Raw genomic sequence first — 43000 nt, 5'->3', positions numbered from 1 at the left:
ATAAAAAAAATCAAAAATTCATTAAACCCATAAATCTTGTAGGTCAGATGAGCCGAGGCACGAGGCGCTTATCTGTAAAAAATAGTGACATTCCCAACCAACACCACCAAACGGCACATTACGCTCCGCTCATGATGCCCTACAAAAAAAACAACCAAACACCTGTAGGTCGGCCTTTAGGCCGTCAGAAACCGAATCACACCAGACCAAAACCAATCACCCGTAGGTCAGATGAGCCGAGGCACGAGGCGTAATCTGACGCAAAGCGGTTACGTCCTACGATAAAAAACCAGCCCTACCCGCTCAATGTGTTCAATCAACGAACTATTTTCCAAATGATCAAACATCGACAAATCTATTTTGTAGGGCAACAAGAGATCATCCAAGGCATTCTCAACCTCTGTGAAAATTGACCAATCCAAATCCCCCACCAACGTTAAATCGATGTCTGAACTAGGGCGAAAATTACCTTTCGCTCTAGATCCATACAAAATCACTGTCTTAATCTGAGGATATAACTGAAAAACACCCTGAATACTCTCACATTCGGCGCGACTCAAGCCCCCCACTTCAAACATCGCCATTTTCCATTGAGTAACGAGTGTCATCTGCTAGCGACTGAAATTTACACCGAAACGCCATAAACAAACCCGCATAAACCAACCGCAACTGCCCAAGTATTTGATTCGCCGTTTCTTCATTATAAGTGTGAACGGTACGGTTTCGGTCCTGCAACATCGACAGCCAAGACCCGCCATCCACAATAAGATCGCGCTTAAACGCCTCACGAATAGCGTCTCGTGACCCTGAAATAGACTCAATCCCCTGCCAAACCAAGTAATCTCTTAACACATTCCAAGCCAACTCATACGTAAACTCAAACGCCTAAATAGTACCCAGCCTTTCAAGATTACTCAGTGGTCGTTCAGCCATTAAACGCAGAGCATCAGCCAATTGATCATGGGCCTGTGTAAAATGCTCAAAACGCTGAAGCCAACGAATATCAACACTCATAACCCCTTATTTTAATATAAAACCGTAATCCGGCGAATCAAAACCATCCCGACAACCAACCCGTAGGTCTGATGAGACGAGGCACGAGGCGCTTATCTGAAAACGAAAGCGGCATTACACCTAAACTTACTCACTGATACTTAACCGCAAAGCGAACCACATGATCAAGACATTGCAGCAACTGGCTAGCCATACCAAACGCTTTATTCAATAGCGCCGATTGTATTTCAGGATCATCTGGGTACTCATGGGCAAATTGGTTACGCATTTCCCGCAACCTCAGCCATTGTTCAACAGAATCTAAAGCGCCTATCTTTTCAAGCCGATTCAATTTATCAATAAATGTAGTAAGCTCACCTTCTTCATGTGTCAGCTCAATCACAGCAGGTAACAACTTTGCCCCCATCACATCCTGTAATTTTGAAAACCGGACAATAAACTGATCGAATACGGCAAGTTCAATTTCCGTGAGTTCAGACAAACTCTCCGCAGTATAGGGTTGTTTATCTGCTAAGTGCTGCATAGACCATCGCAAACGCTCTGCATGGGTCTTACAAATATCAACGATCCCCTGAAATACATCCTTATTCATAAGCGAATACCACTCTCTTTTGCGATTTTGTAAATAGGCAAAACCGTTCCAGCCCTTCGATTAATCACCAAGTCAATTTTCTGATCACCAAGCAGCAAATGAAGCTCAACCAAGGCATTCAATTTAGCCTCAATAATCTCGTCAGCCGAATGTAAGTCAGGCTCTATATACAGATCAATATCCCCACCACGCGCATTATCGTCAGCTCTTGAGCCAAAAAGCCGTAACTCCGAGCCTTTGCCAAAATGCTTCAATAACACCTGTTTAATGATATCTTGTTGCTGCTTAGTTAGACGCACGCTCGCCCTCCAAATAAAAAAACATCACTATTATAGTAAAAAACACCACCACGTAGGCCGGATGAGACGAGGAACGAGGCGTTATCCGGCAATCAAGGATGAGCCAACGCACGCCCCACACGCCCTACAAAACACAATAAAAACCATGTTATGCTACCCCCCATCATCAGGAAGATGGCGTTCAACACTACGCACAACACAACAAGGAGACGACAAACATGTCGATGTTATTTTTTCATTTCGATGGCACAGACAATAGCCCAAACGACGCTTTCGCACCAGAAAACAGCATTAGCAGCATCACCAACGTTCTAAAATCCCATCTACTGCTCGGTGGCCGTGTACAAAACCACACAAAGACCACACCCAACCATTCGCCCCACCGCAGCTTTTACTATGCGGGCATCGGCACCTACGGCCACTGGCTGGAACAAAAAATCAACGCCGCCTTTGCCATCGAAACCGGCCACGTAGCACAAATTTTAAACCGCGCCCTCAACGACTTTACACAACACTACAACCCATCCATTCGTCACATCGTCTTAATAGGCTTTAGTCGAGGCGCCGCCCTAGCCAGACGCTTCGCCGCACTCATCACGCCACTGATTGATCGCCCCATCATCATAGAAGCCGTCATCGACACCGTCGCCTCCATTGGCTGGCCTAACTTAGACACAACACAACGCCCAACCACCGACGTCGTCTTTGAACACGGCCACACCCTACCAGAAGGCGTACACCGCGCCTTACACCTCGCCGCGCTAGACGAACAACGCCTCGCCTTTCGGCCAACATTAATCAACCAAGATGGACGCGCACTGGAAATATGGCTAGCAGGAGTACATTCGGATATAGGCGGAGGATACCGCCGAGATGGCATAGGAGACATCGCCTTGCGAGTCCTAATAAACTGGATAGAACAACAAACCAAACAAAACTGTTACAGAACAACACGCCTAGCCAAAACACAACCGCCCCATTGGCAACCACTGCTTACCATAGAACCCAAGCACCTAGGCAAAATACACTACCAACAACGCCGCTTACACCCCTGGCGAGAACTCACCCTCGCACCACGACACTGCTGTGTACTGGAAAACGACCAACCCAACCACACACGCTCACCCCACTGGCACACAAGCGTCACCCAACGAATCCGCAGCCACATCGGCTACTTCCCCATCGCCCACTGCCCAGCCCCCGCCACACTCTGGCACAACGAACCCCCAACACAAAACCAACCAATCCGTAGGTCAGATGAGCCGAGGCACGAGGCGCTTATCTGTAAAAAATAGTGACATTCCCAACCAGCATCCTAAAACGGCACATTACGCTCCGTTCATGATGTCCTACAAAAAAACAACCCAACCCGTAGGTCAGATGAGACGAGGCACGAGGCGTAATCTGACATTCCCAACCAACGTCACCAAACGGCACATTACGCTCCGCTCATGATGCCCTACGAAAAACCAACGTCGTGAAACGGCACATTACACTTCGTTCATGATGCCCTACAAAGCAACCAACCAACCCGTAGGTCAGATGAGCCGAGGCACGAGGCGCTTATCTGTAAAAAATAGTGACATTCCCAACCAACATCACCAAACGGCACATTACGCTCCGCTCATGATGCCCTACGAAAAACCAACGTCGTGAAACGGCACATTACACTTCGTTCATGATGCCCTACAAAGCAACCAACCAACCCGTAGGTCAGATGAGCCGAGGCACGAGGCGCTTATCTGTAAAAAATAGTGACATTCCCAACCAACATCACCAAACGGCACATTACGCTCCGCTCATGATGCCCGACAAAAAAACCAACCGCCCCGTAGGTCAGATGAGACGAGGCACGAGGCGCTTATCTGTAAAAAATAGTGACATTCCCAACCAACGTCCTAAAACGGCACATTACACTTCGTTCATGATGCCCTACGAAAAACCAACGTCCTAAAACGGCACATTACGCTCCGTTCATGATGTCCTACAAAAAAACAACCCAACCCGTAGGTCAGATGAGACGAGGCACGAGGCGTAATCTGACATTCCCAATCAACATCATCAACGGCACATTACGCTCCGTTCATGATGTCCTACAAAAAAACAACCCAACCCGTAGGTCAGATGAGACGAGGCACGAGGCGTAATCTGACATTCCCAATCAACATCATCAACGGCACATTACGCTCCGTTCATGATGTCCTACAAAAAAACAACCCAACCCGTAGGTCAGATGAGACGAGGCACGAGGCGTAATCTGACATTCCCAACCAACATCACCAAACGGCACATTACACTTCGTTCATGATGCCCTACAAAAAAACCAACCAACCCGTAGGTTAGATGAGACGAGGCACGAGGCGTAATCTGACATTCACAACCAACATCACCAAACAGCACATTACGCTCCGCTCATGATGCCCTACGAAAAACCAACCAACCCGTAGGTCAGATGAGACGAGGCACGAGGCGCTTATCTGTAAAAAATAGTGACATTTCCAACCAACATCACCAAACGGCACATTACGCTCCGCTCATGATGCCCTACAAAAAACCAACCGCCCCGTAGGTCTGATGAGCCGAGGCACGAGGCGCTTATCTGTAAAAAATAGTGACATTCCCAACCAACATCACCAAACGGCACATTACGCTCCGCTCATGATGCCCTACAAAAAAACCAACCGCCCCGTAGGTCAGATGAGACGAGGCACGAGGCGCTTATCTGTAAAAAATAGTGACATTCCCAACCAACGTCCTAAAACGGCACATTACACTTCGTTCATGATGCCCTACGAAAAACCAACGTCCTAAAACGGCACATTACGCTCCGTTCATGATGTCCTACAAAAAAACAACCCAACCCGTAGGTCAGATGAGACGAGGCACGAGGCGTAATCTGACATTCCCAACCAACATCACCAAACGGCACATTACACTTCGTTCATGATGCCCTACAAAAAAACCAACCAACCCGTAGGTTAGATGAGACGAGGCACGAGGCGTAATCTGACATTCACAACCAACATCACCAAACAGCACATTACGCTCCGCTCATGATGCCCTACGAAAAACCAACCAACCCGTAGGTCAGATGAGACGAGGCACGAGGCGCTTATCTGTAAAAAATAGTGACATTTCCAACCAACATCACCAAACGGCACATTACGCTCCGCTCATGATGCCCTACAAAAAACCAACCGCCCCGTAGGTCTGATGAGCCGAGGCACGAGGCGCTTATCTGTAAAAAATAGTGACATTCCCAACCAACACCATCAAACGGCACATTACGCTCCGCTCATGATGCCCTACGAAAAACCAACGTCGTGAAACGGCACATTGCACTTCGTTCATGATGCCCTACGAAAAACCAACGTCGTGAAACGGCACATTACGCTCCGCTCATGATGCCCTACAAAAAAACCAACCAAATCAATCACGTGTAGGTCGGCCTTTAGGCCGTCAAAAGCCTACTCACAAAAAATGAAACTAAAACAACACGTCAATTGAACGTGTCTTGTTCTCGTGCTTTTATTTGCTCAGCAATTTCCTTCGCTAATAAAGCACTACCTTCTGGTGTAAAATGACTACTACCATCAAGAAAATATTGAGTATCGCCATCGAAAGCAGTCGTCAAATCAATAATTGTCTTATCATCTACTTTTGAGTGCACTTTGGTATTAATTATCGAGTAAATCGCTCTGTTCCTTTCACTAAGAAGCGGTTTAAGGTTTTCAACGTTAGCATTATCACTCCATACCGAAGGGGGGATGAAAATAAGCGTTTTAGAGCCTTGCTCCTGACCAAAAGCAAACAACTGATTCCAGCGGTTATGTACTCTTCTTGCCGCTATATTTTGATATTCAGGTTGCTCACATAGTACCCCTCTATTAACCACACTCTCTTTGAAAACTTTATCTTTTACTGATTGAAGAATCGAGACGAAAGCAGGTAATCGATATTTATCCATCATTTTTTCGAGATACTTAAAATCCATATTTTTAGTACATTCTACATAGTGATCAAAAAAACCATTAACAACAATCACCAAATCATAATGTTTTTTTTCTATCTCAGCCATTTTTTGCCAATCAACTAAATTACCCTCTAGGTTTACACCAAGCATCGAGTAATTATCAATTTTATAGTCTGGCAATAAACCCTGCATCTTAACTGATAAAGTATCTTCAGCATTAAGGTGGTAACCAAAAGTCTGAGAAGATCCCAATAGGAGCAGGCTTTTACGCTGCACTTCCGGTTGAATCGTTTCTTCGGGGAAGATGCGATGACCATATTTATCAACTTTGTAAATACCATAGTCACCTGGTTCAATGACACGATCTAAAAAAGGCGTATTATAAAACGTTAATTTTAATGAATCCTGATACGCTGATTTATAAAATTTCTTATCGACGCTATCCGGCAAGTAATTAACAAACTTTCCTTCATAATCTGGCAGATCATTTTTATACCTTGCGTATAAAACATGATCAAAAAAACCATCAAAAATCAAAAAAATTGAAAGTAAAATAGTAAAAATAGCAAAAGTATATTTAATTTTCTTCATCATTATTATTAAAAATCAAAATAGTAAAAGCTTTCAGGATGCTGTGCTGCGACCATAGAACACCCCACAATAATAGAAATAAAAACGGGAACCGATAAAAATGCTGGAATCTTAGCTGCATGTTTGCGAATAAAATCCACATTATCGTAATAGTGTACACACAATGTAATCAGTACAAGAATCAAAACAGATTGATTGTCAGCCGAAAAATCACCAACATTAAATGCCAACAGAGACTGATAATAATCCCATGCTGAAGACGCCGAGTCACTTCTAAACAAAATTGCCAAAAAAGACCAAACAAAGAAATTAACGATGATAAAAAACCATTTGAAATGTGGATTATTTTTCACAAACTTGCCAAAGCCTATATAGTTATCTATCACCATAATAATGCCTTGCAAGCCACCCCAAATAATAAAATTCCAATTTGCGCCATGCCAAAGACCAGATACCAACATAGTAATCAAGATTGGTAGATACACTAATCCTTTACCAAAATAACGAACAAGAGGAACAAACAAATAATCTCGCAACCAGAAACTAAGTGTCATATGCCAACGTTTCCACATTTCGGATAGTGAAAAAGACAAATAAGGTGAGCGAAAGTTCTCCGGAAAGCGCACCGCGAACATACCCGCGATAGCAATTGCCATATCAGAATAGGCACTGAAATCGCAGTAGATTTGAATCGAAAAGCCAAGTGAAGCAATAAACAGATCCCAGAAACCGTGACTAAGAGGATCATTAAATACAGGCGCTATGTAACCTCCAATTGGATCAGCAATTAAAACCTTCTTGATCATACCAACCGCAAACAAAGGAAGGTTATAAACAAAGTTCTGCCACGAAACATGAATCCCCTTAAACTGCGGAACCACTTCTTTAGTACGCAGTATTGGCCCAGCAATCAGATGAGGAAAAAAAGAAATATACAAGCCAACATCAGAATAGTTAATTTTTTTAACAGAAGAGCGAGAAAAGTCCACCATCATGCTGATCAAACTAAAGGTAATAAAGGAAATACCCAAAGGAAGAGCAATACCCATACCACTGACGCCTATACTCCGTAAAAAAAAGTCCGTGTATTTATAAAAAATCAGAGGAAGCAAAGAAAAGACAATCAAAAAGGACAAATATCGTTTACTCAATGTCAATAAATGACAGGCTACCGCCCCAAGCACGATATAGAAAATTAGAATAAAAAAGTAACCGACATCCCAATAGGAATAAAAAACAATACTGAGCAGAATCAACGCAAAAATACGAAATGAAGGCTTAGATATTTTTACAATGAAAAGTGCAATAAGAAGAAACAGCAAAAAACTCGGCAATTGAAAATACATAATTTTTACATTAATCCAAAGTATAGTTGTTTTTTGAGTAGATTGGATTATCTTGATCAACCTTATCCAAGAGGATATTTCCAATAACAAGCTGATCAATGCCAGTATTCATAAAACAGTTGAACGCATCTTCAGGGGACAAAACCATGGGCTCTCCGCGCACATTTAAACTTGTATTAACTAAAACCGGACAAGCTGTTTTGGCTTTAAAGCGACTCAGTAACGGATAGAAGCGTGAATTATTTAATGCAGACACAGTTTGTAAGCGTGCCGTGTTATCTAGATGAATCACCGACGGAATCTTTTCTTTCACACCGTCCCGTGCAGTGCAAATAAAATTCATAAAAGGCGACGAGGTCGGGCTATCAAACCAAGCACTCGCATCCTCCTCTAGAATAACAGGAGCAAAAGGACGAAATGACTCGCGAAACTTAATTTTGAGGTTCAGCTCGCGCTTAAGATCAACACCACGCGGATCAGCTAGAATAGAACGGTTACAAAGCGCACGAGGACTAAACTCAGCACGCCCTTGTACCCAAGCCACGATGTTACCTTCAGCCAATGACGTTGAAACGGTATCGTACAACGCATCATCAGACAATACACGGTACCTCGCACCAACAGAATCAAGAAAGGCCACCGCATCCTGCTGAACAATATCAGGCCCTAAATACGGATTATAATGAGCAAGAGGAACACGATCGTTATTAAGAAACACATACCAACAAACCTGAGCAGCACCAAGCGCACTGCCGGCATCACCTGCAGAAGGCTGGATCCACACAGCGTCAAAAATACCACTTTTTTGTACCTTACCCGTTGCGACGCAATTGAGCGCCACACCTCCCGCAAGGCATAAATTCACTTCTCCAGTCAGTTTGCGAGCATAGCACGCCAACTTAATAAAAAGTTCATCAATAACAAGCTGCAAAGACGCAGCAATATCCATGTGCACTTGCTCAAGCGGGCCTTCTGGTAAACGAGCAGGCGTACCAAACAACTGCGCCATTTCGGGGCCAAACATGGTCAGCTCAGTGGCGAAACGAAAGTAGCGCATATTCAATCTAAAGCTACCATCGTCTTTTATATCAATCAGCTGAGCTTTTATTAAATCGGCATAGATAGGTTGACCATAAGGTGCCAACCCCATGACTTTGTATTCGCCAGAGTTCACTTTAAACCCTAAAAAGGCCGTAATAGCAGAATAGAGCATGCCGAATGAATGAGGAAACTTTAGCTCTTTTAGATGCTCGATAGTGTTCTTTCTGCCGACAGAAATCGTTGTTGTGGCCCACTCTCCCACCCCATCAATAGTGATGATGGCAGCGGATTCAAAAGGAGAAGGATAAAAAGCCGCCGCCGAATGAGAAAGGTGATGATCGGAAAACAGCAACGAGCCATTCCATTTCTCACCACCTGGCAAAGCGCACAAAGCCTTCTTTAAATCTATCTTCTGAAAGAGTTTCTCTTTTAACCAAAGCGGCATGGCTTCTTTGAAAAGAGAGTAACCTTTAGGCGAAAAACGAATACAAGTTTCAATGATACGCTCAAACTTATTAAACGGCTTTTCATAAAAAATAACGTGATCAATATCAGCCATGGTTATTTGGTTATCTTTTAGTAACCATTGAATGGCTTTTTCCGGAAACGCCTCATCATTCTTTTTTCTTGAAAAGCGCTCTTCTTGAGCAGCCGCCACCACCACACCATCTTTTAATAAGGCCGCAGCACTATCGTGATAGTAAGCCGAAATTCCTAAAATGTAAGACACACAGTCGCCCTTTAAATAATTAATACTGCTTAATAAAATCGTCTGCGGTAAAACATTTTTTTTCTGAGGGCTCCCAATAAGACAATGATTTTTGGCTAATTACCAAAGGGATAATAGTAGGGCGAATGATGCGAAGAACCCAGCAAGAAGGCACCACAAAGAAATAAAAGAAACACCACATCAATACCTTTCTAAAGCGCAAATGAAAGCGATCCATCCCTCTGATCACAAACATCAACTTTAGAGGCGCCACAACAGCAAATACCAACAGCACCAACGCCAAAGGCAACAACCAAGGCCAAAAAGCGCCTGTAACCAAACTAATGATAGTGCTAAATATTATTAAACCAGCACACAAAGACAATAATTTAATGCGGGTTTGCTTAACGTCAGATTTGCTCACGCTACTCATACGCCTTCTCACTAATTTTTGTCACAACCAGATCAGAAATAATATCAAAAGCCTTACCATTCAAATGAATATCTCGGCTAGACACCCACAAGGTTTGTGTCTCTGGCCCTTTTAAGGAAGGCAAGGGATCAATATACTCAAAGCCATATTTGCGTGCCATGTCATGGGTCGTATCCCCCATAAACGCAAACTGATAAGTGTTTAGATCGTGCATCTCAGGTATAGAGACCACAAGAATATCGGCACTGTCCTGCACCGCAATGTCTTTTAAGATCTCAAAAGCATTATTGAGGATGGCTTCTCCCGCAGGGCTACGCCACTGCTGTTGATAGCCTTTGACTAAGGCTTCTTCACCGTATTCACCACTGCTAAGCTGATTGGTAAAGGTCATCATCAAGGCAAATAACTGACTGTTTTCTACCAACCAACTAGGCTTTTCCGTCACCACCTGAGCGGTAGCCCTCGGAGTCACCAGCACCACAATAATATCGGCAGGTACACTAGGCCGAAGGCTCTGCCACATACGAACAGACTGCTCCACATTCATGTTCCCTACGCCAGAATTGACCACATCAAAGTCCGCTGGCAACTTTTGAGCAAGCTGACCACGCAAACTTTGCTCATCCGCTACCCCCCATCCCAACGCAACGGAATCGCCCACCACCGCAACTCGATGCTTGGCAGACAAATTAGGCTGCGGACCTCTCATACCAAATTCATTGATATCAATAGAGACATTTTGCAGCTGAGCATGACGGTTAGGCGCATGCTGATGGCCTATTTGTGGATCTGGACTTTCTTCTTTTAACTGCTTCGCGTAACGCCACATTTCAATAACGTAATTTTCTTGGTTTAGCGTCGCCAAACGAACAACGCCTTCCCCCACCGCAATAGCCAAAATAACCCCAACCGAGGCCAGGAAAATATTTTTTGATACAGACAAAAACGTCATGTTTTACCCTAATACAGCAATCGAATAATAGTCAAAATATGGCATACACAAAAGGTGCCCAAGTGGCATTACCAGACAACACAAAGAACACCGAAAATATCAATAAAACCAACAAGAACGGAATTAAAACGATCCTCGTTTTCTTTGAAAAAAAGAACCCTAACAACTCTAAAAAAATCTCTTTCATAGGCCAATATCCGTAAAATTCATTTTAAAAAATCGTGTCATCTTCTGCTACATGAACAAAAAATACAGCTATAACCCTTTTCGCCCCACTACCACCAAAACGGTACGAATAAGGGTTTCAATTTCTAACCAAATACTCCAATGCTTAATATAATACAAATCATACATCAGCTTCTGACGAGCATCTTCGGTATTCGCGCCATAGGGATACAAGACTTGTGCCCAGCCAGAAATACCAGGACGTACTAAATGACGCTCGTGGTAATAGGGTATTTCCTTCTCGTAGCCTTCTACCAAGATATCCCACTCGGTCCGAGGACCAAATAAATGCATATCCCCAACAAAGACATTCCACAACTGCGGTAACTCATCGATACGAGTACGACGCATTACATTACCAAACGGGAAAATTCGAGGGTCTTCTTCTTGGGTATAGGGGTTAAAGACCGAGTTCTCATGCATACTACGGAATTTAATAGCAAAAAAATTCTTACCATTTAAGCCCACTCGTGATTGCTTAAACAGAATAGCACCAGGCGATTGCTTTTTAATTTTATAAATAGCGTAAAGCATGACTGGCCATGTCACCAAAGCTAGACTGAAGCAAACAAACACATCAACGATCCGCTTAGTTAAGTAGCTAATGCGATCATAAGAGCGTATACGCTCTAAATAGCTTAACTCTGCGGAATCGTAAGGTATGTAGCACTTACGTAAAAAGCTTTCCATAAAGTGATGCAAAGCAAGGAGCTGCACTCCTTTCAAGTCAAGGTGTGTCAGCTGCTTTATCAGCTTATGTTCAGCCTTTTTATCCAAATTAATGACCAAAAAATCAGGTAACAAAGCCTCAACTTTGTCGCGCAATACCGTTTCATCATAGTCTTCAATGGTGTGCAACTGAATGTTATGGCGTTTTAACTGCGCAAGTTCAAACTCATTAAAAGCATAACCATCACCCAGTACTAAAATCTCAGTACGGCCTTTTTGCGTAGAGCGGCTTTTGTAATTGATAAGCACTTTTATGAACAAGATAACAAAGGGCGTTAAGACAACCCAAGTCAATATAACAGAACGGGCTAAACCAAGCACAGCAAGGTTGAGATAGGCAATAAACATCAACAGCAATACATTAAAAGCCCAGGTTTTAAAAACAATTTCTATTTTTTTGGCGATTGAACGATCTACAAAGCGGCTGTAGCCACCTAAAAGCTGAGTGAACACCACAAAAAGCAAGCCAGCCATGACACCAAGCCATGAATAGGGTTCATGCCAAGATTGATCACTCAGTAAAAAATGCACGAAGGCAAGCATCAAAAAAGGGACACACAAGTCAATAAGACGATATGTCCACAAGACACGAACAGATTGGTACCGGGGGATATTTTTTTCTGTCACGAAAAACCTACTTTAAATCCATTAAGTTAAGCGAGAATGCCATAAGAATGATCTTATCATCTAATAACAAACACAGGTATTTCAAATCTCTCTTTTCTAACGATATTTACCGTAAAAATAGGCTTTATTTTATGCCTCTAAAAGCGTTTTTTTTGCAATACAACAACGTTGATCCCCTTGAGACACATTCGTTGCATACCGACTAATTAGACAGGATGCGGGAATAACACATCTTTTCAGTGCAACAGGCGACATATGAAGTGACATTCAGAGTGATCACAATCAAATCGACATAGGAAAAATATTGATAAAAAACATAATGTTATTTATCAAACCAAATCTGGTGATAATCTGTAAGCATTCTGTCTATAGCATAATGATCAACAATACGCTTACGACAGGCTTGCTTTCTTGCTTGCCAGGCTTGCGGATCATTCTGTTTTTCATCCATAGCCTCTAACATTGCTTTTGCTAAGGCTTTGGGATCGCTCGGCGGTACAATCCAACCTGTGTCTCCAACAATAATCGCGGCATCGCCAACATCAGTGGTTAAACAGGGCGTACCACAGGCCATCGCTTCAGCAAGAACATTAGGAAAAGCCTCATCCAATGACGATAAGACATGCAGTGCCATAGCACTCATAACTGTCGCTATGTCATTTCGCTGCTCTAATAAAATAATATGCTCTGACAGCCGATACTCTTCAATGCACTGCAAAAATTTGCTATTCGAATAATCCAAACCCTTACCAACCAAAATAGCTTTAAAAGGCAAGCCTGCATTTTTCACTAAGCTCAGCGCCTTGATTAAATTATTATGATCCTTTTGTGGATCAAAACGTCCAACCATTCCAATTAATATCTCGTTTGGTAAGACCCCTATTTCAGATCGTAACAGAGAGGAAGCGGCAGCGTCGTATGTCAGTTGAGCAAGATCATAACCATTGCCAATCACCACGCCACGTCCAGCCTTGTATCCAAGCATTTCGTGGGCAAGTTTTGCCTTGTGTGCACAATAAATAATCTTTTTAGGAAGCCTGCCTGAAACAAGGGCACAAAGCTTCGCGATTAAAATAGTTGACCTCTTAATGACGTCCGGCATCAAACTTGTATTACGCACATTCCAAAAAACATTTTTTATGCCAGCTATTCGCGCAACCCCTCCCCCAATTAAGTCCGCATGGTACATCCATGTTTGCACCACATCTGGCTTATCATTTCGCAATCGCTGAAATAACGCCCAAACACCAGACACAGAAATACGACCTTGTGGCATATTAAGACAAAGTACTTCAATGCCTTCTTTTTCAAGCAATGAGCCGTACTTGCCTTTATCCATCAGAGACACAACAACATGTTCATGTTCAGTGTCATACTTACACAGACGATATAAAACCCCTTCTGCTCCACCGTTATTCAACCCCGTGATAATATGGATAACTTTCATTTCATCACACCTAAATAATAAAAAACGGTGACATTTAGAAAAAGGAAATAAAATAAATTACATTTCAGCGTTAGATACATTGCTCTTGTCACGTTTGAAAACTCACTAGAGAATCTAATTAATATTAAAATATAGGTTCAAAATAAAAAAACAGTCAATCAAATAAAAATAACTTTCAATAATATTTATCGAGCATTATTATTCCAAAAACACACTCGCATATTTTTTTATAATCTCTGTTCGCATAAAATTACGGGAAGAGGCACAAACATTAGTAAAACGAATATTCCCATCCAAAACATCCACTATTGACTCTTTTAAATCATCAAGATTAAAGTCTTTTACCAGATACCCATTCTCCGCATGTTTCACAATCTCACACACACCGCCAGGTGAATCAAAGGCAATCACAGGAGTGCCAAGAGTAATAGACTCTATTAATGCATTAGGAAACCCCTCGTAAAGAGAGGTCAGCAATGTGGCGTGTGCATGAAGATAATATGGGACAATGTCACTTTGAAAGCCTTCAAAATCCACTCTATCGGCTACATTAAGATCGCTGGCAAGCTGCCTGAGTGGCGCCTCCAAACTCCCTTTTCCCACAATTTTTAAGCGTAGCTCTTCACGTGTTTGTGCAATACCAGCAAACGCTTCGATGGCATAATGAAAAGCCTTTTGCCTTTCAAGTCGTCCAACACAAAGAAGGTAATTTTGTTTTTCGATTGTAGACAAATCGTGCAAGTTTGCATAGTTTTCTACACACTGAGCAACAGGGTTGTAAATCACGCTGGTCTTGCTCATCAAATACGGAAAAACACCAACCAAGTCGTCACGCATTGCTTGGCATTGATTAATAATATGATCACATTTACCATAAAAATATCTAATCAGCGTTCTAACAATATAGCGTCGCCAAAAACCCTGTAATTGACCTGTTCTTTTTGAGAAAGTATTGATATTCCGCGCAACGATTTTGCATGTAAAATGAAATAGAAGCCGTAAAATAACTGCGATTACCGCAAGCTCGTAATCAAACACTAATATTTTACTAGGTTTATTCACGCGTATATAACGCAGCAATGGTAATGGCGCTAGACGAGCATGATGAACACCAAGCACAACAAGCTTTACTTTACCACTCACACGTGACAAATATTCCGCGTTATTCGTGTGCAATATCACCAAATCGACCTGCCAGCCGATATCGGCCAACCCATTCGCAATATTCACACACACCCCTTCTGCTCCACCACCAGTGAGTGAACTAATAAGCAGTGTGATTTTTTTTGAATTAGGCATTAAGGTACCTATTTTTATTGTACCACGCAGATAAAAGATACATTCTGTATATAAGCCTACCTGAAAATTCAGCATACTTATGATGCGTTTGCATTGTTTTTTTCAATCGCATAATCATTTTCATTAGATAGGTTTGCTCCCATAAAGGGCAAGCTTGTAGCTCATTTAAGATACCTACCCAGTTTTGTAAAATCATGCTGTGAGAATCATAGCTAAAACCCATTTTCCCTAACTTATCAGAATCAAGAGCCAAACGATTCTTAAGCATTCTGCGCAAGATAATTTTATTATGTAAAGCCTTACGGTCAAATAAATACTCTTCTGGTACTTTAGAAAAGTATTCGGCGACATGTTGATTGGCAAAAGGTAATACAAAATTTGAGCTGATTGAGTCGGAAAAATTACGGGCCTTTCGAATATGTACTTCTGCAATTGTTCGTGTCGAATAGACATCTGTTTTAAAATCAAACAGATCCCAATCTTTTCTCAGATGACTTTCTTGTTTCCAATGGGGGTAAACATTTATGGCATCAGGTAAAACTTTTTCAGCATCCATAAAGCTTAAGCCATTTATACCAAAGCATTCCGCAGAGGTACGAATCAGCGGCAAGAATGAACTTTCTGATGGTGTAAATTGACGCAGAAAGCTAGCACGATGCATCACCTTAGATAAGAGCACATTATGTGCTTCTCGTCTGGTTGGTGGTGTTGCCATATAGCTGTCATTTCCACCACCATCAATAATATTTGCCCCCCTGAGCTCAGGCAATTGCTGAACATAAAGCGGATAAGCGAGCGTAACGTTATCGGTACAAGGAAACGGCGCATGGATAAAATAGTCTTCTATTGCCTGATGATGCTCGATCTGAAGTTGATCAACCTCGTACAGAATCTGATGCTTAAAACCAAGTTGTTTGGCTATTTTTGCGCTAATTTCACTCTCGTCAGCCTTGCCTTTGGATTTATGGGTAAGCAGCGTGACGGTATGCTGCCAACCAGCCTCAGCAAGAGCGAGAGCAATACTGTTACTGTCTTTTCCCGCACTGTGGAATAAATAGCTTGGTTTGGATTCGTCAATGCGGCTCTGAGTGGCTTCGGCCAACATTTGCAAAATCACCACTTCATCTGGCTGCATTTCATCGCTGGCTAAGCGATTAGCATTCATAAACGGAAATTGATGGCTAAACGTCACCTGCACTTTATCGTTTTTCGTGCCAACCTGCGCCTCGTCGCCAATCCCCACAATATAAATATCTTGATAGGCCGTTTTTGGCGGCGGCACCACTCCGCTTTGCAATAAAAACGACAAGCCATGCACACTGACTTTTAAGGGCTTGGAGACACGAACATCGCTCAATAACTCAGTGATCGACGCAGAATACAACAACATCGATTGGCTAGATGGCCAATAAAGATATAATGGAAACTCGCCCGCCAAATCTGACTCAAGTACCAAGCTGGCTTGGTGAGGCAAGTATTGGTTAATCATAACAGAACCTTATTATCAGCCTGCCAAACATCAAGATATTGCTGTGCTACTTTTTTGTAGTCATGAACGGCTTCAGCGAAATGTCGAGACGCTCTGCCTATATCTATCATTTCATCCTGTCTTTTGAGCAAGTTTTCTAATTTATGATAAATATCATCAACGCTGGGCTGAATCGCGATAAGTGGCGAACTCGTTACACCATACTCTTTTAAAAATTCAGCTTCCCCACCACCAACGACGGCTTTCCCCATCGCCAGACTATAGACACCATTCACCCCAACGGATACTGAATACACTTGATCAATAACCACATTCACACGTCTGATAAAGGTAAGATACGTTTCTAAAGGCATTTTTCCATCGATAACACATTCAACATCATCAGGGTAGTTTTCTTGTAATCGCGCCATGGCCTTTCTAATCAAGGGTGTTCCCTTAACACCTTCATTGTTTAATCCATGAAAAATGACCAGCTTATTTTGTACCACATTATCTTGATAGTGAATTTTATCTATGTTCATTGGAATTGGAATAGTAGGACAAAGTTTTTTATAACCTATATCACGATAACCTTGCGCATATTCATACATAATAGGAATAAGACCGTGAATATTATCAAGCATCCAACGATTATATTTTCTCCCCTTCTCCGTTTGACTCCACATTGTTGGGTTAACTTTCTTTATCTCTTGATACCACTGAGGGTACTTGAATTGTTTTTCACAAAAATCGGCAATGACAGAATTTTGCGGGGTTGCTCCCGCAGCGACTAAAAAAACTTTTTTATTTTTTTTTATTATATTTTTAACAATAAATCGATTAATCCCCAAGACATTGGGGAACAAGACAGGTGCCATAAACTGCACAACATCGTAATCTTTAAAAACAGGAATGACCTTTATTAGATTAATGGCTTTGTCTATTTTTCCAAGTACTCCACTCTTACTTGAACCTAAAAAGACATCACCCTTAATTCCTTTCCAACCATCACCATCAGACGCGATAGTGACATCATGCCCCAAGGCAACCAACCCTTCTTTAAGATTTTTATGCAGCGCGCTAAACTCTCCTAACAACAATATTTTCAAAAAACCACCCACCACATAAAAATCAAACCAACAATTAGCACCATTGTTTTTTGGTTGCTAAAACCATCATGATTAGATATAAAAAATAATTAAAAGCAAACGCATAACTCATACCGATCAAACCAAACGCATTTACAAGAAAAAAGGACAAAAAAACAAAACTACAATTAAAAACAACCTCAGTAACAACAAATCTTTTTGTCATGGCTTTAGCAAGCATCAAATAAGAAAGCAACCAAGCCGCCAATTTCAAAACATCACCTATCAATTGCCATAAAAAAAGCGATCTCATTGAAGCAAAATCTTCAGTAAATAAAAACCATATAATGAAGTCTTTCAATATAAAAACAGCTATCGACATTAAAATGACGATAGGCATAATGACTTTATAACCCAATAATAACTCTTTCCTCAATTCAATCTTATCTTTTATCTCTGAAAGCCTAGGCAAATAATAAATACTCAGTGTTGTTGTCACTACCATTAGATACATAGTTGATATGTACCACATAGCTTGCCAGTAACCAGCCGCTTCCCAGCCTAAATTCTCCCCAATATAATCACGCACTAGTAAATGAGAAATGGGGACTGTCACCGCCGTAGCAATCGCCATTACGGCAAAACCCGCTAATTTCTTCGCTTCAATACTATCAAAACCTGATCTGAAGTTTTTTATTTTTATTATCGAATGCTTTCTCAGCATCCAAATAACAATAAATAGTACAACCGATTGATTTGTGACTAAAGCAATTAATGCACCATTCAAACCCAAGCAAAATATTAACAAGGTCGTAAAAAATAGGCCATAAACACTTTGAAGAATATTAATTTTCACCCATGTATTTATTTCTTTCAAACCATTGATTACTGAAAGCAAAAAACCATTTATAACGAATAAAATAAGTGTAAAACCAAATATTAAAAAAACATAAGCATAACTTTCATCTTTCAAAATAAAAGAGGCAGCATGTTGATAAAATACCAGAACCCCAACACTTACCAAGACGGAAGAAAACATACTAATTTTACTTGCCGTACTAAAAAGAATAGATAATTTCGTTTCTTCTTTAGCATACTCAGCTGTGTATTTTGTGATACCTTTATTAATAGCGCCTTGAGCGACCGTCATGACTAATTGTGTAAAATTTTGAAATTGCCCAATTAAAGCCAACCCTGAAGGCCCAATATACACAGCAATGGCTTTATTAATTATAATACCCGAAATAATTTTAATCACCGTAGCAATAAAATTCAGCACTGATGTTTTAATAAGTGTCATGAGAAACGATTCAATGTCTCAATAATAAGATCTATATCATCCTGAAAGATAACAGGACTCATCGGTAAGCTGATCACTTCCTTATGGATATTTTCTGTGAGTGGGTGCATACCAAGTTTTGACGCTTCATAAGCCACCTGCCTGTGAGGTGGTATAGGATAGTGAATCAATGTTTGTATTTTGTTTTCTGCAAGATAGCGTTGCAGCATGTCACGCTGCTTACTACGAATAACAAAAAGATGCCAAACATGGGATTCATAATGCTCAATATTGAATGTTGAATGTTGAATTGGAAGCGTAATCGCTGGGTCGGTTATTCCAGTAATGTAGGCAGCAGCCACTTTGCGGCGTTGGGCTATTTCTGTATCTAAATAACGTAGTTTGACGCGCAAAATGGCCGCCTGCATTTCGTCTAGGCGACTATTTACGCCTTTGTATAAGTTTTCATATTTTTTATGGCTGCCATAATTCCCTAGCGCTCTAAGTGTAGACGCAAGCTCATCATCATTCGTCGTAATCGCACCCGCATCCCCAAGTGCGCCAAGATTCTTTCCAGGGTAAAAGCTAAAGCCACTCGCGTGCCCCCAGTTGCCGGCTTTTATACCATTAATACTCGCACCATGGGCTTGTGCTGAGTCTTCTAAAACCAACATATTATAACGTTCAGCAATACGCATGATAGCGGGCATGTCCGCCATTTGACCGTATAAATGTACCGGTAAAATCACTCGTGTTTTTGGGGTAATCGCCGCTTCGAGATGAATAGGACAAATAGTATAAGTTGAAATATCTGGTTCAACTAATACCGGCACCAAGCGATTTTCAGTGATCGCGAGAACACTGGCGATATAGGTATTCGCAGGGACAATAACTTCGTCCCCCTCTATCAACAAACCTAGCTCTTTCCAAGCACGCAGCGTGAGAGTAAGGGCGTCCAATCCATTGGCCACACCAATGCAATGCTTCGTGCCGCAATAGGCCGCAAATTCTTGCTCAAAGGCTTTTACTTCAGCACCTTGTATATACCAACCAGAATCAATAACACGAGAAGCGGCCTCAACTAGCGCTTCACGATATTGATAATTGATTGCTTTTAAATCCAAAAACGGAATTTCTAGCATAGTAACCCCAAAAAATCAGCCTGATCTTTCGTTATATAGTCGTCAATGCTCTTTTCAGACCAGTCTTTTAACCCTGGATCAGCACCTAACTGCAAAAGCCATGGAATAAAATGGCTGTCTTTTTCTTTTAATGCATAGTCCTTTGCATACATTAGCACGGTCGTACCATGATAATTTCGATCATTTATATCAGCCCCCTTTTCAAGCAAAAACTCGATAATATCCTTTCGTCCATGATAAGCAGCAACAATAATGGGAGACCAGCCTTTTTCATTACGATCATTAACACCTAATATGTTTGGCATAAAATAGGATAATTCACTTACAGCAATCGCAGGAATCAGACGCAATAATACATCTAATTTATCAAAAAATAGCTCAATATCGTAATCAACTGTTGAATACACAAGACTCTCTTCATTCTCTGAAAGTAAACTTCCAGGCACCAAAAGAGACTTAGTCGTTAGTATTTTTACCTCTGTAACTTTTTTACCATTTATACTTACTAACTGATAAGGCCGAAAACTAAATGCATACACGTATCTTTTCACCTGCCAAGCTGTTTTATTAAAATCGATGGCTATGCTTTTATAATCGATTGATGCTTTAGAGTAATAAGTCGAATAAGCAGAATCCTGCTGGTATGAAGTTATTTTATTATGAATTATTTTTTCAAAATTATCGGAGAGTAATTCAATCGCATTTTTTAGATATTTCCTATAGCAGTCTTGACTTCTATCGTGTTCTTCGAGGGCAAAGACTTTTTGATATAAAATATCCCCCGTGTCGATTCCTTGATCTATTTTGTGCAAGGTGACAGCAGATACGTCATCACCAAACAAAACAGGCCACACAGAAGTATACATCCCTTTATAACGAGGTAATTTTGAAAAATGTATATTGTAAACGCTATCGGTATTTATCTTTTCTGGCTTTATAATTTGATCAAACTCTAAAGACAAAAATACATCCACTTTACTTTCGTAGACATCAGCCAGTGTTTTAACAGCAACCCCTTTTTCATGGGCTTTTTTGATCAATGACGGCTGCCACGTATCAACACCTTGATCGCTTTTATTTGGCACGACAATAATTTGATCCAAGCTAAAATATTGCATGGCTAACATCAAACCATGAACAGCAATGTCGCTCTTCCCCGCGATCACAATCATTTTTTTACTGTCTCAATATAATCAGCGTAGTCGCGTATGTAATCCGCTTCGTCATAATACTCACTGGCGAGTAATAGAAGCACGCAGTCTTCACTAAAGTCATACATTTCACGCCATACCATTTCTTCGATCAAAATGCCTTTCGTTGGTGAATCTAACCAAACCGCTTCACGTTGATTGCCATCGTCTAGCACCAGACGACAGCGACCTGTCACACAAACCGCAACTTGTTTCAGCCGCTTATGAGCATGAAAACCACGAGACACACCCTGTTGAGTGGCAAAAATGTAATACACTCGTTTAATCTCAAAAGGAACAGATTTTAAGCCTTCCAAAGCAACCAATGAGCCACGCTCATCGCCCAAAGGGGAAAAATCTATTAATTGGATTAAGCTCATTTTTTTTCCTTAACTATTTCCAGTAAATACTGGCCATAACTATTTTTTTGTAGCGGCTTAGCCAATTGCACTATTGCCTCTTTACTCAGCCAACCTTGGTTAAAAGCAATCTCTTCCAAACAGGCTATTTTATAGGCTTGGCGCTTTTCTATGGTTTCAACAAATTGCGCCGCTTCTAATAAGCTTTCATGGGTTCCCGTGTCTAGCCAAGCAAAACCACGCCCCAATATTTCCACATTAAGCTTGTTCTGCTTGAGATACATGTCATTTAGGCTGCTAATTTCCAGCTCACCACGCTTAGATGGTTGCACCTGTTTGGCTAATTCTATGACTAAATTATCGTAAAAATACAATCCCGTCACCGCAAAATGAGACTTTGGTTTGACGGGCTTCTCTTCTATTGAAATAGCTTTTTTATTGTCATCAAATTCCACGACACCAAAGTACTCAGGGTCTTTTACTTGATAGGCAAAAACCGTCGCACCTTGACCATTTTTCGCATTTTCTACGGCTTGTCTTAACTTAGGGGTAAACCCTTGACCATAAAAAATGTTATCACCTAATACTAAACACACATCATCACGGCCAATAAAGTCTTCACCTAAAATGAAAGCTTGCACAAGCCCATCAGGAGTCGGCTGCACCTCGTAACTTAATTCTATGCCGAATTTAGAGCCATCACCTAAAAGGCGCTGAAAACTCGCTTGATCTTCTGCAGTGGTGATAATCAGTATCTCTCGAATGCCGGCCAACATCAGCACAGACAGCGGATAGTAGATCATAGGTTTATCATAAACAGGCAGCAGTTGTTTAGATACCCCAATCGTAATAGGATAAAGCCGAGTACCAGAGCCTCCCGCTAAAACAATCCCCTTCATCTTGTTTAATGATGAATTGTTAATGTTAAATGTTGAATTAGCCATAAATATTGTTATTTCTTACCTTGTGATGTTTTTACAATACTGGTTAATAGCTTTGTTAGCTCACTACTTTCTACTAATAGCGTTTCTACGTATGGCTCTGTTATGTTCAGGTAATCTGTTTTAATGAGCAAATTAATCCAATACTGCGCCTCGCGTGCTTCTTTGCTAGCAACACTCATTTTTGCAGTAAAGTCTGCTTTACTCTGTGCAGCTTGTACTTCATTTACATTCGCACCAATCGATGTCCCTGAACGGAGTAATTGCTTAGATAACACAAACTCTTTATGTTGTTTAACTAAATACTTATACAGTTTCACAATACGAATAGAGAATTGAAAACTTTTATCTAATACTGCATTTTGATTTTGCATACACGCTCCATGTGCTTTGCTAGCTGCTTAAATGCTGTAAATTCAACATTAAACATTCACAATTTAAAATTATAAAGCCCCTAAACGTTCTCTCTGATAAGAACCATCTTGAACATTGTTGCACCAATCTTGGTTGGCTAAATACCACTCAACCGTTTTACGCAAACCTGTTTCGAAGGTTTCCTGTGGTTGCCAATTCAACTCTCGACTAATCTTTGATGCATCGATGGCATAGCGGCGATCATGACCTGGACGATCTGTCACAAACGTAATTTGTTCCGCGTATTGCGTTTCTTTAGGACGAAGTTCGTCTAAGATCACACAAATGGTCTTCACCACGTCAATGTTTTGCTTTTCATTGTGGCCGCCTATGTTATAGGTTTCACCCACTTTTCCTTCCGTTACAACTTTATACAAGGCTCGAGCATGGTCTTCTACGTACAACCAATCACGTATTTGATCGCCTTTACCATAAACAGGCAGAGGCTTACCTTCTAGTGCATTCAGAATAACCAACGGAATCAACTTTTCAGGAAAATGATAGGGCCCATAATTATTGGAACAGTTTGTCACCATTGTAGGGAAGCCATAAGTGCGTAGCCAAGCACGTACCAAATGATCACTGGATGCTTTGCACGCAGAATAAGGACTGCTTGGTGAATAAGGTGTGTTTTCAGTAAATAATGGTAGATTACCAGTCATTTCATCAGGGTGAGGTAAGTCACCATACACTTCATCTGTAGAAATATGATGAAAGCGAAAAGCGGCTTTACGACTTCCCTCTAAAGTATTCCAATACTCGCGAGCCGCTTCCAACAATGTGTAAGTTCCCACTATATTGGTTTGAATAAAATCAGCAGGGCCTGTGATCGAGCGATCAACATGGCTTTCGGCCGCTAGATGCATTACCGCATCGGGTTGATAGGTAGCAAAAACACGATTCAACTCTGCGCGGTGACAGATATCCACTTGCTCAAAGGCATAACGAGCACTATCAGCAACGCAAACAAGAGACTCTAAATTTCCAGCATACGTCAGTTTGTCGACATTAATAACACTGTCTTGCGTGTTTTGAATGAGATGACGAATAACCGCAGAACCAATAAAACCGGCGCCGCCGGTCACTAAGATTTTCATTTAGTCATTCCCAAAAAAAATCACACATATAGACTTTGCCCACTGTTTCACTTGAGACGTTATTTTGTCAGTTGCTGACCACCGCATTCATTACTTTTAAAGTTTTCTGTCTCTTCATGAAAAGCGCCATAAACAAACAAAGTAACCGCGATCTTTCAGCAGGGTTTGCCTAATAATGTACTGTAGATTGTCGTGTGCATATCGATAATTTTCTCAATAGCAAACTCACGCTCCGCCAATGCACGACCTGCTTGCCCCATCACTTTTCTTTTCTCAACATTTAGGATCAAATCTTGAAAAACATCCGCTAGAGACTCTGCATCTCGAATAGGAACCAAAACACCTGTATCAGGTTCGATGGCATCTCGACAGCCTGGATGGTCAGTGGTGACAACAGCACGGCCACAGGCTGCGGCTTCTATCAACACTTTAGGCAAGCCTTCACCATAATACGAAGGCAAAGACACAATATTTGACTGTGAAAACAAATCAGCAATATCGGACCGATATCCCAAGCATTCTATCAATCCTGCGGCTTTCCATGCTGCTAGCTGATCCAATGTGACAGTATTGCTATTACCTGGGTCTGGGTCACCAATCAGCCAAAAGCGTGCCTCAATGTTACGCTGTTTTAGTATCCGAGAGGCTTCTGCAAACTCCTGAACGCCCTTATCCTTTAATAATCGAGCGGCAAATGAGATAACAGGTACACCAACAGGTTCAGGCTGATAAGGATAATGCTTTAAATCAACACCAGCTCCTCGTATGAGAGTCGCTTTTTCTCGCTTCAAAACACCCCAATCCACTAATAAATCACGATCATTAGGGTTCTGAAAAATGGCAATTTGATTTTTGTGCGTAAACGCCGCGCGATAAAGCGGATAAAGAATGGAGCGCAATACTTTGTTTTTTAAGCCTTGACCAGAAAACAAAATCCCCAAACCCGCTACCGCCGAAACCACCGCCGTGACGCCCGCCAAACGCGCAGCAATACCGCCATACAGATAAGGCTTAATAGTGACCAAATGCACAAGATCAGGCTGTATTTGTTTAAAAAGACGGCGCAATGCAAAAACCGTAGAGAGTTCAGCAAGAGGGTTCATCCCCTTACGCGACATTTCCACAGAATGATACGTAAAACCGGCATCAGAAAGTGCAACAGGACACTCCCCCGGCGCGATGACATGCACCTCCACACCTTTAGCAAGCAGAGCTAAGCCAATCGGCAGGCGATGCGACACAAAGTAAGCGGCATTATTAACCACAAAAGCCATTTTATTCATTTGTTTTTCTCAAGCCATAATTGGAACATTAGAACGCTCCACAACTGCGACGACCAGTCTCGTTTACCCGCTAAATGTTCACGCCACTTCTTTTGAACCAATTCAGACGACAAAAAGCCTTCTTTATCAATACGTTCAGAATCCAGCAGAACATTCGCCCAATCTTTTAGAGGGCCTCTCAACCATTCAGCAATGGGTAAACTAAACCCTTTTTTTGGCCTTTCAATTAATTTTTTCGGCACATAACGATACAACACTTCTCGTAAAAGCCACTTTCCCTTACCTTCTCGATATTTCAGATGCATCGGCAAACTGGCCGCAAACTCAGCAATGCGGTGGTCTAACAAGGGAACCCGCCCTTCTAATGAGCACGCCATCGTTGCACGGTCTGTTTTCACTAAAACATCGTCCATTAGGTAAGATTGTTTGTCCCATAACATCATTTTTTCTAAATCATTGAGATGTGTCAGTTCTGCCAAACCCGACAAAAATGGCAATTTCTCAACCACGGTGCTTTTAACCAAAGGCTCATCTAGGTCCCAATTGGAGACAACCCGTGTATAAAGGTCTTCAATATCTCTGGCCAGTAAGGCTTGAGCACCTTTCTGAATTTTGTTGCCTAAATTTGGCCATCTGGTACTCAAACCTAAAGCTCTACTTAGAACATCCCAAGAAGAAGGCGAAAGCGTTAGTAACTTCGAAAGTCTTTTTCTGATTGGAAAGGGGATTTTTCTTAGATGCGACCAAACTTTAGCGGTGTAATGATAGCGATTATAACCACAAAACAGTTCGTCACCGCCATCGCCAGACAAACACACAGTGACCTCCTTTTTAGCCAACTGCGAAACCAGAAACGTAGGCACTTGAGAAGCGTCTGCAAAAGGTTCGTCGTACATAACAGGTAACTGGTTAATAATTGCTAGAGCATCTTCTGCGCTAACAATTAACTCAACATGATCCGTTCCTAAGTGTTTTGCAACGTCTGCGGCCTCACTCGCTTCATTAAAATCCGCATGGTCAAACCCGATCGTAAAGGTTTTGACTGGACGAGTAGAGATGGATTGTAAAATACCCACCACAGTGGACGAATCGACCCCTCCGGATAAAAAAGCCCCTAATGGCACATCCGACAACGCTTGATCTTGAATGGACTGTCTAATTAGGTCATCTAGTTTATCAATGGCATCATGATCGGAAAAATTTTGCAGAGGAACAGCGTGACTGGCATCCCAAAATGTTTGTTTAGAAACCAGCTGCCCCTCGTGAGAAAAAACAGCAATAATACCCGGCTCTAACTTGAAGATACCTTCGTAAATGGATAAGGGCGTTGGTATGTAGTTCAAACGAAAAAAATACGACAACGCCTGACGATTAATGCGGCCTTCAAAACTGGCATGAGCTTTAAGCGCTTTTAACTCAGAAGCAAACAGAAAAGTATCGCGCTGCCACCCGTAATAAAGAGGCTTTTCACCAAATCGATCCCGAATCAAGATCAACTGTTTAAGCACTTTATCCCATAGGACGATAGCAAACATACCAACACACTTTTGTATGGTCTGTTCTATTCCCCATACCTCAAAACCGACCAACAAGGTTTCGGTATCGGAATGACCATGCCAGTCACCTGATGCGGTCCCAGTCAGTTCTTCACGCAATGTTAAATGATTGTATATTTCACCATTAAAAATCATAACATAACGCTCAGATTTAGAGTGCATCGGCTGATGCCCTGCTGAACTTAAATCCTGTATTGATAAGCGTGCGTGGGCGAAACAGACAGCAAAATCATCATCAACCCATAGACCACTGTCATTCGGTCCACGATGGGGAATACTTTCAACCATAGAAGTTAAATCGTCTATGGGCGATAAACGCTTGCCGATGAAACCAGCTATACCGCACATAGATAGAAACCTTTTTTAGATAAAAATATTTTTTTAATACTAAACTTTTCTCGGCCATAAGATAGCATGCGCTTAATAATCCATAGCCTTTTTTTCAGACAAATATCTATACCGATACTTTTCGAGACGATAGTAAAAATAGTTTCGCTTAACTTCAATATAACAAAAGTAAAACAAAATAACCAAAAAAGCATAAAAATTTTCACGATAGCGGATGGCAGAACCCGGGTTTAAGGCACCAAAAGGATAATGCACAAAGAGTATCCACAAAGTGGCCGTTAAAAACACACCGACAAAAAAAACATTCAAACGCCCAGTATTAAAAGAGATCAATAACAACTTTAACAGCGCACATAAAAATACCCCTACAATAAGAGCACTTTCAATAAAAACCAATAAATGCGTGGGTTTAGACAAAGCTTCCGATAAAGTGGGCCCAAAGAAGGCAATAAACATACCATAGGGTGCATTTCGAAACACATCAAAATCATTCACCCATATGGTATTTTCTCGGGTGGAACCTGCATCCAGACTAAAATGCATAGGTATAATAAAGCTTAATTCATTTATTTCATTTCTAAAAATATAAAGAGCCAAAAAAGAAAACACAAAAAACAGAGCCAAGATCACCGTTTTTCCGAATCCACGGAGAGAAAACTTTCGTGAAATAAAAACAAAAGTAAAGAGTGCGGCAATACCAATCAAATACTGCGGTTTAAAAAGAGCACAGAGATAAACACAAAAAATAACTAAAAAATGTCGTTTATTAGGCTTTCTTTTTATATAATCAATAAAAAACCCGAGAATAATCCCTAGATAGAAAACACCAAAAGCTTCTTTCGAAATAATGGATGTCCATACACCAAAGCTGGGGACGGACAACAGAGCCAGCAACACAATCAATTGATTTTTAGTTAAGTTTAATCGATTTACAGGGTAATACACACCAATACAAGAAAGCACTAAAAATGGGATATTCGCCAAAACAGGGCCTAACAATAACGAAAAAGAATAGCCAAATGTATCCATCAAAGCTGTGGAATCTCGCCATAATCCCGGACCAAAAGCTTCATCCCCACGAAGATAACGATAAGTGTCTCCCAAAGTAGTCAGCTTTGAATACACAAAGAGGGCAAATAGCATATAAAAAAATTTGATGACAAAATACGCGAACCAAATTTTATCAACTTTGTATTTTAGTTTAATTTTCACTATCAGAACCTAAAGAAAAATAGGCTTTCTTATAATTTTTAACCATTCTGTCAAGACTGAATTGTTCAGCATTGTTTCTCGCATCTTGGACGACTTGCTCTGTATTCTGCTGCAAAGCTGTTAAGCCTAATTCAATCGCGTCAAGCCACTCGCTATCACTGTCTGGATTATCCACTAAATAACCGGCTTGACCTGCACCAGCCAACACCTCATTGAGCCCACTCACGTTGGCAGCGATAATCGGCAAACCAGTCGACATGCCCTCTACTGCGGCCAAACCAAAACCTTCATAGTGTGACGGAACTAATTGTATGTCTGCAGTATGCAGATGCTGCTCAATTTGATCAGACCATCCGATTAATTTTATCTTGTCAGATAACTCAAGCGTTGCAATAAGGGTTTCTAAACTGTGCCTTTCATGTCCCTCACCGACAATGAGATATTGCCAGTCCTTATTGCGCCATTCAGCAAGTGCCCTAATAGTACGATCAAACCCCTTATGCCCTACAAGGGAGCCAATAGAAATAAAATTGATCGTATTATTGGGGCATCTTCTTACTTTTACAGAATACAATCTTGATCCATTAAAAATCACCTCATTCTTTGCTGCCAGTTTACTTCCCAACCACTGGTCAAGCGCCAGTTTCGTACCCGCAGAAATGCAAACCACTCTTTCAAAGCGGCGATAAAACAACTTTTCAATGTACCTAAGGAGCGGGTATTTTCGGCGACTATTTGACGTCGCATGCTCCGTATAAACAAGTTTTACCGGTAATCCTATTACTGCGAGAGAGACAAACAACATGGGCCAAATGAGATGAACATGTACAATTAAATTATCATGCAACTCAAGTTGTTTTTTAATCACACCACGCAACAAGAGTATGGCTTTCGGATCCCTAAAACCAACATTTAAGCTAGATTCATTAGGCTCTAGTACAAGATTTTTAGCGCAGGGGGAATTTGTATTAAAATAAAGCGCCGACGACTGAACATCATTGTCATTCATGCGCGAAACCAGCTCTCGCACTAAAACTTCAGCTCCGCCACCACATGGCGCTGTAATAACATGCAATATATTTAACAATCCCAAAGCCTCTTTTTTTAAAATTTTTTATCAAACTCGCTCAACAATCAATTAAAAAATATATCTATTATCTCCATCAAAATGTCACACTATATAGAAAAAAATATTTAATATAATAAAAAATTCAACACATCTTTTAAATAAGAATAGCATTATAAAGTAAAAAAAACCTAAAAATCATTATAGACTTAAGGCGTTCAATCTAAACTTTTAATAAGGTCATCATAACGCTTTGACATCGCATCCATACTAAAGTTATCTACTACTACTAAACGAGAATTTTTTGAATACTCATATCGTAGAGATTTATCTAGCGCAATTTTCTCAATAGCCTCTGAAAACTCATTAACATCTAAAGGACTGACACACTCTCCAAATTTAGGTCTATATGACATTAAACTAGCAACGCCATCTACGTCTGATGCAACAATAGGTAAATAACAGGACATAGCCTGTAGCATTGATGTACTTAGTGTCTCGCCAGCAGTTGCATGTACGTAAATATCCAAATCATTAAACCATTTCACTAAACTCTGCTCATCTAAATAGCCATTTAGTGTTACTTGATTATCAAGTTTAAGTTCAACAACTTTATCTCTTACTTCTTTAAGAGTTGGGCCATCCCCCGCTAAGCTAAGGTGCCATTTCGCCACTAAATTCTTCTCAGAGAGTAATTTAATAACATCTAATAGAAAAGATTGATGACGCATTTCGTTAAATCTAGCAGCCATACCAATATGGATAACATTATTATCTAAACTAAGTGCAGGTTGATTTTTAGATGTATAAAAGCATTCATCTATACCATTTGATATAACAGCAACTTTTTCCGATTTAAAGGATTTTTTTAGGTATAATAGCATTTCTTTTTTATAACCTTCCGTTAAATAAACAACCTTATCGGAAAAACGCATACCTAATCGAGAAATAATAAAATTTTTTTTATTTTTTAATTTATTAGCTTGGTGCTCAACAAAGATAATTTTTTTACCAAGTAACTTTGCATAAATAAGACATGGAAGTAAAGTAACAACACTATGAAGAATAACTACATCTGGTTTTGATAATAAAAGTCGAAAAAAAACATTAAACCAAGATAAAAAAGACAATCTTCTAATTGATCGTATATATTTATAAGAAACATTATTCTTGCAACATAGCTCTTTATAAGAAGTTGCAACTGGCTCAATACCAAAAAAAAGCATTTCCAGATCATACCCTTTTGATTTCAGGCCATGATAAACACCCCATGCAACACTACCATGCCCGCCAAAACCTGAATATAAAACCTGAGAAACCTTCAAAAAACCACCCAAAACAATATAAAAAATTTAATTGAAATTCATAGAATTAAGCATAAAAATCACTTACATCCTAATAAAAGACAACTTCCAGTAAAACAACGCATTACTTATGATCTAAAAAATAAATTTTATCATGAAATCTAATTAGAATCCTTTTTAATCATTTATTTTATAAAATATAGAAACACGCTTAGACCCAATAAAAATCAACCGAAACTAATGTTAGCTTTAGTAATTCACACAAAAAAAATCATTCAACAAAACATAAACACTTTATTTTCTTAAAAATCAATTAACCTTTAAAAACACAACATTATTAGTATGACGCATTTTTTCTAAGAAAATATAATTTACATTTTTTTATTTGTTAGCGTTAGAAGAAAGATGAAGACTCTAACAATATCAATAAAGGATTTACCTTTAAGGACAATCTTAAACATCACATTTAAATAATCAAAATTTGTTTTTACAACTTTTTTAAATAACTTAAGCTTATCCACTTCCATTCTATTAATAAAAACTTCCACACTACTAGGCATTTGACACTTATTCTTAAGCTCATTCAAATGAAATATAACTAATTCCAATTGCTGTATTCTATCAAAAATAGCACTATCTCCTTTTGTCATTGTAATAGATGTTTCATTTTGATAATACAAGTATAAAACATCACTTACCCCAACAGCAAAATTTGCATTTAATAGAATAGCTGAAAAAATTAATGCATCTTCACCATAAACCAGCCGTATATTTTCTCCAACAGACAAGCAATCGAACCCCTTTATTGCAGATTTTTTTGAATATAATTTCCCAGGAGTTCCATATGTCAATCTATTTTCTTTTAAAATTTCATGCGATATTTTTTCTTTAAAAACACCACAGGGAACTGTTGGCTTTACATTCCAAAATCTGACACTTGGTATAATTTCAAAATTAAACAATAATAAATCTAGATATGGATACTTTTTTATTAATTCACTGAAAGTGGTTAATGATTTGTTAGTCAACTCATCATCCGGATCCAAATAAAGAATAAAATTACCTTTAGCACTATAAGTCCCTGTTTTACGCGCATGGTATGTCCCTAAATTCTTTTCATGCTTAACTATTTTTATACGACTATCTTTGAATGCAAAAGAACTAGCAATTTCAATTGAATTATCTGTACAACAATCATCTACAATAATTATCTCATAATTAGTAAATTCTTGATTCAGGCAAGAGTTCAGACACCTTTCTATATGTGCAGCTACATTATAAGTCGGCAATATTATAGATATTAATGGCTTTTCCATTGGAATCCTAGTTTTTTAACAGTTAAAACAACTTATCTTTAATACAGATAAAATTTTTACAACCAATAAGTACAGTCAAATACTTTAGTTTCATTAGGCTAGAATTCATTAAAGCCTTACAGAAAAATAATTTGGAATATTCTAAATAAAAGACTCAACGAACAGAACCTATATAATGTATTTTTTTCACATGAAGGACTATTTTAATCTTCTATTTAAAAACAAAACATCCATAGCAACAATTTAAACTTATAAAAACCAAATCATACAGCAACTAAAGACAACATATCTCATATATATAAATCATAACCCATCTCTAATTACATCTATCACTCTAAAAATTAAAAAGCAATAGTATTTAAACGTTTAATCTGGTAGATGCGCCAAAATCGAAAAAACTTTTATTTTCTTACATATTAAAACAGCCAACTAAATATATCCATCTAAAATTGCAATCGAATCTCTCTGATGTTTTGTAAGTAGAGAATTCACGAACTTCCAATCTATTTCTTTATTCACTAATTCAAAAACAGCTTTCTCATCATCAAGCACTAACCTATCCATTAAATTAAAAGTATTTAGCAGAGAGTAGAATCTTGATAAACCTCTCTCTATATTACCTATGACTATAAATGGTTTGTTAAAAATAATCGAAAACACACAACCATGAAAAGAATCAGTAATAACAAAATTTGCATCTGAGAAGCCTTTGACCCAGCCTTCCACACTGAGTAACTTCCCGCCATTTACATTCTGCTCGTCACATTGGTAACTAAATAGTGCCTGACCCAATGTCTTTTTTGCTATTTCAACGACTTGAGTTTTCAAATCACTACTATCGAGTATATAGGTATATATCCCCTTATTTTCTGGTAATCCTTTACCATTAAATAACTGCATGTAATCTTTCCTACTTAATAGAAGTGTTGGATCTAGTACAAACTCGGCTTTTTTATTTAATTTCTCAGCTACAAGCTGAACAGCTGATTTTTCTCTCACTGTCACCAGATCAAACTGCTGAATTAGATCTTTACAACGAGTAGTCTGTTCTTGACTGTATTCCCACTCTTCTGTACCAAATGAAGCAGCATAAGCAATCTTTTTTATCTTTTTATTTTCTTGAAGAAAATCAAGATAGTATGTATAGATATTAGGTGAATATATAGGCCGCCATACTTGGTCACTACCTACAATCACTACATCAAAATCGTTTTGTAAAAAAGTATTCTCAACGGACGCATCAGAGTATAGTCGAGGAGTTTTATTGATATGCTGATCAATAAAATAATTTATATCTTCTCGTACGTATGCTTGCTTTTTTTTTGATATGAAATAATTTTTCCATAAGGGTTTTGCTGTGCCTTTTATATGGTATAAAGCTAAGTTTTTGAAGTAGCCTAGCTTAAGCTTTGTTCTTAGCTTGATAGTAAGGTGGCGATCAATAGTAACAGGGTCATGCCCCATTTTTTTAAGAGTGGTTTGCAAAGCAAAATTTTGTAGATTACCACCGTAATTGTTGTGCAGTGGCTGTGTTAGAATAGCAATCTTCATAGTTATCGCTTCACCATTTTTTTCACGACATCAATACCTTTAGGCCCAAGCACTTTTCGTAGAGTATTCTTTGCTTTACCTTCTGTACTAACTTCTAATCTATGCATTATCTGTAACGCCTTGCTTTCCTCATCACTATCAGTAAAAACTTCAAAAAGCATGGGCCTATCCGTTACTTCTGGCTCGAGAAATCTTGGATAGGCTACTTCAAATTCTTGCTTATTATTTGCAGAAAAATACTCAAACCCTAAATTTTCAGCATAATTTTTAATCAAGGTTCTTGATTTATTACCATAATGTCCGGCTGCCGCAACGAATTCATCGCATTCAGAACCAAAATGTGAAGCATGGTGATTATAAAGTCGAAATTCTGTTCCTTTACCATTATTAACAAGAAGAATACGCAAGTTACTTGTTGTATGCCGATTACCGATAGCATTAAGGTCATAGAAAAATGCTAGATCACCGATGACACCATAATAGATCTTATTTGAGTTTGCTAAAGATGCGCCAAGTAGAGAAGAAACACCACCATCAATACCAAAACCACCAACATTTGAAAATGATGTAACAGTTTCTGGTAAATCATAAAAGTTCCACGTTCTTAAACTATTAAGAATACCAAAGTGTATTGCAGACCCTGGTGGTATTTTCGCTGCTAACTTTGACGCTAGCCAAACGTTAGAAAATGGAACTTCTGGTATTTTACTCTGCACTGATTTCAAAAAATTAATGCATTGATTGTAGTAGGCATTTGTAGACTGTTGGCTAGATTGCTCTGCATAATGCTCAAAAAAGGACATCTCCGACATTTCGAATACATATTTAAGCTTACGAAATGTATCGCGTATTTCACCATCTAAACTAATTCGCCAAACTTCATTCCCTGTAATACTTGTCAAAGGATAATCACCCGTCACCTCTCCAATATGCAATGTTAAATCCGATTTGAGTTCAGTCCTTGAGTGAAGTTCTTGTGCAGCAGCAAGCGAAATGAGCAAGCGATTTTTGCCTTTATAACCGCTTGTATGATCACAAAATACGACAGCATTGTATTTTTCACAAAATATCTCTAATGCTTCTGTAGCTTCTATACTCCAAGTATTTTGTGAACCAACAATAATTGAAACACGCTTATTTAAGTTAAGCTTGGGGAGTTGATCTGTTAAAGTAAAACGATTCACTACTTTGCAATTAATATCTTCTTTCTCTGTAAACGGTAGGCTATAGGTAGTCGGCAAGTTAATATGTACTGGTCCACCACCGTGACGAGTTAACTCTAGGATAGCTTTATTCACTTTGATTTCGCAATCCCAAAAATCTTCTTCATCCTTGACTACTGGTAAGGTTACACTGAACTTAGCAATATCATTGGAAATTACACTGCGATCAATAACTTGCGCCACATGATGACCAATACGAGCTACCTGTTGAGTTGAAGTGATTGCTAATACTGGCAATTTCCGATAATAGGCTTCCGTCATGCCAGGAGCGTAGTTTCTTGATGCAGTTGCTCCAGTACAGCTAAGCACCACAACTTCACCTGTTTCTGCGGCCAAACCGCATGCCATATAAGCAGCAGAGCGTTCATCAACAGCTGAGTAAATTTTAAAAAAAGGATCCTTCTGAATACTACCAATCAATGCAGTATTTGTATTACCAGGCGAGGCAATTACATAGCGAATTCCATGAGCTTTAAGTAAAGATATCACAATCAGCGCATTTTTTTCTGTCGTTGTGTAAAATTTCATCGTTTTAGCAACCTTCCTACTTCTGGTAGGGATTTAAATAATTGATATTTGATTTTCTGTTTGATTCCTGAGATTTCACTAAAGTTCGTACATTCTCTTGTAGCCCTATCTTTAAGTGCTTCTTCTCGCCAATCGATTGATTTAAATGAACAGGGGGTATTATCTAAAAAACTTTCAAGACATTGCTCTAAACCATATTGCGGTGAAATAAATGTTGAAGTATCAATAAAGTGATTTATCTTTTGATTATTAAACGTTCGATCAAATAGTCGATCGTAAATTACTTGATATTTATTTTTTCGCCAAACAAGGAAACTCTCTAATTCTTGTTCTACAATGTTATTCTTAAATCCACGCTTAGATAACACATTCTGATAAATCTCCAGTACTTGTTGCCAACTAATGCTCTGATCATTGGTTATATGAAAAGCCTCACCTAAAGCGGCTTCCTGTCCTATTAAGGAAAAAATACTTTTTGCAACATCCTCTCCACTAGTCAATGTAGTGTTTTTATGTTGAATATCTCTGGCTACAATGATGCTGCGGCCTTGTAAGGCACGGTATAACCAATCTTCTTTCTCAAGAACGCCCAGTTGAAGGCGCTCATTATCGTATGTAATATAAGGGCGAATGATTGTCCAGTTTCTATGATTGCTTTCGAACAGTAGATTTTCCTGCCTTGCTTTTGTTAAAGCATATTCATCAGTATTTAAATAGTCTTTATCTTCGATCACATCCAGCAAACGGGAGGAGGATTCATTTATTGGGCCGTCAACTTTTGCATAAACACGAGAAGAACTGATATAAAAATACTGTTTTGTTGCGTCTAGAATTAGAGCATGCCGCTGTTGAAACTCTTGCGTGTTATAAATCATAAAATCTACAATCACATCCCAAACCTGATTCAACAACCCTTTCAAGAACTCCATATTATGAGCATTTCCTTGGATGAAATTCAGATTATTAGAGGTGCCCGAACGATGACGAGAAGTAACAAAAACCTCATACCCCTGCTCCACCAAAATACGTACAAGATGAATGCCCATCGCTCCTGTTCCACCTAGAACTAAAACTTTCATCGTATCTCTCCAGATTTAAAAAACTTGTTCGCCAGTATACTTACTATCTTTTTACGCCAAAGCTTGTCTAAACCTAAAAAATACATCGCTAACGTAGAAATACCGATAGAAAATAAAATAACCAAAAAAGAAGCATATAGATTTTTTGGTAAGCTATTTAATAATAAAAGGCTAAGTGATATGGAAATGACTAAAACTAAACAAACAGGCACTACCACTTTTTGATAGTAAGATATTATCGGAAGATCCGTTAAATAGCTAACTAGCAGCAAACGTACTTTAAACATAATAATGCTGACTACGATTGCAACGTAGAAAACCCATTCAGCGGAATATCCTAAATTTAGAAACCACCATGATACAAAAAATATTGCAATTTGGAATGTACCCAGAATTATTTCGTACGCCGCCATTTTACCAGGTGCTCTTGCTGCAGTGGTCAAAGGCATACTAACTGCCAATATTAATGATTCAACAATAGCCAACCTAGTAAAAAATATTGCCTCTTCTGGTGGTGTTTTTAACCAAAGCGTTAAAATCATTTCCATTTCAAGCAAAATAGGTAAAGCACACACCCACATCAAGAAGAAAGTCAGTTTAGATCCATTAAAAACCAAACTCATCATTTCATCTTTCTTATTTTCCGCATAAGCCTTTATAATAGGCGGATACAAACCTGTATTTAAATTATTTGAAAATATCCCGACTTGACTAGCTACATTCAAGGCAATAGCACGGGCGGCTACGGTAGATGGATTAAAAATTTGATTTATTAGAACAGTTACAGCTTGATTTCTAAATATAGTGCTCAACTGCCCCAGTAAAGTCCACATAGTAAAACCAATAATTTCTTTAAATATTGTCGTACTCCAATAAAGCTTACTCATTTGACATTCTGGATATTTATTTAAGCATATAGAGATATACGCGATAGTAAGCAATCCAGATACGATCAAAAGAGCCATTCCATAGTAAGCTAACAAATCATAACTAACATAGGCTAATGAAATTGCGGCAACTAATTTAAAAACAGCATCAATCACTGACAATAGCGCATAAAGATGCATGTCTTCATGTGCGATTAAAATCGCTATAAAAGGCGCGGTAAAAACCGAAATTACAAATGACAAGGACATATAATGATAAAGCTCTAGAGCTGCGTTAAAACGGCTATCGGGGATCTTCAAATGCTCTTCAATATACCAAAGCCCGATCGATTGAAGTAACGTGTATGCTAGCAAAGCCACACAAACATACATAGCCAAGTTGACACTAAATGTTTGTTTCAACTTTACTATATCTTTTTTGCCCATAGCAAATGAAAAAAAGCGCTGCGTTGCGCTTGCCATACTTCCTGGTAAAAAAGCCAATAATGTTACAAACCCCGTAACAACACTATAAACACCAAAATCTGCTACACCAAACTCATTAAGAACCACCCTCATTGAATAGAGAGTAATAAAAATAATAATAATTTGTCGCATATAAAGCGACAGCGTATTTTTAAAAATTTTTTTATTTGACATTACCAAATGATACTCAGTTTAATTTTTTATATATTTCCAAAAAATATTCATTGATATTTTTTATGGAAAATTTCGATAATGGCTATTTTAATTTCGTCATCGTTTTTACCATAGTTATCCAAGATCTTTTATAGAAGAATAACGCTTACTGTTTAAAATCAGATCACTGTTCTTATCTCGACTAACCTGGCTTACGGTTTGATCTTTTTTACTTACCTACGAAGTTCGTCTCGATCAATCTTCGCGTAACTAATCATTCCCAAATAAATCACGCGTATACACTTTATCCATCACATCATTCAAAACCTTGTCTTGTCTGTTGGCGATAATCACATCCGCTACTTTTTTAAATTCGGCTAGATCTTTTATGACTTTCGAATGGAAGAATTCCGTTTCCTCTAACACTGGCTCGTAAACCACTACTTCAATGCCTTTGGCCTTGATGCGTTTCATAATGCCCTGAATGGCCGAGGCTCTAAAGTTGTCACTGCCGGTTTTCATTACCAGTCGATAAATACCCACTACTCTAGGGTTGCGCTTAATCACAGAGTCAGCAATGAAGTCTTTACGCGTGGAATTCGAATCCACAATCGCTCGTATTAGGTTATTGGGCACGTCTTGATAATTCGCCAACAACTGCTTGGTGTCTTTTGGCAAACAGTAGCCACCGTAACCAAAGCTGGGGTTGTTGTAGTGGTTGCCAATGCGCGGGTCTAATGACACGCCGTCAATGATTTGCTTGGTGTCTAGGCCATGGGATTCACAATAAGTGTCTAACTCATTGAAATAGGCAACACGAAGGGCCAAATAGGTATTGGAAAACAGTTTAACGGCTTCGGCTTCTGTGCTGTCGGTAAAGAGGATGTCGATCTCATCTTTTAGAGCGCCCTGTTTCAGCAAGCCCGCAAAGACCTCGGCGCGCTCACTGCGCTCCCCGACGATGATTCGAGACGGATACAAGTTGTCATGTAGAGCTTTGCCTTCTCGTAGAAATTCAGGCGAAAAGAAAATATTCGACGTGTTGAATTTTTCATTCACGCTTTTCGTGTAGCCCACTGGGACGGTGGATTTAATCACCATGGCTGCATTGGGGTTAATCGCCAATACGTCTTGGATGACACTTTCAACCGACTTGGTGTTGAAGTAGTTCGTATTAGGATCGTAATCCGTTGGCGTGGCAATAATCACAAATTCCGCGTCTTTATAGGCGGCTTGTTTGTCTAACGTCGCGCTAAAGTTCAGTGTTTTATTGGCTAAAAAATCTTCTATTTCCGTGTCGACAATCGGTGACTGTTTGTTGTTCAGCATGGCAACTTTTTCAGGAACAATGTCCACCGCCATGACATCATTGTGCTGTGCTAGCAACATGGCATTCGATAGGCCAACGTAGCCGGTTCCGGCAATGGCGATTTTGTATTTTTTCATTGTGTTTTCCATAATATATAAAGTCATTTGCCAGATGACGACGTGTTTATAGTTACGTCGTTTATTGTCAGAGCACGCATCATGCGTCAGATAACGCCTCGTGCCTCGTCTCATCTGACCTACGAGGCGCAACCTACAAAATATCTTTGTCGATCTACAGTCTTATAACTCTTTCTGAAAAGCTTTGTACCATTCAACAAATTTGACCATGCCTTCTTGTATCGTTGTGGCGGGTTTGTATCCTACTGCAGCCTCTAGTTGAGCCGTGTCTGCATAGGTTTTTGGTACATCACCCGGTTGCATGTCCATGTAGATTTTCTCGGCTGTTTTACCACAGGCGATTTCAATTGCTTCGATAAATTCCGACAGTTGAATGGGTTGGTTATTGCCAATATTGTAAATCGCGTAAGGCGCTGTCGTGCCTTGGCTCTGTTGCGCTTGTGGCAGTACATCTTGAATGCGTAGCACGCCTTCCACAATGTCGTCGATGTAAGTAAAGTCACGCATCATTTTGCCGTGATTAAATACCTTTATCGGCTTGTCATTCAAAATAGCTTCGGTGAATAACCAAGGTGCCATGTCAGGGCGACCGCCAGGACCATATACGGTAAAAAAGCGTAACCCTGTCGTTGGGATGTTATAAAGATGGGAATAAGAATGTGCCATCAACTCGTTGGCTTTTTTGGTGGCGGCATACAAGGAAACGGGATGATCGACCGTATCGGATTCGCTAAAGGGGATTTTCGCGTTCATACCGTAAACAGAGCTAGAAGACGCATAAACAAGATGCTCCACTTTGGTTTGGCGGCAACCTTCTAGGATGGTCATCATGCCAACTAGGTTACTGTCTACGTATTCAAAGGGGGCTTCTAAAGAATAACGCACGCCCGCTTGCGCAGCGAGGTGAATCACTCGCTGAAATTGCTCTTCTGCAAACAGCTGAGCCATGCCTTCACGGTCTGCGAGATCCAATTTTACAAAACGAAAGTTTTCATAAGGCAACAATTGCGCGAGGCGGTGTTGTTTTAGCACAGGTAGGTAATAAGCGTTTAAACTGTCAAGGCCGACCACGTCATGGCCTGCTTCTAGCAAGCGTTTGCACACATTCATACCAATGAAGCCTGCGGCTCCGGTGACTAAAAACTTCATTTAATTGTTTCCATATTCTTTGAAATCTTGTGGTTAATTACCAAATAATTTACATCGTCAGATTACGCCTCGTACCTCGGCTCATCTGACCTACGGGCGCGATCTACATAATGCAGTGATTTGCCGTGGCCCATCTTTTGACGGCCTAAAGGCCGACCTACATAACGCGTTTCTAGGCTCATCTGACCTACGGGCGCGATCTACATAATGCAGTGATTTGCCGTGGCACATCTTTTGACGGCCTAAAGGCCGACCTACATAACGCGTTTCTAGGCTCATCTGACCTACGGGCGCGATCTACATAATGCAGTGATTTGCCGTGGCACATCTTTTGACGGCCTAAAGGCCGACCTACATAACGCGTTTCTAGGCTCATCTGACCTACGGGCGCGATCTACATAATGCAGTGATTTGCCGTGGCCCATCTTTTGACGGCCTAAAGGCCGACCTACATAACGCGTTTCTAGGCTCATCTGACCTACGGGCGCGATCTACATAATGCAGTGATTTGCCGTGGCCCATCTTTTGACGGCCTAAAGGCCGACCTACATAACGCGTTTCTAGGCTCATCTGACCTACGGGCGCAATCTACATAATGCAGTGATTTGCCGTGGCACATCTTTTGACGGCCTAAAGGCCGACCTACATTACGCGTTTCTAGGCTCATCTGACCTACGGGCGCGATCTACATAATGCAGTGGTTTGCCGTGGCACATCTTTTGACGGCCTAAAGGCCGACCTACATAACGCGTTTCTAGGCCAATCTGACCTACGGGCGCGATCTACATAATGCAGAGGTTTGCCGTGGCACACCTTTTGACGGCCTAAAGGCCGACTCTTTCTATTTTATCAACGGTGCTATTTTTTGGCTTCATAATGCTATTTCTTAGATTGATTCATAATGAAATACCCTTGTCCTGCGCTATAAGGTGTATTGGTAAACACTGTAAATTAGGCGCAGACAATAAGACGTCTACTTTACGACCTTCGAACAGTCGAATAAGACGTGCGCTTATTTTTGATGACAGTACGGCTGGGCGTTCAACCACATGATCTACAGTAATCAGTAGGTCTATGTCTCCACCTTTTTTATTATCATCAGCACGAGAGCCGAATAAGGTTACTTTTGCGTCTTCACCAGCGAGCATGGCAACCACTTGCTTTATTGCTTGCACCTTATCCTCTGTCAATCTCATTTTTAATTGCTCCGTCGCGACCCATATTTTGACGGCCTAAAGGCCGACCTACAAGTAACACGTTATGTTTTTACTTCTTGGCGCAGTTGTTCTATTTCTTTTTCTAGGGTTTCGTGTTCTTTCAGTTTTCGTTGTAAAAAGCGTTGTGTGAGGGCGATTTTTTCTTCTATGCCTTTTGGTGTCAGTAGGTATAGGTAGCCCATTTTGTTGGTGCTGTTTTTAAAGTTGTCGGCTTTTATCATGCCTTTTTCGATAAGAGCATTTAGGCAGTAGTTGGTTTTTCCTAGGCTGATCTCCAAACGTTTGGCTAGAGCGCGTTGGCTCATGTTTGGGTCTTGTTGCAGCTCTTTTAGGATTTTGTAGCGGTATTCGTCGTCTAGCATACCGTCTCACTTTGTGGTGTTAGGTTGAGAGGGCTGCGGGTTGTGTTTGACCAATAAGAAGCCACCATTGGTAGGCGCAATGGCGTATATGAAGATGTGTGAGTGCAATCCATGCGTTTCCTCCGGTGTTATTGATTGTGTTTATAAACAAAAATCCATTCCCCCCATCCCTTATCCTTGGATTAAATAAGGCAGTTTGGGAGGGTGTTCAATTGGTGAACGATGATAATTCAGGCTGTTAAATTATGCAAACAATGTGTTTGAAAAATGTTTGTAAAGTAAGCGTTGGTAAGTTTTTTTTGTTATATGGATATGTTGGTTTCGTAGGGCATCATGAACGAAGTGTAATGTGCCGTTTAATGATGTGGGTTGGAAATGTTTGATTACGCCTCGTGCCTCGTCTCATCTGACCTACGTTTTGGAAGGGATAAGAGACAGGGAAACAACCCCATCCTAGCCTTCCCCTTCAAAGACACAAGGGGAAGGTACTGTGCAAAAATCAATGAAAGATGTCTTCTATTTTATCGGCAAAAAGCAATCGTTCAGACCATTCCAGTAGGGTTTCAGGATCGGCTTTTTCAATCTGTTCACGATACGCCG

At 40.0% G+C, this 43000-nt stretch carries 37 protein-coding genes and 1 pseudogene; 1 reads left to right on the top strand and 37 read right to left on the bottom strand.

Features of this window, described 5'->3' with window-relative positions:
- Positions 1-269: 269 nt before the first annotated feature.
- The 5 genes and pseudogenes from DKT73_RS18890 to DKT73_RS18875 form a co-directional block, all read right to left on the bottom strand.
- Positions 270-608: a nucleotidyltransferase domain-containing protein gene (locus DKT73_RS18890; protein ID WP_232827933.1), complete on the bottom strand. Its 339-nt coding sequence runs from the start codon at positions 606-608 to the stop codon at positions 270-272.
- A pseudogene (locus DKT73_RS20240) lies at positions 571-870 on the bottom strand (HI0074 family nucleotidyltransferase substrate-binding subunit); the annotation flags it as partial. The gene DKT73_RS18890 and the pseudogene DKT73_RS20240, both read right to left, overlap by 38 nt.
- A gap of 15 nt (positions 871-885) precedes the next feature.
- On the bottom strand, positions 886-1014 hold the full coding sequence (locus DKT73_RS20455; protein WP_269814517.1) for a hypothetical protein: 129 nt from the start codon (positions 1012-1014) through the stop codon (positions 886-888).
- A 130-nt stretch (positions 1015-1144) separates the two neighbouring features.
- Positions 1145-1606 (bottom strand): hypothetical protein, encoded by a 462-nt coding sequence (locus tag DKT73_RS18880; protein ID WP_111640074.1) that lies wholly within the window; start codon positions 1604-1606, stop codon positions 1145-1147.
- Complete coding sequence (locus DKT73_RS18875; protein WP_111640073.1) at positions 1603-1905, bottom strand: nucleotidyltransferase domain-containing protein; 303 nt, start codon at positions 1903-1905, stop codon at positions 1603-1605. The genes DKT73_RS18880 and DKT73_RS18875 overlap by 4 nt, the downstream gene beginning before the upstream one ends.
- Positions 1906-2123: 218 nt before the next feature.
- Here DKT73_RS18875 and DKT73_RS18870 point away from each other — a divergent pair, with 218 nt between their 5' ends.
- Positions 2124-3200 (top strand): T6SS phospholipase effector Tle1-like catalytic domain-containing protein, encoded by a 1077-nt coding sequence (locus DKT73_RS18870; protein ID WP_111640072.1) that lies wholly within the window; start codon positions 2124-2126, stop codon positions 3198-3200.
- Positions 3201-5404: 2204 nt separating this feature from the next.
- On the opposite strand, the gene DKT73_RS18865 is transcribed toward DKT73_RS18870, so the two are convergent.
- From DKT73_RS18865 to DKT73_RS18715, 32 genes are all read right to left on the bottom strand, one after another.
- Positions 5405-6472, bottom strand: coding sequence for a hypothetical protein (locus DKT73_RS18865; RefSeq protein ID WP_111640071.1), 1068 nt, complete (start codon positions 6470-6472; stop codon positions 5405-5407).
- 5 nt (positions 6473-6477) lie between these two features.
- Positions 6478-7815: an MBOAT family O-acyltransferase gene (locus DKT73_RS18860; protein ID WP_111640070.1), complete on the bottom strand. Its 1338-nt coding sequence runs from the start codon at positions 7813-7815 to the stop codon at positions 6478-6480.
- A 10-nt stretch (positions 7816-7825) separates the two neighbouring features.
- Positions 7826-9586 (bottom strand): carbamoyltransferase family protein, encoded by a 1761-nt coding sequence (locus DKT73_RS18855; protein ID WP_111640069.1) that lies wholly within the window; start codon positions 9584-9586, stop codon positions 7826-7828.
- A gap of 19 nt (positions 9587-9605) precedes the next feature.
- Positions 9606-9989, bottom strand: coding sequence for a hypothetical protein (locus DKT73_RS18850; RefSeq protein WP_157959217.1), 384 nt, complete (start codon positions 9987-9989; stop codon positions 9606-9608).
- Position 9990: 1 nt separating this feature from the next.
- On the bottom strand, positions 9991-10950 hold the full coding sequence (locus tag DKT73_RS18845) for an SGNH/GDSL hydrolase family protein (protein ID WP_111640067.1): 960 nt from the start codon (positions 10948-10950) through the stop codon (positions 9991-9993).
- A 31-nt stretch (positions 10951-10981) separates the two neighbouring features.
- On the bottom strand, positions 10982-11137 hold the full coding sequence (locus tag DKT73_RS20520; RefSeq protein WP_369920488.1) for a DUF5989 family protein: 156 nt from the start codon (positions 11135-11137) through the stop codon (positions 10982-10984).
- Between the two features lie 68 nt (positions 11138-11205).
- On the bottom strand, positions 11206-12531 hold the full coding sequence (locus DKT73_RS18840) for an exopolysaccharide biosynthesis polyprenyl glycosylphosphotransferase (RefSeq protein WP_111640066.1): 1326 nt from the start codon (positions 12529-12531) through the stop codon (positions 11206-11208).
- Between the two features lie 322 nt (positions 12532-12853).
- Positions 12854-13978 carry a glycosyltransferase family 4 protein gene (locus tag DKT73_RS18835; RefSeq protein ID WP_111640065.1) on the bottom strand — a complete coding sequence of 375 codons (1125 nt, stop codon included), beginning with the start codon at positions 13976-13978 and terminating at the stop codon, positions 12854-12856.
- 198 nt (positions 13979-14176) lie between these two features.
- On the bottom strand, positions 14177-15277 hold the full coding sequence (locus DKT73_RS18830) for a glycosyltransferase (RefSeq protein ID WP_111640064.1): 1101 nt from the start codon (positions 15275-15277) through the stop codon (positions 14177-14179).
- On the bottom strand, positions 15270-16595 hold the full coding sequence (locus DKT73_RS18825; protein ID WP_232827934.1) for an asparagine synthase-related protein: 1326 nt from the start codon (positions 16593-16595) through the stop codon (positions 15270-15272). Before DKT73_RS18825 ends, DKT73_RS18830 begins: the two co-directional genes overlap by 8 nt.
- A gap of 167 nt (positions 16596-16762) precedes the next feature.
- Positions 16763-17854 (bottom strand): glycosyltransferase family protein, encoded by a 1092-nt coding sequence (locus DKT73_RS18820; protein ID WP_157959216.1) that lies wholly within the window; start codon positions 17852-17854, stop codon positions 16763-16765.
- A gap of 34 nt (positions 17855-17888) precedes the next feature.
- Complete coding sequence (locus DKT73_RS18815) at positions 17889-19133, bottom strand: O-antigen translocase (protein WP_111640061.1); 1245 nt, start codon at positions 19131-19133, stop codon at positions 17889-17891.
- Positions 19130-20254: a DegT/DnrJ/EryC1/StrS family aminotransferase gene (locus DKT73_RS18810; RefSeq protein ID WP_111640060.1), complete on the bottom strand. Its 1125-nt coding sequence runs from the start codon at positions 20252-20254 to the stop codon at positions 19130-19132. The genes DKT73_RS18815 and DKT73_RS18810 overlap by 4 nt, the downstream gene beginning before the upstream one ends.
- Positions 20248-21426 carry a formyltransferase family protein gene (locus tag DKT73_RS18805; protein ID WP_111640059.1) on the bottom strand — a complete coding sequence of 393 codons (1179 nt, stop codon included), beginning with the start codon at positions 21424-21426 and terminating at the stop codon, positions 20248-20250. The genes DKT73_RS18810 and DKT73_RS18805 overlap by 7 nt, the downstream gene beginning before the upstream one ends.
- Complete coding sequence (locus DKT73_RS18800; RefSeq protein WP_111640058.1) at positions 21423-21824, bottom strand: sugar 3,4-ketoisomerase; 402 nt, start codon at positions 21822-21824, stop codon at positions 21423-21425. The genes DKT73_RS18805 and DKT73_RS18800 overlap by 4 nt, the downstream gene beginning before the upstream one ends.
- Positions 21821-22702 carry a glucose-1-phosphate thymidylyltransferase RfbA gene (gene rfbA / locus DKT73_RS18795; RefSeq protein ID WP_111640076.1) on the bottom strand — a complete coding sequence of 294 codons (882 nt, stop codon included), beginning with the start codon at positions 22700-22702 and terminating at the stop codon, positions 21821-21823. The genes DKT73_RS18800 and rfbA overlap by 4 nt, the downstream gene beginning before the upstream one ends.
- Positions 22703-22755: 53 nt before the next feature.
- Positions 22756-23118, bottom strand: coding sequence for a four helix bundle protein (locus tag DKT73_RS18790; RefSeq protein WP_111640057.1), 363 nt, complete (start codon positions 23116-23118; stop codon positions 22756-22758).
- A gap of 69 nt (positions 23119-23187) precedes the next feature.
- Positions 23188-24255 carry a dTDP-glucose 4,6-dehydratase gene (rfbB, locus tag DKT73_RS18785; protein WP_111640056.1) on the bottom strand — a complete coding sequence of 356 codons (1068 nt, stop codon included), beginning with the start codon at positions 24253-24255 and terminating at the stop codon, positions 23188-23190.
- A gap of 155 nt (positions 24256-24410) precedes the next feature.
- Positions 24411-25538, bottom strand: coding sequence for a glycosyltransferase family 4 protein (locus DKT73_RS18780; RefSeq protein ID WP_111640055.1), 1128 nt, complete (start codon positions 25536-25538; stop codon positions 24411-24413).
- Positions 25535-27442 carry an asparagine synthase (glutamine-hydrolyzing) gene (asnB, locus tag DKT73_RS18775; RefSeq protein WP_111640054.1) on the bottom strand — a complete coding sequence of 636 codons (1908 nt, stop codon included), beginning with the start codon at positions 27440-27442 and terminating at the stop codon, positions 25535-25537. The genes DKT73_RS18780 and asnB overlap by 4 nt, the downstream gene beginning before the upstream one ends.
- A 72-nt stretch (positions 27443-27514) precedes the next feature.
- Positions 27515-28654, bottom strand: coding sequence for a hypothetical protein (locus tag DKT73_RS18770; protein ID WP_111640053.1), 1140 nt, complete (start codon positions 28652-28654; stop codon positions 27515-27517).
- Positions 28644-29741, bottom strand: a complete 1098-nt coding sequence (locus DKT73_RS18765) for a glycosyltransferase (protein WP_111640052.1) — start codon at positions 29739-29741, stop codon at positions 28644-28646. Before DKT73_RS18765 ends, DKT73_RS18770 begins: the two co-directional genes overlap by 11 nt.
- Before the next feature lie 197 nt (positions 29742-29938).
- Positions 29939-31045 (bottom strand): glycosyltransferase family 4 protein, encoded by a 1107-nt coding sequence (locus DKT73_RS18760; RefSeq protein ID WP_157959215.1) that lies wholly within the window; start codon positions 31043-31045, stop codon positions 29939-29941.
- Positions 31046-31395: 350 nt separating this feature from the next.
- Positions 31396-32340, bottom strand: coding sequence for a glycosyltransferase (locus DKT73_RS18755; protein ID WP_111640050.1), 945 nt, complete (start codon positions 32338-32340; stop codon positions 31396-31398).
- A gap of 429 nt (positions 32341-32769) precedes the next feature.
- Positions 32770-33891: a polysaccharide pyruvyl transferase family protein gene (locus DKT73_RS18750; protein WP_111640049.1), complete on the bottom strand. Its 1122-nt coding sequence runs from the start codon at positions 33889-33891 to the stop codon at positions 32770-32772.
- A 2-nt stretch (positions 33892-33893) separates the two neighbouring features.
- Positions 33894-35642: a thiamine pyrophosphate-binding protein gene (locus DKT73_RS18745; protein WP_111640048.1), complete on the bottom strand. Its 1749-nt coding sequence runs from the start codon at positions 35640-35642 to the stop codon at positions 33894-33896.
- Positions 35639-36721: an NAD(P)H-binding protein gene (locus tag DKT73_RS18740; protein WP_111640047.1), complete on the bottom strand. Its 1083-nt coding sequence runs from the start codon at positions 36719-36721 to the stop codon at positions 35639-35641. Before DKT73_RS18740 ends, DKT73_RS18745 begins: the two co-directional genes overlap by 4 nt.
- Positions 36718-38247, bottom strand: coding sequence for a lipopolysaccharide biosynthesis protein (locus DKT73_RS18735; protein ID WP_111640046.1), 1530 nt, complete (start codon positions 38245-38247; stop codon positions 36718-36720). The genes DKT73_RS18740 and DKT73_RS18735 overlap by 4 nt, the downstream gene beginning before the upstream one ends.
- A 249-nt stretch (positions 38248-38496) precedes the next feature.
- The gene (locus DKT73_RS18730; RefSeq protein ID WP_198666668.1) at positions 38497-39672 is read right to left on the bottom strand and encodes a nucleotide sugar dehydrogenase; all 1176 of its coding nucleotides are present in this window, start codon (positions 39670-39672) and stop codon (positions 38497-38499) included.
- Positions 39673-39834: 162 nt separating this feature from the next.
- Complete coding sequence (locus DKT73_RS18725) at positions 39835-40821, bottom strand: NAD-dependent epimerase (protein WP_111640044.1); 987 nt, start codon at positions 40819-40821, stop codon at positions 39835-39837.
- A gap of 896 nt (positions 40822-41717) precedes the next feature.
- Positions 41718-42017, bottom strand: a complete 300-nt coding sequence (locus tag DKT73_RS18720; protein WP_111640043.1) for a nucleotidyltransferase domain-containing protein — start codon at positions 42015-42017, stop codon at positions 41718-41720.
- Between the two features lie 62 nt (positions 42018-42079).
- A complete protein-coding gene (locus DKT73_RS18715; RefSeq protein WP_111640042.1) occupies positions 42080-42400 on the bottom strand; it encodes a MarR family EPS-associated transcriptional regulator in 321 nt (106 codons plus the stop codon).
- Positions 42401-43000 lie beyond the last annotated feature (600 nt).

Source organism: Marinomonas shanghaiensis (assembly GCF_003259175.1).
Lineage (GTDB): Bacteria > Pseudomonadota > Gammaproteobacteria > Pseudomonadales > Marinomonadaceae > Marinomonas > Marinomonas shanghaiensis.
This window is presented reverse-complemented; position numbering and strand designations above follow the sequence as displayed.

Bases quoted from the DNA above. Each gene is read 5' to 3' on its own strand.
- DKT73_RS18720 (WP_111640043.1), bottom strand. From the start codon at position 42,017: ATGAGATTGACAGAGGATAAGGTGCAAGCAATAAAGCAAGTGGTTGCC.
- DKT73_RS18870 (WP_111640072.1), top strand. From the start codon at position 2,124: ATGTCGATGTTATTTTTTCATTTCGATGGCACAGACAATAGCCCAAAC.
- DKT73_RS18755 (WP_111640050.1), bottom strand. From the start codon at position 32,340: ATGGAAAAGCCATTAATATCTATAATATTGCCGACTTATAATGTAGCT.
- DKT73_RS18890 (WP_232827933.1), bottom strand. From the start codon at position 608: ATGACACTCGTTACTCAATGGAAAATGGCGATGTTTGAAGTGGGGGGC.
- DKT73_RS18835 (WP_111640065.1), bottom strand. From the start codon at position 13,978: ATGAAAGTTATCCATATTATCACGGGGTTGAATAACGGTGGAGCAGAA.
- DKT73_RS18880 (WP_111640074.1), bottom strand. From the start codon at position 1,606: ATGAATAAGGATGTATTTCAGGGGATCGTTGATATTTGTAAGACCCAT.
- asnB (WP_111640054.1), bottom strand. From the start codon at position 27,442: ATGTGCGGTATAGCTGGTTTCATCGGCAAGCGTTTATCGCCCATAGAC.
- DKT73_RS18805 (WP_111640059.1), bottom strand. From the start codon at position 21,426: ATGATTGTGATCGCGGGGAAGAGCGACATTGCTGTTCATGGTTTGATG.
- DKT73_RS18865 (WP_111640071.1), bottom strand. From the start codon at position 6,472: ATGATGAAGAAAATTAAATATACTTTTGCTATTTTTACTATTTTACTT.
- DKT73_RS18860 (WP_111640070.1), bottom strand. From the start codon at position 7,815: ATGTATTTTCAATTGCCGAGTTTTTTGCTGTTTCTTCTTATTGCACTT.
- DKT73_RS18830 (WP_111640064.1), bottom strand. From the start codon at position 15,277: ATGCCTAATTCAAAAAAAATCACACTGCTTATTAGTTCACTCACTGGT.
- DKT73_RS18780 (WP_111640055.1), bottom strand. From the start codon at position 25,538: ATGAATAAAATGGCTTTTGTGGTTAATAATGCCGCTTACTTTGTGTCG.
- DKT73_RS18750 (WP_111640049.1), bottom strand. From the start codon at position 33,891: ATGAAGATTGCTATTCTAACACAGCCACTGCACAACAATTACGGTGGT.
- DKT73_RS18735 (WP_111640046.1), bottom strand. From the start codon at position 38,247: ATGTCAAATAAAAAAATTTTTAAAAATACGCTGTCGCTTTATATGCGA.
- DKT73_RS20455 (WP_269814517.1), bottom strand. From the start codon at position 1,014: ATGAGTGTTGATATTCGTTGGCTTCAGCGTTTTGAGCATTTTACACAG.
- DKT73_RS18810 (WP_111640060.1), bottom strand. From the start codon at position 20,254: ATGCTAGAAATTCCGTTTTTGGATTTAAAAGCAATCAATTATCAATAT.
- DKT73_RS18790 (WP_111640057.1), bottom strand. From the start codon at position 23,118: ATGCAAAATCAAAATGCAGTATTAGATAAAAGTTTTCAATTCTCTATT.
- DKT73_RS18740 (WP_111640047.1), bottom strand. From the start codon at position 36,721: ATGAAAGTTTTAGTTCTAGGTGGAACAGGAGCGATGGGCATTCATCTT.
- rfbB (WP_111640056.1), bottom strand. From the start codon at position 24,255: ATGAAAATCTTAGTGACCGGCGGCGCCGGTTTTATTGGTTCTGCGGTT.
- DKT73_RS18730 (WP_198666668.1), bottom strand. From the start codon at position 39,672: ATGAAAAAATACAAAATCGCCATTGCCGGAACCGGCTACGTTGGCCTA.
- DKT73_RS18725 (WP_111640044.1), bottom strand. From the start codon at position 40,821: ATGAAGTTTTTAGTCACCGGAGCCGCAGGCTTCATTGGTATGAATGTG.
- DKT73_RS18715 (WP_111640042.1), bottom strand. From the start codon at position 42,400: ATGCTAGACGACGAATACCGCTACAAAATCCTAAAAGAGCTGCAACAA.
- DKT73_RS18845 (WP_111640067.1), bottom strand. From the start codon at position 10,950: ATGACGTTTTTGTCTGTATCAAAAAATATTTTCCTGGCCTCGGTTGGG.
- DKT73_RS18815 (WP_111640061.1), bottom strand. From the start codon at position 19,133: ATGACACTTATTAAAACATCAGTGCTGAATTTTATTGCTACGGTGATT.
- rfbA (WP_111640076.1), bottom strand. From the start codon at position 22,702: ATGAAGGGGATTGTTTTAGCGGGAGGCTCTGGTACTCGGCTTTATCCT.
- DKT73_RS18800 (WP_111640058.1), bottom strand. From the start codon at position 21,824: ATGAGCTTAATCCAATTAATAGATTTTTCCCCTTTGGGCGATGAGCGT.
- DKT73_RS18745 (WP_111640048.1), bottom strand. From the start codon at position 35,642: ATGAAATTTTACACAACGACAGAAAAAAATGCGCTGATTGTGATATCT.
- DKT73_RS20520 (WP_369920488.1), bottom strand. From the start codon at position 11,137: ATGAAAGAGATTTTTTTAGAGTTGTTAGGGTTCTTTTTTTCAAAGAAA.